Source organism: Roseateles asaccharophilus (assembly GCF_004362405.1).
Lineage (GTDB): Bacteria > Pseudomonadota > Gammaproteobacteria > Burkholderiales > Burkholderiaceae_C > Kinneretia > Kinneretia asaccharophila.
This window is the reverse complement of record NZ_SNXE01000012.1, coordinates 1-53,644: the sequence shown is the minus strand read 5'-3', so window position 1 is coordinate 53,644 and position 53,644 is coordinate 1. Positions and strand designations below refer to the sequence as shown.

At 67.8% G+C, this 53,644-nt stretch carries 53 protein-coding genes, 2 tRNA genes and 1 pseudogene (1 of these 56 cut by a window edge); 28 read left to right on the top strand and 28 right to left on the bottom strand.

The features are described 5' to 3' along the window. Both flgC and flgB read right to left on the bottom strand, forming a co-directional pair. Positions 1 to 370, bottom strand: the 5' portion of a protein-coding gene (flgC, locus tag DFR39_RS18725; RefSeq protein ID WP_133605365.1) for a flagellar basal body rod protein FlgC. The gene continues 47 nt to the left of window position 1, outside the view; the window shows 370 of its 417 coding nt (coding positions 1–370); the start codon lies at positions 368 to 370; its stop codon lies beyond the left edge, outside the window. Between the two features lie 20 nt (positions 371 to 390). After that, positions 391 to 804, bottom strand: coding sequence for a flagellar basal body rod protein FlgB (gene flgB / locus DFR39_RS18720; RefSeq protein ID WP_133605364.1), 414 nt, complete (start codon positions 802 to 804; stop codon positions 391 to 393). A gap of 147 nt (positions 805 to 951) precedes the next feature. On the opposite strand from flgB, the gene flgA reads away from it, so the two are divergent. The 3 genes from flgA (at position 952) to DFR39_RS18705 (ending at position 2,656) form a co-directional block, all read left to right on the top strand. Then, the gene (flgA, locus tag DFR39_RS18715) at positions 952 to 1,740 is read left to right on the top strand and encodes a flagellar basal body P-ring formation chaperone FlgA (protein ID WP_133605363.1); all 789 of its coding nucleotides are present in this window, start codon (positions 952 to 954) and stop codon (positions 1,738 to 1,740) included. 90 nt (positions 1,741 to 1,830) lie between these two features. After that, a complete protein-coding gene (gene flgM / locus DFR39_RS18710; protein ID WP_211343910.1) occupies positions 1,831 to 2,163 on the top strand; it encodes a flagellar biosynthesis anti-sigma factor FlgM in 333 nt (110 codons plus the stop codon). Positions 2,164 to 2,242: 79 nt separating this feature from the next. Next, positions 2,243 to 2,656, top strand: coding sequence for a hypothetical protein (locus tag DFR39_RS18705; RefSeq protein WP_133605361.1), 414 nt, complete (start codon positions 2,243 to 2,245; stop codon positions 2,654 to 2,656). Positions 2,657 to 2,716: 60 nt separating this feature from the next. Here the strand turns inward: DFR39_RS18705 and DFR39_RS18700 are convergent, their stop codons facing one another. Then, complete coding sequence (locus DFR39_RS18700) at positions 2,717 to 3,148, bottom strand: DUF1841 family protein (protein WP_133605360.1); 432 nt, start codon at positions 3,146 to 3,148, stop codon at positions 2,717 to 2,719. 128 nt (positions 3,149 to 3,276) lie between these two features. On the opposite strand from DFR39_RS18700, the gene DFR39_RS18695 reads away from it, so the two are divergent. Together DFR39_RS18695 and DFR39_RS18690 are read left to right on the top strand one after the other, a co-directional pair. Further along, on the top strand, positions 3,277 to 3,906 hold the full coding sequence (locus DFR39_RS18695) for a ParA family protein (RefSeq protein ID WP_133605359.1): 630 nt from the start codon (positions 3,277 to 3,279) through the stop codon (positions 3,904 to 3,906). Between the two features lie 171 nt (positions 3,907 to 4,077). Further along, positions 4,078 to 4,812 carry a response regulator gene (locus tag DFR39_RS18690; protein ID WP_133605358.1) on the top strand — a complete coding sequence of 245 codons (735 nt, stop codon included), beginning with the start codon at positions 4,078 to 4,080 and terminating at the stop codon, positions 4,810 to 4,812. Positions 4,813 to 4,890: 78 nt separating this feature from the next. On the opposite strand, the gene DFR39_RS18685 is transcribed toward DFR39_RS18690, so the two are convergent. From DFR39_RS18685 to metG, 3 genes are all read right to left on the bottom strand, one after another. Next, complete coding sequence (locus DFR39_RS18685; protein ID WP_246030897.1) at positions 4,891 to 5,736, bottom strand: segregation and condensation protein A; 846 nt, start codon at positions 5,734 to 5,736, stop codon at positions 4,891 to 4,893. 54 nt (positions 5,737 to 5,790) lie between these two features. Then, positions 5,791 to 5,994 carry a DUF3460 family protein gene (locus tag DFR39_RS18680; protein WP_133605356.1) on the bottom strand — a complete coding sequence of 68 codons (204 nt, stop codon included), beginning with the start codon at positions 5,992 to 5,994 and terminating at the stop codon, positions 5,791 to 5,793. A 111-nt stretch (positions 5,995 to 6,105) separates the two neighbouring features. Next, positions 6,106 to 8,151, bottom strand: coding sequence for a methionine--tRNA ligase (gene metG, locus DFR39_RS18675; protein WP_133605355.1), 2,046 nt, complete (start codon positions 8,149 to 8,151; stop codon positions 6,106 to 6,108). A 762-nt stretch (positions 8,152 to 8,913) separates the two neighbouring features. On the opposite strand from metG, the gene minC reads away from it, so the two are divergent. Genes minC through minE form a run of 3 tightly spaced genes read left to right on the top strand, consistent with a single transcriptional unit; the run spans position 8,914 to position 10,913 of the window. Beyond that, entirely contained in the window at positions 8,914 to 9,765 is an 852-nt protein-coding gene (gene minC / locus DFR39_RS18670; RefSeq protein WP_133605400.1) for a septum site-determining protein MinC, read from the top strand. Positions 9,766 to 9,814: 49 nt separating this feature from the next. Next, positions 9,815 to 10,627, top strand: coding sequence for a septum site-determining protein MinD (gene minD / locus DFR39_RS18665; RefSeq protein WP_133605354.1), 813 nt, complete (start codon positions 9,815 to 9,817; stop codon positions 10,625 to 10,627). Positions 10,628 to 10,649: 22 nt separating this feature from the next. Beyond that, positions 10,650 to 10,913 carry a cell division topological specificity factor MinE gene (gene minE / locus DFR39_RS18660; protein ID WP_133605353.1) on the top strand — a complete coding sequence of 88 codons (264 nt, stop codon included), beginning with the start codon at positions 10,650 to 10,652 and terminating at the stop codon, positions 10,911 to 10,913. A gap of 22 nt (positions 10,914 to 10,935) precedes the next feature. On the opposite strand, the gene DFR39_RS18655 is transcribed toward minE, so the two are convergent. From DFR39_RS18655 to DFR39_RS18645, 3 genes are all read right to left on the bottom strand, one after another. Then, complete coding sequence (locus DFR39_RS18655) at positions 10,936 to 11,208, bottom strand: VF530 family protein (protein ID WP_133605352.1); 273 nt, start codon at positions 11,206 to 11,208, stop codon at positions 10,936 to 10,938. After that, positions 11,201 to 11,791: a 1-acyl-sn-glycerol-3-phosphate acyltransferase gene (locus DFR39_RS18650; protein WP_133605351.1), complete on the bottom strand. Its 591-nt coding sequence runs from the start codon at positions 11,789 to 11,791 to the stop codon at positions 11,201 to 11,203. The genes DFR39_RS18655 and DFR39_RS18650 overlap by 8 nt, the downstream gene beginning before the upstream one ends. Positions 11,792 to 11,900: 109 nt before the next feature. Next, on the bottom strand, positions 11,901 to 12,311 hold the full coding sequence (locus tag DFR39_RS18645; RefSeq protein ID WP_133605350.1) for a 2Fe-2S iron-sulfur cluster-binding protein: 411 nt from the start codon (positions 12,309 to 12,311) through the stop codon (positions 11,901 to 11,903). A gap of 81 nt (positions 12,312 to 12,392) precedes the next feature. On the opposite strand from DFR39_RS18645, the gene DFR39_RS18640 reads away from it, so the two are divergent. Both DFR39_RS18640 and DFR39_RS18635 read left to right on the top strand, forming a co-directional pair. Beyond that, a complete protein-coding gene (locus tag DFR39_RS18640; RefSeq protein WP_133605349.1) occupies positions 12,393 to 13,097 on the top strand; it encodes a DUF502 domain-containing protein in 705 nt (234 codons plus the stop codon). Beyond that, positions 13,094 to 13,612: a M48 metallopeptidase family protein gene (locus DFR39_RS18635; RefSeq protein WP_133605348.1), complete on the top strand. Its 519-nt coding sequence runs from the start codon at positions 13,094 to 13,096 to the stop codon at positions 13,610 to 13,612. Before DFR39_RS18640 ends, DFR39_RS18635 begins: the two co-directional genes overlap by 4 nt. Positions 13,613 to 13,640: 28 nt before the next feature. On the opposite strand, the gene DFR39_RS18630 is transcribed toward DFR39_RS18635, so the two are convergent. After that, complete coding sequence (locus DFR39_RS18630) at positions 13,641 to 13,856, bottom strand: hypothetical protein (protein ID WP_133605347.1); 216 nt, start codon at positions 13,854 to 13,856, stop codon at positions 13,641 to 13,643. 101 nt (positions 13,857 to 13,957) lie between these two features. Beyond that, positions 13,958 to 15,484, bottom strand: a complete 1,527-nt coding sequence (locus DFR39_RS18625; RefSeq protein WP_133605346.1) for a BCCT family transporter — start codon at positions 15,482 to 15,484, stop codon at positions 13,958 to 13,960. Positions 15,485 to 15,654: 170 nt separating this feature from the next. On the opposite strand from DFR39_RS18625, the gene DFR39_RS18620 reads away from it, so the two are divergent. Further along, on the top strand, positions 15,655 to 16,611 hold the full coding sequence (locus DFR39_RS18620; protein WP_246030895.1) for a tRNA dihydrouridine synthase: 957 nt from the start codon (positions 15,655 to 15,657) through the stop codon (positions 16,609 to 16,611). 4 nt (positions 16,612 to 16,615) lie between these two features. On the opposite strand, the gene chrA is transcribed toward DFR39_RS18620, so the two are convergent. Further along, a complete protein-coding gene (gene chrA / locus DFR39_RS18615; RefSeq protein ID WP_211343909.1) occupies positions 16,616 to 17,953 on the bottom strand; it encodes a chromate efflux transporter in 1,338 nt (445 codons plus the stop codon). Between the two features lie 61 nt (positions 17,954 to 18,014). On the opposite strand from chrA, the gene DFR39_RS18610 reads away from it, so the two are divergent. Further along, positions 18,015 to 18,377: a translation initiation factor Sui1 gene (locus DFR39_RS18610; RefSeq protein ID WP_133605344.1), complete on the top strand. Its 363-nt coding sequence runs from the start codon at positions 18,015 to 18,017 to the stop codon at positions 18,375 to 18,377. Positions 18,378 to 18,513: 136 nt separating this feature from the next. Continuing rightward, positions 18,514 to 18,732 carry a hypothetical protein gene (locus DFR39_RS18605; protein ID WP_133605343.1) on the top strand — a complete coding sequence of 73 codons (219 nt, stop codon included), beginning with the start codon at positions 18,514 to 18,516 and terminating at the stop codon, positions 18,730 to 18,732. A gap of 29 nt (positions 18,733 to 18,761) precedes the next feature. Here the strand turns inward: DFR39_RS18605 and DFR39_RS18600 are convergent, their stop codons facing one another. Genes DFR39_RS18600 through DFR39_RS18570 form a run of 7 tightly spaced genes read right to left on the bottom strand, consistent with a single transcriptional unit; the run spans position 18,762 to position 27,389 of the window. Next, positions 18,762 to 20,126: a sensor histidine kinase gene (locus tag DFR39_RS18600; RefSeq protein ID WP_133605342.1), complete on the bottom strand. Its 1,365-nt coding sequence runs from the start codon at positions 20,124 to 20,126 to the stop codon at positions 18,762 to 18,764. A gap of 5 nt (positions 20,127 to 20,131) precedes the next feature. Then, positions 20,132 to 21,472 (bottom strand): sigma-54-dependent transcriptional regulator, encoded by a 1,341-nt coding sequence (locus tag DFR39_RS18595; protein WP_133605341.1) that lies wholly within the window; start codon positions 21,470 to 21,472, stop codon positions 20,132 to 20,134. A 12-nt stretch (positions 21,473 to 21,484) separates the two neighbouring features. Further along, positions 21,485 to 22,720, bottom strand: a complete 1,236-nt coding sequence (locus DFR39_RS18590) for an ABC transporter permease (RefSeq protein ID WP_133605340.1) — start codon at positions 22,718 to 22,720, stop codon at positions 21,485 to 21,487. Between the two features lie 23 nt (positions 22,721 to 22,743). Beyond that, positions 22,744 to 24,072 carry an ABC transporter permease gene (locus DFR39_RS18585; RefSeq protein WP_133605339.1) on the bottom strand — a complete coding sequence of 443 codons (1,329 nt, stop codon included), beginning with the start codon at positions 24,070 to 24,072 and terminating at the stop codon, positions 22,744 to 22,746. 11 nt (positions 24,073 to 24,083) lie between these two features. Next, positions 24,084 to 25,400: a TolC family outer membrane protein gene (locus DFR39_RS18580; protein WP_162849587.1), complete on the bottom strand. Its 1,317-nt coding sequence runs from the start codon at positions 25,398 to 25,400 to the stop codon at positions 24,084 to 24,086. After that, on the bottom strand, positions 25,384 to 26,112 hold the full coding sequence (locus tag DFR39_RS18575; RefSeq protein WP_133605337.1) for an ABC transporter ATP-binding protein: 729 nt from the start codon (positions 26,110 to 26,112) through the stop codon (positions 25,384 to 25,386). Before DFR39_RS18575 ends, DFR39_RS18580 begins: the two co-directional genes overlap by 17 nt. A gap of 11 nt (positions 26,113 to 26,123) precedes the next feature. Further along, the gene (locus DFR39_RS18570; protein WP_133605336.1) at positions 26,124 to 27,389 is read right to left on the bottom strand and encodes an efflux RND transporter periplasmic adaptor subunit; all 1,266 of its coding nucleotides are present in this window, start codon (positions 27,387 to 27,389) and stop codon (positions 26,124 to 26,126) included. 151 nt (positions 27,390 to 27,540) lie between these two features. Between DFR39_RS18570 and dbpA the strand changes: the two genes are divergently transcribed. The 4 genes from dbpA to DFR39_RS18550 all read left to right on the top strand — a co-directional run bounded on the left by dbpA (position 27,541) and on the right by DFR39_RS18550 (position 31,617). Beyond that, entirely contained in the window at positions 27,541 to 28,989 is a 1,449-nt protein-coding gene (dbpA, locus tag DFR39_RS18565; protein WP_133605335.1) for an ATP-dependent RNA helicase DbpA, read from the top strand. A 158-nt stretch (positions 28,990 to 29,147) separates the two neighbouring features. Continuing rightward, on the top strand, positions 29,148 to 29,852 hold the full coding sequence (locus DFR39_RS18560; protein WP_133605334.1) for a hypothetical protein: 705 nt from the start codon (positions 29,148 to 29,150) through the stop codon (positions 29,850 to 29,852). 122 nt (positions 29,853 to 29,974) lie between these two features. After that, positions 29,975 to 30,994: a M48 family metallopeptidase gene (locus DFR39_RS18555; protein ID WP_162849586.1), complete on the top strand. Its 1,020-nt coding sequence runs from the start codon at positions 29,975 to 29,977 to the stop codon at positions 30,992 to 30,994. Between the two features lie 11 nt (positions 30,995 to 31,005). After that, entirely contained in the window at positions 31,006 to 31,617 is a 612-nt protein-coding gene (locus DFR39_RS18550; RefSeq protein WP_133605332.1) for a hypothetical protein, read from the top strand. 120 nt (positions 31,618 to 31,737) lie between these two features. Here DFR39_RS18550 and DFR39_RS18545 read toward each other — a convergent pair whose 3' ends face one another. Continuing rightward, complete coding sequence (locus DFR39_RS18545; protein WP_133605331.1) at positions 31,738 to 33,531, bottom strand: glutamine--tRNA ligase/YqeY domain fusion protein; 1,794 nt, start codon at positions 33,529 to 33,531, stop codon at positions 31,738 to 31,740. Between the two features lie 36 nt (positions 33,532 to 33,567). Further along, the gene (locus tag DFR39_RS18540) at positions 33,568 to 34,638 is read right to left on the bottom strand and encodes an RNA methyltransferase (protein WP_133605330.1); all 1,071 of its coding nucleotides are present in this window, start codon (positions 34,636 to 34,638) and stop codon (positions 33,568 to 33,570) included. A 142-nt stretch (positions 34,639 to 34,780) separates the two neighbouring features. On the opposite strand from DFR39_RS18540, the gene scpC reads away from it, so the two are divergent. Then, the gene (gene scpC / locus DFR39_RS18535; protein WP_133605329.1) at positions 34,781 to 36,301 is read left to right on the top strand and encodes a succinyl-CoA:acetate CoA-transferase ScpC; all 1,521 of its coding nucleotides are present in this window, start codon (positions 34,781 to 34,783) and stop codon (positions 36,299 to 36,301) included. Between the two features lie 11 nt (positions 36,302 to 36,312). Beyond that, entirely contained in the window at positions 36,313 to 37,017 is a 705-nt protein-coding gene (ispD, locus tag DFR39_RS18530; RefSeq protein WP_246030894.1) for a 2-C-methyl-D-erythritol 4-phosphate cytidylyltransferase, read from the top strand. Between the two features lie 111 nt (positions 37,018 to 37,128). On the opposite strand, the gene DFR39_RS18525 is transcribed toward ispD, so the two are convergent. Continuing rightward, on the bottom strand, positions 37,129 to 37,722 hold the full coding sequence (locus DFR39_RS18525; RefSeq protein ID WP_162849585.1) for an outer membrane beta-barrel protein: 594 nt from the start codon (positions 37,720 to 37,722) through the stop codon (positions 37,129 to 37,131). Positions 37,723 to 37,887: 165 nt separating this feature from the next. Between DFR39_RS18525 and DFR39_RS18520 the strand changes: the two genes are divergently transcribed. Further along, positions 37,888 to 38,640, top strand: coding sequence for a helix-turn-helix domain-containing protein (locus tag DFR39_RS18520; protein ID WP_133605327.1), 753 nt, complete (start codon positions 37,888 to 37,890; stop codon positions 38,638 to 38,640). Positions 38,641 to 38,656: 16 nt separating this feature from the next. Here the strand turns inward: DFR39_RS18520 and DFR39_RS18515 are convergent, their stop codons facing one another. Further along, positions 38,657 to 40,921, bottom strand: a complete 2,265-nt coding sequence (locus DFR39_RS18515; protein ID WP_162849584.1) for a patatin-like phospholipase family protein — start codon at positions 40,919 to 40,921, stop codon at positions 38,657 to 38,659. A gap of 87 nt (positions 40,922 to 41,008) precedes the next feature. Between DFR39_RS18515 and ispF the strand changes: the two genes are divergently transcribed. After that, on the top strand, positions 41,009 to 41,497 hold the full coding sequence (gene ispF / locus DFR39_RS18510) for a 2-C-methyl-D-erythritol 2,4-cyclodiphosphate synthase (RefSeq protein WP_281277276.1): 489 nt from the start codon (positions 41,009 to 41,011) through the stop codon (positions 41,495 to 41,497). A gap of 21 nt (positions 41,498 to 41,518) precedes the next feature. Here ispF and DFR39_RS18505 read toward each other — a convergent pair whose 3' ends face one another. Together DFR39_RS18505 and ompR are read right to left on the bottom strand one after the other, a co-directional pair. Then, a complete protein-coding gene (locus DFR39_RS18505) occupies positions 41,519 to 42,844 on the bottom strand; it encodes an ATP-binding protein (protein WP_133605325.1) in 1,326 nt (441 codons plus the stop codon). After that, the gene (gene ompR, locus DFR39_RS18500; protein WP_133605324.1) at positions 42,844 to 43,578 is read right to left on the bottom strand and encodes an osmolarity response regulator transcription factor OmpR; all 735 of its coding nucleotides are present in this window, start codon (positions 43,576 to 43,578) and stop codon (positions 42,844 to 42,846) included. The genes DFR39_RS18505 and ompR overlap by 1 nt, the downstream gene beginning before the upstream one ends. A gap of 172 nt (positions 43,579 to 43,750) precedes the next feature. Between ompR and DFR39_RS18495 the strand changes: the two genes are divergently transcribed. Beyond that, positions 43,751 to 44,464 (top strand): SIMPL domain-containing protein, encoded by a 714-nt coding sequence (locus DFR39_RS18495; RefSeq protein ID WP_133605323.1) that lies wholly within the window; start codon positions 43,751 to 43,753, stop codon positions 44,462 to 44,464. Between the two features lie 63 nt (positions 44,465 to 44,527). Here DFR39_RS18495 and DFR39_RS18490 read toward each other — a convergent pair whose 3' ends face one another. Then, positions 44,528 to 45,307: a 3-hydroxybutyrate dehydrogenase gene (locus DFR39_RS18490; RefSeq protein ID WP_133605322.1), complete on the bottom strand. Its 780-nt coding sequence runs from the start codon at positions 45,305 to 45,307 to the stop codon at positions 44,528 to 44,530. A gap of 46 nt (positions 45,308 to 45,353) precedes the next feature. On the opposite strand from DFR39_RS18490, the gene DFR39_RS18485 reads away from it, so the two are divergent. The 5 genes from DFR39_RS18485 to DFR39_RS18465 all read left to right on the top strand — a co-directional run bounded on the left by DFR39_RS18485 (position 45,354) and on the right by DFR39_RS18465 (position 49,938). Then, positions 45,354 to 46,217 (top strand): alpha/beta fold hydrolase, encoded by an 864-nt coding sequence (locus tag DFR39_RS18485; protein ID WP_133605321.1) that lies wholly within the window; start codon positions 45,354 to 45,356, stop codon positions 46,215 to 46,217. 10 nt (positions 46,218 to 46,227) lie between these two features. Next, on the top strand, positions 46,228 to 48,501 hold the full coding sequence (locus DFR39_RS18480) for a RelA/SpoT family protein (protein ID WP_133605320.1): 2,274 nt from the start codon (positions 46,228 to 46,230) through the stop codon (positions 48,499 to 48,501). Positions 48,502 to 48,581: 80 nt separating this feature from the next. Next, positions 48,582 to 48,658: transfer RNA gene (locus tag DFR39_RS18475), tRNA-Val, on the top strand. A 93-nt stretch (positions 48,659 to 48,751) separates the two neighbouring features. Further along, positions 48,752 to 48,828, top strand: a tRNA-Val gene (locus DFR39_RS18470). A 192-nt stretch (positions 48,829 to 49,020) separates the two neighbouring features. After that, positions 49,021 to 49,938, top strand: a complete 918-nt coding sequence (locus tag DFR39_RS18465) for an amino acid ABC transporter substrate-binding protein (protein WP_133605319.1) — start codon at positions 49,021 to 49,023, stop codon at positions 49,936 to 49,938. Positions 49,939 to 50,037: 99 nt separating this feature from the next. Here DFR39_RS18465 and DFR39_RS18460 read toward each other — a convergent pair whose 3' ends face one another. Next, a complete protein-coding gene (locus DFR39_RS18460) occupies positions 50,038 to 51,378 on the bottom strand; it encodes a sigma-54-dependent transcriptional regulator (RefSeq protein WP_133605318.1) in 1,341 nt (446 codons plus the stop codon). Further along, on the bottom strand, positions 51,371 to 53,248 hold the full coding sequence (locus tag DFR39_RS18455; RefSeq protein WP_133605317.1) for a sensor histidine kinase: 1,878 nt from the start codon (positions 53,246 to 53,248) through the stop codon (positions 51,371 to 51,373). The genes DFR39_RS18460 and DFR39_RS18455 overlap by 8 nt, the downstream gene beginning before the upstream one ends. A 301-nt stretch (positions 53,249 to 53,549) precedes the next feature. On the opposite strand from DFR39_RS18455, the pseudogene DFR39_RS18450 reads away from it, so the two are divergent. Then, positions 53,550 to 53,644, top strand: a pseudogene (locus DFR39_RS18450) (branched-chain amino acid ABC transporter permease); the annotation flags it as partial.

Below are 53,644 nucleotides of genomic sequence, written 5' to 3'. Positions count from 1 at the left end.
TGCTCATCACCTCGACGTTGTTCTGGTAGGAGCGCGAGGCCGAGATCATGTTGACCATTTCCTCCACGCTGCTGACGTTGCTGTAGGTCACATAGCCATCGGCATCGGCCTGGGGGTGCTTGGGGTCGTGCACGCGCCGGCCGGGGCTCTGGTCCTCGGTGATCTGGGCCACGCGCACGCCGGCCGTGCCCAGGTTGTTGCCAGCGCCCAGCAAGGCAGTCTGGAACACGGTCTGGCGCGCCTTGTAGGCCTGCCCATCGGGGCCGGCCACGGTGTCGGCGTTGGCCAGGTTGCTGGCTACCACATTGAGGCGCTGGCTCTGGGCGCTGACGGCGCTGCCGGAGATGCCAAAGATCTGGAACATGGACATGATTCAGGCTCCCGGTGGCGTCAGGCCGCGTTGTGCGACTTCATCGCATCCAGCGTGGTGCGCACGCTGCCATTGATGAAGCGCAGCGTGGCTTCGTACTTGACGGTGTTGTCCACGAAATTGGCGCGCTCCCGGTCCATGTCCACCGTGTTGCTGTCCAGATTGGTCTGGGCGGAGCTGGCGTAGAGCTTCTCGTGATCGGCCCGGGCGCCGGCCAGCGGTGCCATATGACCCTTGGCGGTGACATTCAGCGCACCCGGCACGGCTGCCGACCCGGTGGCTTCACGCAAGGCCCGCGCAAAATCCATGTCCCGGGCCTGATAGCCCGGGGTGTCGGCATTGGCGATATTGCTGGCGAGCTGGCGCTGGCGCTCCGAGCGCAGGCTAAGGGCCTGGGCCTGGAAGTTCAGTGCATTGGTCAGTCGGTTGATCATGATGTGGGCCCTCCATACAGCGCTGGCAGCCTGGGCGATTGGATGGGATTGTGTTGGGCGGTCCGGAAAACATGAGCGGGAAAAGCATGGGCTTTGCTGTGCATTTCGGCACAAACCGGAGGGGGCGGGGCGTCTACAGTGGCTGCCATGGATCAAAACGCCCAAGCTCCCGCTGCCGTGCATGCCACGCAGCGCCGTCAGAGTCGGCGGCCCACCCTGGCAAGCGGGGTGTTGCTGCTGACGGTGGCGGGCTTGTGCGCGTCGCTGCCGGGCGAAGCCGCGGCGGACCTGCCGGCGGAGCTGGTGGGGCATGTGCAGGAGCTGGCGCTTTCGGGCGCCAGGGCCGGTGCGCCCCAGGGGGCTCGGGTGAGCGTGCAACTGGGGGCCTTGGACAGCCGGCTGCGGCTGGCGCCTTGTCGCGAGGTCCAGCCCTATCTGCCGCAGGGGCAGCGCATGTGGGGCAAGACCCGCATCGGCCTGCGCTGCCTGGACGGGGCTCGAACCGGCCCCAGCGGCGCCCGCTGGAATGTCACCCTGCCGGTGCAAGTGATGGTGCATGCGCGTGCGGTGGTGGCGGCTCAGGCCTTGCCGGCTGGCACGACGCTCAGCGCCGCCCTGCTGCAGACGGCCGAAGTCGATATCGCCGCCGAGATGGGGCAGGTCTTTCTGGATACCGGCTTGCTCGAAGGACGCAGCCTGCAGCGCCCCTTGGTGCCCGGTGAGGCGGTGCGCAGCAGCGATCTCAAGGCCCGGCGCTGGTTTGCCGTGGGCGAGCGCGTCCAGGTCCTGGCCAGTGGCCGCGGCTATGCGGTCAGCGGCGAGGCCCAGGCCCTGGAGCCTGGCTTTGACGGGCAGAATGTGAGAGTTCGCTTTGAGAACGGGCGCACCGTCACGGGGCGCGCGGTCGGCGAGCGGCGTGTGGAGGTTTTGCTATGAGCAGGCCTTGGTCCGTGGAATTCCCTAAAGTCCCGGCGCAACGGGTCGATACACCGAGCAACCAGGGCGGTTTGCGGACCGTCCCGAGCTTTGGAGATCAGCATGAAAATCGGTAACAGCCCCGAAAAGTTGGCCTCGACGCCGGTCGGGACCAATGGCGCAGCCGAAGCCCCTCGTGGTGGCGCGCGCCAGGCACCCGCCGTGGCCGGCAAGGCCCCGGATGCCAGCGCCCAGATCAAACTGTCCAGCACCGCCAGTGCCATGTTGTCCGGCGTGGCCGAGGAGGGCAGCTTCGACGCCGAGAAGGTGGGGCGCATTTCCCAAGCCATCACCGAGGGCCGTTTCAGCATCAATGCCGACGCGATCGCCGACAAGCTGATCGCCAATGCACAGGAAATGCTGGCCCGAGCCACACCGCACTGAGGACGGTTCCCGGCCTGACCGGAAGCCGGACGAGCAGCCCTTCAGCCGAACGAGATCAACGCCTGCGGCGGATACCGTTATGCACGCCTTGCCCCCCACCGATATCAATGACGCGCCCAATGTGGCCCTGGGTCAGACCCTGGAGCAGCCGCTGCTGGCCGTCGAAAGCTGCCTGAATCTGCTGGGCGAGGCCTTGCTGCGCCGGGACACCCAGGCCATCGAGTTGCACGCCAGCGCACTGCACCAGGCCCTGGCCGAGGCGATTGCCATGTTCAGCGAAGCGGCCCGCGCCGGGCAGGTTCCGCCCAATCTGCGTCATCGCCTGGTTCAGGCCGGTGGGCGTGTGGCGGCGCAGCGCGAGTCGCTGGCACGTGCGACCGCAGCCCTGGACCGCGCCATCGACGTGCTGATGCCGGGCGAGGCCACCGGCCTGTACTCGGCCATGGGAAAGAGCGAGCGCAAGACCTTGGGCGGCGGGTCCTACCAAGCCTGAAGCGCGCGCGGGTTTCGCGCCACGCAGCCAGAAAAGCCACCCCAGGGTGGCTTTTGCTTTTCAGGAGGTGGCTTTGCGGCGCACGCAGTCGAGGTAGGCGTGACCGTCGGGTGGCAGGCCGCTGCGCTGCGAGGCCCAGATCATCTCGCCCAGGCAGTCCATGGCCGCATGCTGGGCTTCATGGGCAGAGTTGCGCTTGGCGGCCAGCAGATCCAGGGCCTGGCGTATGCCGGTGGGCTGGTCGATGGAGTGCTGCTCGCTGATGGTCAGGTGCATGGACAGATGCAGAAAGGGGTTGGTGCGCCCCTCTTCCACCGTGTAGACGGCATGGACCGCGGCTTCCTCGTCGGCGAGCTCGGCGTGGTACTCGGGGTGCTCCTCGATCCAGCGGGCCGCCAGGGCTTCCATCGGAATCAGGGGGCTGCCATCACGCAGCTTGCGGTAGGTGGCGCAGAAGAAGCGGCGCACCTCGATTTGAGAGGGGGCGAACATGGCGTCATTGTCGCAGCCCCGGAACATGGGCGGGCGATAGGCGGCGCGCGCCGGTGTCGCTACCATCAGCCCATCCACGCGCCAGGGGCCGCAGCCTGCCTGGTATTGCCTATCCGAGAGACCGACTCATGCCCGTCATCATGATCGCCAATCCCAAGGGTGGGGTGGGCAAGTCCACCCTGGCTACCAATATTGCCGGCTATCTGGCCCGGCAGGGGCATGCGGTCATGCTGGGTGATCTGGATGTCCAGCAGTCCTCGCGCCAGTGGCTGGCTCAGCGGCCCGCGGGCCTGCCGAGTATTCGCGGCTGGGAGTTGAGCAAGTCCGAGGGCAAGACCTTGGCCAAGCCACCCAAGGGTGTCAGTCATGTGGTGCTGGATACGCCTGCCGGCTTGCATGGCAAACGCCTTGCTGCCGCTTATGGGCTGGCCGACCGCTTGCTCATTCCCCTGCAGCCCAGCCTGTTTGACATCCAGGCCAGCTATGCATTCCTGCAGACCTTGCAGACGCTGCGCGGGCAAACCGGGCGGGGCCCTTCGCTGGCCCTGGTGGCCATGCGAACGCGGGAAGGCACGCTATCGGCCCAGCAACTGCAGCAGTTTGTGCAGGGCCTGGACCTGCCGGTTCTGGGGCCCTTGCGCGATACGCAGAACTATGTGCAGCTCGCCGCGCGAGGGCTCAGCCTGTGGGATGTGACGCCCGGCCGGGTCGAGCGCGACCTGGCGCAATGGCAGAACTTGCTGGCCTGGCTGGGCTGAGGCATGGCGGGTCGACGCGCCAGTGGCTTGATTTGTTTGCATTGCGAACTGATCCGAGGGGGCTATCACCCATGAGGGGTGTGCCGCCCGGTGCAGGCCTTCTTCTATGATGCGGCCCGGTAGTCATGAATAAGACCGAGCATTGCGCTACATAACAAAGAGGGGCCGAGCATGAAAGTACTGCTCATTGATGATCACCCGCTGATCCTGTCGGCCCTGCAAACCGTGATTGAGGGCCTGGGCGACGACGTCCAGGTCATCGGTGCGGACAGTGCCGCCGCGGCCCGCCGTCTGCTGAAGGATAGCCAGGAGTTCGACCTGGTCCTGCTGGATTTGCAGCTGGGCGATGCCAGCGGCTTCGATGTGCTCGACGAGTTCCGTGCCGCTTATCCGGCCCTGCCCGTGGTGGTGATCTCGGCCTCGGACCGCGCCAGCGATGTGATACGCGCCATCGACCAGGGGGCCATGGGCTTTGTGCCCAAGCGCAGCAGCACCGAGATGCTGTCCCAGGCGCTCAAGCTGGTGATGTCGGGTGGCATCTATGTGCCGCCCATGAGCCTGGGTCACGAGGTGCCGTCGGAGCCGGTGCCCACCGTGGTTGGCAATCCGCGTCTGCAGCAGATCCAGCAGGCGGCCAGCGCGCCGGGCTTTCAGACCCCGGGCAGCCTGGACGGCCTGTCCCTGACCCCCCGCCAGACCGATGTGCTGGCCCTGCTGCTGCAAGGCAAGCCCAACAAGATCATCGCCCGCGAGCTGGGGGTGTCGGTGGAAACCATCAAGGACCATGTGGCCGCGGTGCTCAAGGCCCTGGGCGTGAGTTCGCGCACCCAGGCCGTGCTGGCCGTGGGCCAGATGCTGCAGCGCCAGCCGGACGCGCAGTTCTCCACCTGGCGCTCGCCGGCCTGATCGCCCCGGGCTCGCACCATTGATCAAGCCCGAGGAGCCGGCCGGTTCCTCGGGCTTTGTGCTTGATGGGGCTGTAGTTCAGCTCGGCGCGTAGGCCAGGCGCACGTAGATGGGGGCGAAGGCCTCGGCCTGGGTGATCTCGAGCAGGCGCTCGCGCGCCAGCTCCAGCATGGCGATGAAGGTCACCACCAGGACCTGGGGGCCGCGGTCCACCTCGAACAGGTCTTCAAAGAGGGCGAAGCGCTGGCCCTGCAGGCGGCGCAGCACGATGCTCATATGCTCGCGCACCGAGAGCTGCTCGCGGCTGATCTTGTGGTGCTGCTTGAGATTGGCGCGCTTGAGGATGTCCAGCCAGGCCTGGCGCAGATCCTCCACTTCCACATCGGGGAAGCGCGGCGTGAGCGACTGCTCGATATGGATCTGGGCCCGCAGAAAGTCGCGGCCCAGCACGGGCAGGGCATCCAGGCGGGCGGCAGCCAGCTTGATCTGCTCGTACTCCAGCAGGCGGCGCACCAGCTCGGCGCGCGGATCCTCGGGCTCGCTACCGTCCTCGGTTTTCTTGGGTGGCAGCAGCATGCGCGACTTGATCTCGATCAGCATGGCCGCCATCAGCAGGTATTCGCTGGCCAGCTCGAGATTGCTGGAGCGGATCTGCTCCACATAGCTGAGGTATTGGCGGGTCACGTCCGCCAGCGGGATGTCCAGGATGTTGAAGTTCTGCCGCCGGATCAGATAGAGCAGCAGGTCCAGCGGGCCCTGGAAGGCCTCCAGAAACACCTCCAGCGCCTCGGGCGGGATGTAGAGGTCCTGGGGCAGGGTGAAGAGTGGCTCGCCATAGAGGCGGGCCACGGCCACGCCATCCACGGTTTGCGGCAACACCTGGGCCGCCTCACCGGACTCGGGAGGCAGCTCAGGCACCAGCAGGGCGGGATCGCTCACGCGGTGGGTTCCGCTGGGCAGGTCCGCAAGGCCCGGGGCTTAGTCGCTCTTGGTCTGGTAGACGTAGGCCTGCTGGGCCACACGGGCGGCGCGGAAGTCGGCCTGGTTCTGGCGGTCCACCGGCTTGTCCCACAGCAGGGCACGGCCGGCGCGCTGCTCGGCTTCCAGCGAGGGCTTCTTGGCCTTCAGCTCATCGATGAAGTTCGTGACGTCGGACTTGTAGGGCTTCCAGAACAAAGGCATGGTGTGCTTCAACAAAGAGTCTTGCGGCTCGCAAGCCGGGAATTTTACAGGCCGGCCCGTGAGGGGCCGGCCTGTGGCGATCATGGCTGGTCAAGCCGTAGCGGTGTCAGCTCAGCGCACCCGCATGCCGGGCTGGGCGCCGGGGAAGGGCTCCAGCACAAAGATGCCGGGGTGGGCCTTCTCGTCGGCGTGGCTGGCGGCCAGCACCATGCCTTCGCTGAGGCCGAACTTCATCTTGCGCGGTGCCAGATTGGCCACCATCACCGTGAGCTTGCCTTCCAGATCCTCGGGCTTGTAGGCGCTCTTGATGCCGCTGAAGACATTGCGGGTCTTGCCTTCGCCCACATCCAGGGTCAGGCGCAGCAGCTTGTCCGAACCTTCGACATGCTCGGCCTTGAGGATCTTGGCGATGCGCAGATCCACCTTGGTGAAATCGTCGATCTTGATCTCGGGGGCCAGGTCTTCACCGCCGGGCAGGACCTTGGGCGCGGCGGGCGGTTCGAACAGGGCTTCCAGCAGCTTGGGGTCCACGCGCTGCATCAGGTGCTCGTAGGCGCCGATCTGGTGGGCACCCAGGGCGCGCTGCGCATCGGCGAACTGCAGGGGCTCCACCTTGAGGAAGCTCTCCACACGTGCCACCAGGGCCGGCAGCACAGGCTTGAGGTAGATGGACAGCAGGCGGAAGGCCTCGATGCAGACGGAGCACACATCCTGCAGCACCTGGTCCCTGCCTTCGAGCTTGGCCAGCTCCCAGGGCTTGTTCTGGTCCACATACTCGTTGACGCGGTCGGCCAGCAGCATGATCTCGCGCAGGGCCTTGCCGAACTCGCGGGTCTCGTAGAGCTCGGCAATGGCGCCGGCCTGGGCGCGCAGGCCGTCCAGCAGGGCGCAGCCTTCCACGCCCACATCGGCCGAGAGCCGGCCCTCGAAGCGCTTGGTCAGGAAGCCGGCGGCGCGCGAGGCGATATTGATGTACTTGCCCACCAGGTCCGAGTTGACGCGGGCGACGAAGTCCTCGGGGTTGAAGTCCAGGTCCTCGACTTTGCTGTTGAGCTTGGCGGCCAGGTAGTAGCGCAGCCACTCGGCGTTCAGCCCCAAGCTCAGGTACTTGAGCGGGTCCAGGCCGGTGCCGCGGCTCTTGCTCATCTTCTCGCCGCCGTTGACGGTGAGGAAGCCGTGCACGAACACATGGTTGGGTGTGCGGCGGCCGCTGAAATGCAGCATGGCCGGCCAGAACAGGGTGTGGAAGTAGGTGATGTCCTTGCCGATGAAGTGCACCTGCTCCACGGACGGGTCGGCCATGAAGGCATCAAAGTCGCGGCCGGTCTTGGCGAAGTAGTTCTTCAGCGAGGCTAGGTAGCCGATGGGCGCGTCCAGCCAGACGTAGAAGTACTTGCCCGGCGCGTCGGGGATCTCGATGCCGAAGTAGGGCGCGTCGCGGCTGATGTCCCAGTCGCCCAGGCCGCCATTGCCTTCCTCGTCCTTGGTGAACCATTCCTTGATCTTGTTCAGCACCTCGGACTGCAGGCGGCCCGGAGTTTGAGTCCATTGCTCCAGGAACTCCACGCAGCGCGGATCGCTGAGCTTGAAGAAGTAGTGCTCCGAGCTCTTCATCACCGGCGTGGCGCCGGTCAGCACCGAGAAGGGGTTCTTCAGCTCGGTGGGCGTGTAGACCGCGCCGCAGACCTCGCAGCTGTCGCCGTACTGGTCCTTGGCGCCGCACTTGGGGCACTCGCCCTTGATGAAGCGGTCCGGCAGGAACATGGACTTCTGCGGATCGAAGAACTGCTCGATGGTCTTCACCGAGATCAGCTCATTGGCGCGCAAGGCCTTGTAGATGGTCTGCGAGAGCTCGTGGTTCTCGGCCCCATCGGTGGAGTGCCAGTTGTCGAAGCTGATGTGGAAGCCGTCCAGGTACTGCTTGCGGCCCGCCGCGATATCGGCCACGAACTGCTGCGGCGTCTTGCCGGCCTTCTCGGCGGCAATCATGATCGGCGCGCCGTGGGCATCGTCCGCGCAGACGAAGTGCACCTCCTGACCCATCATGCGCTGGAAGCGCACCCAGATATCGGCCTGGGTGTACTCCATGATGTGGCCAATATGGAAATTGGCGTTCGCGTAGGGCAGGGCGGTGGTGACGAAGAGCTTGCGGGTCATGTGGGGCGATCGCAGAAGTTCGGCGGCGCCGGGAGCGGCGCTGCGCAGAATCGCGGATTTTAGGGGCTGGCGCCGAGTGATAGACGCAGGACGGCGGGCCCAGGTGATTGGAGCGGCCCGGCGTTCAAGCCTGTCGCCCCCGATGGCCCAAGTCGTTTCCATGTCGAGCGCATCAGGCTGATACGCATGGCTTCACTTAGCTTCGGAAGTTCAAGAATGACTTAAGGTCTGCGCTTAAGTTTTTGATTTGTATAGGCCAGCCGGGCTATCCACTGCTTCTGTGGATAACTTTGTGGAGAAGCGGGTTCGGAGCCGTCTAAAGCCTTGTGGCATGGGCAGATGCATTGGCTTGCTGCATTTTTGGGCACTCAACAAAGACTTATATAAATCAACAACTTAGGAATTCGTCGGGAAAACGAGGAGCTGCGGCGCAACACGTGGCCCTGCTCAAGTGCGGCGGGCTCTCGTTGCGCTGGAAATGGGGATAAGTCAAGACCCGATGTGCAAAAGTCGCACACCTAGGGAGGCCCGCCCAGCCTATTCACCGTGCTTGTGGACAAGCTTGTGAAGCAGTCTTCAATAGCGCACCCAAGTCCTTGATTTGTAATGTTTGGACTTGGGGTGCCTCATTTTTGGGCGGGCTTTGGCGCGGGTCTCCCTGGGGCCAATGCTGAAGAGCGCGTCTTCGCGGACCGCTAAAATCGTGAACTTTGCAGCACAGCAACGCTAATGACGCAGCAACAAGCGGCCCTTGAGGGCCTGATGAACCAGGCCGAGGGAGTGCCGGGGCGGCAGACCGGGAGCAAGGCTTCAGCGCGCGCGCAGGAGCACTTCGAGCTCAAGAGTGCCACCCTGGGCCTTTTGGTGCTGCAGCTCAAGACCGCCGATCTGGCGGTGTTGGCCGCCGAACTGCAGCAGCGTCTGGGCAGCACGCCCGAGGTCTTCGACCGCGAGCCCTTGTTGATCGATTTCTCCCAGTTGCCGCAGCCTGTCGCGCCCGCCTCGCAGGCGGCCCAGGGCGAACTGGGTCTGGGCGCCGAGCCGGTCCTGGATCTGGTGGCCCTGCTGTCGCTGCTGCGCGCCTACCGGATGCAGCCGGTGGCCGTGACCGGCGCCGGCCCCGACCTGCTGGCCCGGGCGCTGGAGCAGGGGCTGGCCGAGGCGCCCGATGTGGACCCGGCCCCGCGCGCCGAGCCTCGGGTGCAGGAGGTGGTGCGCGAGGTGATTCGCGAGGTGGTGGTGGAGCGGCCGGTGCCGGTGGAAGTGCCGGCCGAGGCGCCGCGCACCCTGGTCATCGACAAGCCCCTGCGCTCGGGCCAGCAGGTCTATGCCAAGGGGGGTGATCTGGTGGTGCTGGCCCTGGTGAGCCATGGCGCCGAGGTGATTGCCGATGGTCATATCCATGTCTACGCCCCGCTGCGCGGCAAGGCCATCGCCGGCGCGCGCGGCAATACCGAGGCCCGCATCTTCGCCGCCAGTCTGGAGGCCGAGCTGATCGCCATTGCCGGCATCTACCGCACCACCGAGAACCCGCTGCCCGACGCCGTGCTGGGCAAGCCCGCCCAGGTGCGCCTGGAGGGCGAGAAGCTCGTCATGGACCCGCTCAAGACCTGAGCCCGAACAATTTCTGTGCAGTACCCAATTTTTCTGAGGACCTGAATCGATGAGCAAGATCGTTGTCGTGACTTCCGGCAAGGGCGGGGTGGGCAAGACCACCACCAGCGCCAGCTTCGCCACGGGCCTCGCCATGCGCGGCTACAAGACCTGCGTGATCGACTTCGACGTCGGCCTGCGCAATCTGGACCTGATCATGGGCGTGGAGCGCCGCGTGGTCTATGACCTGATCAATGTGATCAACGACGAGGTCAAGCTGGCCCAGGCCCTGATCAAGGACAAGCAGCTGGACAAGCTCTACATCCTGGCCGCCTCCCAGACCCGCGACAAGGACGCGCTCAAGCAAGAGGGCGTGGAGCGCGTGCTGGACGAGCTCAAGGCCATGGAGTTCGACTACATCGTCTGCGACTCGCCGGCCGGCATCGAGACTGGCGCGCTGATGGCCATGCACTATGCCGACGAGGCCCTGGTGGTGACCAACCCCGAGGTCTCCTCGGTGCGCGACTCGGACCGCATCCTGGGCATGCTCAACAGCAAGACCAAGCGCGCCATCGAGGGCAAGGAACCCGTCAAGGAACACCTGCTGATCACGCGCTACAACCCCAACCGCGTGGAAGGTGGCCAGATGCTCTCGCTGGAGGACATCCACGAGATCCTGCGCACCCCGCTGATCGGCGTGATCCCCGAGAGCGAGACCGTGCTGCAGGCCTCCAACCAGGGCTTGCCTGCCATCCACATGAAGGGCACGGATGTGGCCGAGGCCTATGCCGATGTGGTGTCGCGCTTCCTGGGCGAGGACAAGCCCATGCGCTTCATCGAGGCGGTCAAGCCCGGTTTCTTCAAGCGCCTGTTCGGCCGTTGAGCAGAAAGGAAAAGGCAGCCAGATGGGATTCCTGTCCTTCTTTCTCGGCGAGAAAAAGAACACCGCTAGCGTCGCCAAGGAGCGCCTGCAGCTGATCCTGGCGCATGAGCGCAATGGTCGCAGCTCCAGCCCCGACTACCTGCCCCAGCTTCAGCGTGAGCTGGTGGCGGTGATCTCCAAGTACGTCGCCATCAACCCCGGCGACATCAAGGTGCATATGGAGCGCGAGGGCAACCTCGAAGTGCTTGAAGTGAAGATCGAGCTGCCGGAGCCCGGCAAGGCCTGACCCCTCTGTCGCTGCAGCCGATTCAGCCGCCGCGGCCCGGGCCGCGGCGCACCTGCTCGCGCCGCATGAAGAGGTAGAGGCTCTCCACCTTGGCGCGGGCCCAGGGTGTCTTGCGCAGGAACTTCAGGCTCGACGCCACGCTGGGATCGCTTTGAAAGCAGCGTATGGCGATGCGCTGCCCCAGCTCCTGCCAGCCGAAGTGCTCGGCCAGCTCGCTCACGATCATCTCCAGGGTCTTGCCCTGCAGCGGGTCCTTGCTGGGGCGGGCCGGCGCGGGCGCGGAGGCCTCACCCATGGTCGAACTGGCGCCAGTTCTTGCCCTTGAACTGGGCGTAGTAGGCCTTGATCTCGCGCATATCGGCTTCCACATCGCCCGTGGGCCTGAACACCGGACCCAAACCGCTGAGCTTGCGTTCGTAGTCCATATAGGCCATCACGATGGGGACCTGGGCCGTGTGGGCGATCCAGTAGAAGCCCGTCTTCCAGTAGCGTGTCTTGCTGCGTGTGCCCTCGGGCGGCACGATCAGCTGCACCGGGCCGTCCGCCGCCACCAGGGCCGCGGCCGAGGCGGCCACCAGATTGTTGGACTGCTCGCGGTTCACCGCGATGCCACCCAGCCAGCGCATCACCGGGCCGAAGGGCCAGCGGAAAATCTGCTGCTTGCCCATCCAGTAGATGTTCAGGCGCAGGGAAAAGGCGACCATCAAGGTATAGGGCAGATCCCAGTTGCTGGTGTGGGGCGCGGCAATCAGCACACATTTGGGCTGGCCCGGCGGCAGGGCGCCGTCGAGCTTCCAGCCGCGGAGTTTGAGAAAGCCGCGCGAGAAGGCGCGCAGCAGGGTGTTGACGCCGGGCGTCGTGAAGATGGTGCGATGCATGGGGACCTGGGGGGGAGGGGAGCTCAAGACGCCGTGGCGTCAGGCCGAAGCCCCGATTGTCCCAAAGCTCTGCCCGTTTTTCGGGCAATCCAGATCAAAGCCAGAGAAATCAATCACTTGCGTCCTCCATCCGCGTGCTATGCACGGACTTGTCCACAGCCGGCGGGGATAGTGTGCCCGGCGGCGCCTCCCGGGGCGCCAGGGCTTGCGCCTGAGGGGCCTGCAGCTGCAGGGGCCCCTCGCAGGCATAGGCCACGCAGGGAAGGATCCAGCCCTGCGCCTTCTCCTCGGCCAGCAGGCCGGGCCACTCAATGCGGTAGCGAATGCGGCCCTGGGTGAGTCGGCTCATGCAGGCCCGGCACGTGCCGTTGCGGCAAGAGTGGGGCAGGCGCACCCCGGCGGCCAGGGCGGCCAGCAACAGGGTTTGGTCGGGCCGGCAGGCAAGCTGCCAGCCCTGGGGCGCGATTTCCAGGCGGAAGTCGTCCGCCGTGGCGCTGCCCGGGTCCAAGTCTTTGTGCATGCTGGCATGATGCCCGCTTCGCGCGCCGCACCGGCGCGGCATCCGCACCTGCCCCGCAGTTTTTATCGACTCATTGCCTTCATGACGCCCGTCGCCCCCATCGCCGCTTCGGCCCGCCGCCATCTGCTGCGCACCTTCGTTACCGGCTCCCTGACGCTATTGCCCCTGGTGGCCACGCTGGCCCTGCTGGGCTGGGTGGTCTCCCTGCTGCTGCAGTTCATCGGACCGGGCAGCTGGCTGGGGCACAGCCTGGGCCAGCTGGGTCTGCAACTCACGGACTCCGCCCGCCTGGCCTATCTGCTGGGGCTGGCCCTGGTGCTGGTGGGCATCTACCTGCTGGGCCTGCTGGTCGAGGCACAGCTGCAGACCCGCTTGCGCGGCTGGCTGGAGGAGCGCATCGCCCGCATTCCCGTGGTGGGCACCATCTACGACCTGCTGCGGCGCATGGTGGAGATGATGTCCAAGCGCGACGAGGCCGGTGTGCGGGCCATGACGCCGGTGTGGTGTCACTTCGGCGGGGTCAAGCCTGAGGGCGGCGCCCTGGTGTTGGGCCTGCTGTCCAGTTCCGAGCCGGTGAACATCGAGGGCGTGGACTATGTCCCCGTCATCGTGCCCACCGCACCCGTGCCCGTGGGCGGCGGCCTGCTGTATCTGCCCAGCAGCTGGGTCCGCCCGGCCGAGATCGGGGTGGAAGGCCTGACCAGCCTCTATGTCTCCATGGGCGTGACCTCGCCCGAGGTGCTGGGCCGCAAACCAGGCACCCCGACGCCCCAGGCGCCGCGATGAGCAGCGCTCCCGCGCTGAAGTACCTCAGTGGCTACCCTCCGGCCCTGCTGGCCCAGGTGCAGGGCCTGATCGAGGCGGGCCGGCTGGGGCCCTATCTGGCCGAGCGCTATCCCGAAGGTCATGAGGTGCGCAGCGACAAGGCCTTGTTCGACTACACCCAGGCCCTCAAGCAGCGCTTCATGCGCAATGCCGAGCCGCTCAACAAGGTCTGCTTCGACGCCAAGCTCAAGGTCATCCAGCACGCCCTGGGCACCCACACCCGGGCCCAGACGGTGCAGGGTTCCAAGCTCAAGACCCGGCGCGAGATCCGCGTGGCCACACTCTTCAAGGAGGCCCCGGCCGACTTCCTGCGCATGATCGTGGTCCACGAACTGGCCCATATCCGCGAGCTGGAACACAACAAGGCCTTCTACCAGCTCTGCGAGCATATGGAGCCGCGCTACGGCCAGCTGGAGTTCGACCTGCGACTGTGGTTGACGCAGCGGGAGCTGGGGGCGGTGGCGCCGCCGGCCTGAGCGCGCGCTTGTCCTGCGCAGGCTCTGCCTAGTTGGTCGCCGCGCCCTGGCCCTCAATCATGTCGGCCGTCATGCGCAGCGCCTTGGCCACCTGGGCCCGGCGGTCGGCTGGGGCGTCTTTGCCGAGAACGCCCGCCACGCTCAGGCCGGAGCCGCGCTCGCCGTTGACGATCATCAGCGATACCAGCTCGGCTTGCGTCTGCTGGCACACCGCCTCGACGATGTCGTCGTACTTTCCCTTCATGTCTTGTTCTCCCTTTATGTGGCCGGGCAGTCTACGTCCTCTGAGCGCTGCCCGGCGCCGGTGAGATCAAGACCTGACCCTTGGCGGACTTTGATCGCGCGTCATTGTGCTTCCGGTGGCAGCAAATGGCGCATGCGGGCCTGCAGCCGCTTCTCCTCGCGGGTCAGCGCCTGCTCGTCATGCTGGGCGGCCCGCCACAGGGCAATAGCCAGCAGCACCAGCACCCCGGTGAAGGGCAGGGCGAAGACGATGGTGGCAGTCTGCAGGGCCTTGATGCCCCCCACGCCCAGCAGGCAGGCGGCAATGGCCGCCACCAGCAGGCCCCAGAGCAGCTTGAGCGGTGCGGGCGGATCGGCGCGGCCGCCGCTGCTCATGGTGGCCAGCACCAGGGTGGCGGAGTCGCCCGAGGTGACGAAGAAGACCAGCACCAGCACCGTGGCCGCGAGGCTGAGCCAGGTGCTGCCGGGCAAGGCGTCGAAAACGGCAAACATCGCCGTGGCCACATCCTGGCTCACCGCCTCGGCAATCGGCAGGCCGCCGAAGATCTGCATATGCAGGGCCGTGCCACCGAAGATGGAGAACCACAGGGCCGCCGCCAGCGTGGGCGCCAGCACCGTGCCCAGCACGAACTCCTTGATGGTGCGGCCACGCGAGACGCGGGCGATGAACACGCCCACAAAGGGCGACCAGCTGATCCACCAGGCCCAGTAGAAGATGGTCCAGTCACTCACCCAGGCGCTGTCGCGGAAGGGCGTCATGCGGAGGCTCATGCGCAGCAGCTCGCTCAGATAGTTGCCCAGGGCATTGCTGAGGTTGTCGATGATGGCCACCGTGGGCCCGAGCACGAAGACCAGCAGGGCCAAGCCGGCGGCCAGCAGCAGATTGGCGCTGGAGAGCCACTTCACGCCGCGCTCCACCCCGGTCACGGCCGAGATCAGGAACAGGGCCGTGGTCACGGCGATGATGGAGAGCTGGGCACTCAGGCCCACCGGCACGTCGAAGAGCCGGGCCAGACCGGCATTGATCTGCAAGGCCCCCACGCCCAGGGAGGCGGCCACGCCAAAGGCCGTGGCGACCAGGGCCAGGGTGTCCACCAGCGGGCCCAGGCGCGGCGCCCAGCGCCAGGGCAGGCTGGCGGTGACCGAGCTGATCAGGGCGGGCCTGTCGCGCCGGAACTGGAAGAAGGCGATGGCCAGGCCCACCATGCTGTACACCGCCCAGGGATGCAGGCCCCAGTGGAAGAAGCTGTAGCGCATGGCCGCATTGGCGGCCTCGGGCGTGAGGGCCGTCACCCCCGGCGGCGGCTTGAGGTAGTGCGAGATGGGCTCGGCCACTCCCCAGAACACCAGGCCTATGCCCATGCCCGCGGCAAACAGCATGGCGAACCAGGCCCCGCGCGAGAAGGCGGGCTCCTCGTCCTCGCCGCCCAGGCGCAGGCGGCCGGTGCGACCGAAGGCCAGCAGCAGGCTGGCGATCACCAGGCCCAGCACCACCCACAGATACAGCCAGCCCAGCTTGCGGGTGAGCTGGGCCAGGGCGCCGTCGAAGAAGCCGGCCATGCCGGCCGGGTCAAACAGGCCCCAGAGCACCAGGGCGGCAATGGTCAGGGCGGCGACGATCAGTTGCATGGAACTCCCTAGTCGTGATGCCTCATTTTTGGGCGATTCAGGAAAAGTCTTCGTCCAACGGGCACTTGCGTGCATTTTGCGCAGGCCTTGCACCGACTTGTCCACAGGCTCTGTGGAGCTTTGGGCTATGCTCTGCGCCCTTTTGCGAACGACCGAGGATAAGGCCTCTCATGCTCTTGCTGGCGCCCATGGAGGGCCTGCTGGATCACATCTTGCGCGATGTGCTGACCCAAGTGGGCGGCATAGACCGCTGCGTGTCCGAATTCATACGCATCACCGACCAGCTGCTGCCGGCGCGTGTGTTCACCCGCATCGTGCCCGAGCTGCGCCAGGGTAGCCGCACCGCCGCGGGCGTGCCGGTGCGCGCCCAGCTGCTGGGCTCCGACCCCGTGTGCCTGGCCGAAAACGCGGCGCGACTGGCCTCGCTGGCGCCCGAGGGCATCGATCTGAATTTCGGCTGCCCGGCCAAGTGCGTGAACCGCCACCGGGGTGGCGCGGTGCTGCTGGACGAGCCGGAGCTGATCCACCAGATCGTGGCCGCGGTGCGGCGCGCGGTGCCGGCCCATATCCCGGTCTCGGCCAAGATGCGCCTGGGCTATGAATGCGAGTCGCGCAGCCTGGACTGCGCCCAGGCCATTGCCAGCGCCGGGGCCAGCGAGCTGGTGGTGCATGGCCGCACCAAGGCCCAGGGCTACAAGCCACCGGCCTTCTGGGACCGCATTGCGCCGCTGCGTGCGGCCCTGGACATTCCGGTGGTGGCCAATGGGGAGATCTGGACCGTCGAGGATGCGCAGCGCGCCCGTGCCGAGTCCGGCTGCGAGCATCTGATGCTGGGCCGCGGCATGGTGGCCGATCCCGGTCTGGCCCTGGCCATTGCCCGTCCCGAGGCCCCGCCCCTGGCCTGGGCGGCGCTGCTGCCCCTGATGCAGCGCTTCTGGGCCCAGGTGCGCCAGCATGTGGCACCGCGCCACCAGGCCGGGCGGCTCAAGCAGTGGCTGCACTATCTGCGCCGCCGCTACCCCGAGGCCGAGGAGGCCTACCAGCGCCTGCGCACGGTGAACGACCCTCAGCAGCTCGAACTGGCGCTTTTCGGCGCCGCCGAGTCGGACTGGGCCCGCGCGGCCTGAGCATTCAGACGGCCTTCATCACCCAGCCCAGCAGGGCGCAGACCAGCAGCACCTCCAGCACCCCGCGCCGTGCCCAGATCAGGGCCGCGGCTGCGCCCAGGGCCAGCAAGGCGGCCGGGGCTTCGAAGCTGCCCGCAAAGCCCTGCGGCCACAGCAGGTGGTAGGCGAAGAACAGGGCCAGATTCAGGATCACGCCCACCACCGCGGCGCTGATCGCCGTCAGCGGCGCGCTCAGGCGCAGATTGCCGTGGGTGGACTCCACCAGTGGCCCGCCCGCCATGATGAAGACGAAGGAGGGCAGGAAGGTGAACCAGGTCACCACGCAGGCCGCCAGCGCACCCGCCACCCAGGGGGCAGCCTGCAGGGCCGCGAGCAGGGCCGGGTCTTGCCAGCCGGCCACAAAGCCCACAAAGGCCAGCACCATGATCAGCGGGCCCGGCGTGGTTTCGCCCAGGGCCAGGCCGTCCATCATCTGGCCGGCGCTCAGCCAGCCGTGCTGGTGCACCGCGCCCTGGAACACATAGGGCAGCACCGCGTAGGCCCCCCCAAAGGTGAGCAAGGCAGCCTTGCTGAAGAAGAGCCCCAGTTGCGGCAGCAGGGGCAGGCTCCACAGCGTCAGCAGGGGCAGGCCCCAGAGCAGGGCGGCGGCCAGCAGCTGCCAGCCCAGGCGGCGGCGACTGAAGCGCGCGTGAGCCGGCGGCGGGCTGTGGTCATCGATCACGGCGAGCCCCGGACTTGGCGCGCCGGCGCTCGGATGGCCGCCCGCCGTGGGTGCCAGTCTGTCGCGCCACAGCCAGCCCAGCAGGGCGGCCGCGGCAATGATCAGGGGGAAGGGCAGCTGCAGCGCAAAGATGGCCACAAAAGCCGCCCCCGCCAGGGTCCAGAGGCGGGTGTCGCGCCTGAGCACCCGTTGTCCCAGTCGCCAGGCCGCCTGCAGCACGATGGCGGTGATGGCGGCCTTGATGCCGTAGAACAGGGCGCTCATCCAGCCGGTATGCCCATAGGCCATGTAGAGCCAGGACAGGGCAATCAGCAGCAGCAGCGAGGGCAGCACAAAGAGCGCCCCGGCCGCAATGCCGCCGCGGGCGCGGTGCAGCAGCCAGCCCATATAGGTGGCCAGCTGCTGGGCCTCGGGGCCGGGCAGCAGCATGCAGTAGTTCAAGGCATGCAGAAAGCGGCGCTCGCTGATCCAGCGTCGGCGCACCACCAGCTCCTCATGCATCAGGGCGATCTGGCCGGCCGGGCCGCCGAAGCTGATGCAGCCCAGCTTGAACCAGAAGCGCAGGGCCTCGCCAAAGCGAGGGGCAGGGGGCGCGCGGTCGTGGTCGGGCAAGTTGCTCATGGCGTGCAGCATAGCGAGGCCGCATGTCGGCCAATCGCACAGATGCGGTCCAATAGCGTCCATGCAGCATGCCCGCGACAGCCGCCCCGTCTACTCCACCGAATCCGGCCGCCTCTGCCCGGACTGTGGCCAGTCCCTGGCCCAGTGCCGGTGCAAGCAGCTGGCCAAAGCCCGTCCCGCAGGTGACGGCATCGTGCGGGTCAGCCGCGAAACCAAGGGCCGCAAGGGCAAGGGCGTCACCTTGGTGCGGGGCCTGGACCTGGACGATGCGGCCCTGACGGCCTTGGCCAAGCAGCTCAAGGCCGCTTGCGGTTCGGGCGGTACGGTCAAGGACGGGGTGATCGAGGTGCAGGGCGACCATGTGGACACGCTGATGGCCCGGCTCACGGCCGCCGGCCACAAGGTCAAGCGCGTGGGCGGCTGAGGCCGGCGTGACATTCTGCGCAGACCCTCCCATGGCCACGGGGGCTGCGGATGGTGGATGAGACCTTTGCACGGCGGAGCGGCCCTGGGCTCGCCTAGTCTGGTTCCAATCCCACCCGCTGCTTGAGGAGCCCATCATGGAAACCGCTGCCACCGCTTCGGCCCTGGCCTCCCGCTACGAGCTGCGCTTCCAGTCACTGTTTGATGCCGGTCGCGCCCTGGCCTTTCCCTGTGACGAGCGTGGCCGTGTGCCACTGGATGCGCTCAGCGAGCGGGCGCGGGAGAACTATCTCTACGCCCGCGCCGTCGTGGGGCGTGACTATGCTGCGCCCGAGCTGCACCGGCGAGCGGACTGAGGCCCGCGCCCACAACATGTGCCGCGGCCCTAGCGTGGCAGGATGAGGCTCACGCCCAGGCCGCCGCCGCTGCGGTTTGCCAGCGTGATGCGACCGCCATGGGCTTCGGCAATCTCGCGCGCCAGGGCCAGGCCCAGGCCGGTGCCGCTGCGCTTGGTGGAGTAGAAGGGCAGCAGGGCCTGGGCGAGCACCGTCTCGCTCATGCCCGGGCCCCGGTCCAGCACTTCCAGACGCAGCTCCCGGCCCCGCGGCGACTGGATCTGCAGCCGGATATCGGCAGGATTGCCGCCCGACTCGTGGGCATTCTTGAGCAGATTGATCAGGGCCTGCTCGATCTGGGCGGCGTCGAAGCGGCCGGGATCGGTGGGCGCTTCGCCTTCGAGCACAAAGGCGTAGTGCGCCGCCAGGCGCTCCAGGAACGGGGCCCAGGCGACCACTCCCGGCTGGGGCGCCGGCAGCTTGGCGAACTGGGCATAGCCCGACAGAAAGTCGTGCAGATGGGCGGCGCGTTCGCCAATGCTGGCGAAAACCTGGGGCAGTCGCTCGGTCTGACCCCGCCGCGCCAGCTCGGCGCCGCTGTGTGACAGGGAGGATATGGGCGCCAGGGAGTTGTTCAGTTCGTGGCTGATCACACGTATCACCCGCTTCCAGCTCGCCACCTCCTGGCGCGAGAGCTCGCGCGTCATGCGGCGCAGCAGGTGCAGACGGTGTGGCCGGCCCTGCAGCTGGAACTGGCGCCGCGAGAGATGAAAGCGCTCCTCGGTGCCCTCGATGTCCACGCTGAACAGCCCGTCCTCGCCGCCCTCCATGGCTTCGCGCAGGGCGGCGGGGGCGCGCTCCAGCAGGCGGTCAAGGTGACTGCCCTGCAGGCTGCGGCCCTCGGCCAGCAACTGCCGGGCGGCGATATTGGTGTAGACCACATGGCCGCTGGCGTCGCTCAGCAGGAGGGCCACCGGCGTGTTCTGGACCACGGTGTCCAGCAGCAGCTCGCGCTGCGCGAGATGCTGGCGCTGCTCGCGCAAGGCCTGGCCCAGCTCGCTGTGCAGGCGCATCAGGCTGAGCATCTCGGTGCTGGCTCCCGGCGCCTGGGCCGCAACGGAGCTGCCGAACTCGCCATCGTGGTAACTCAGTACAGCGCCTTCCAGCGCACGCAGCAGGCGGCTCAGGGGCGCGGTCAGGGTGCCGGCCAGCCACCAGGCCAGGGGCAGCAGGGCCAGGCCGGTCAGGGTCAGCGCCGTGCCGCCCCAGGGGGCCGGCGTGGGGTGGCCTGCCAGCTTCAGCAGCTGTGGCAAGGGCCAGACACTGAGCGCCGCGTGCAGCGCCAGGCCGGCACCGCCCATGGTCGCCAGGCCCAGGGCCAGGCGCATGCGCAGGCTGTTGAGGCGATGCAGCATGCGGTTCAGCCAGCGATGCCGTAGCGTTCCATGCGCCGGTACAGGGCTTGGCGCGAGAGGCCCAGGGCCGAGGCGGCGCGGCTGACCACGCCCCCCGACTCGGCCAGGGCGCCCAGCACGGCTTCGCGGCTGGGCTCGTCCAGACTGCGCAGGGCGCCGGCCGGGCCATTCGGCGGGGGCAGGGCCAGTAGCTCGGCCGTGATCGCGGCGCCTTGGGCCAGCAGGGCGGCGCGCTCGATGGCGTTCTTCAGCTCCCGCACATTGCCCGGCCAGCCATGGGCCAGCAGCGCCGCACGCGCCCCTTCGCTGAGCGCGGCACGGCCGGCCAGGAAATGCTCGGCCAGAGGCAGGATGTCCTCACGGCGCTCAGCCAGGCCCGGAAGGGCCACCTCGATCACATTGAGCCGGTAGTAAAGATCCTCGCGGAAGCTGCCGGCCTTCACCATGGCGCGCAGATCGGCATTGGTGGCGCTGAGCACGCGCACCTTCACCTCCTGGGTCCGGCTGGAGCCCAGGCGCTCGAAGCGCCCGGTCTCCAAGACGCGCAGCAGCTTGATCTGTCCGGCCAGGGGCAGGTTGCCGATCTCGTCCAGGAACAGGGTGCCGCCATCAGCCGCTTCGAAGCGGCCTTCGCGGGCGCGGTGGGCGCCGGTGAAGGCGCCGGCATCCGAGCCGAACAGCTCGGCCTCGATCAGCTCGCCGGGCAGGGCGCCGCAGTTCACCGCCACGAAGGGCCCGCGCTGAACGGCGGAATTGGCATGCACGATGGCCGCCACGCGCTCCTTGCCGCTGCCATTGGGGCCGGTGATCAGCACCGGGGCGCTGGCGCGCGCCACCTGGCAGGCCAGCTCCAGGCAGCGCAGCAAGGCCTCGGACGCGCAGACCAGGCCCTCCAGGCGGTAGCGCTGGGCCAGGGCCTGCCGGCGCTGCTGACGCTCGCGCCGGCCCTGCTGGGCGGCGCGGCTGCTCTCGGCCAGTTCCAGCAGGTTCTCTACCGTGGCCAGCAGCTTGGCATCGTCCCAGGGCTTGGCCAGGTAGTCGGCGGCGCCGGCCTTGACCAGGGCCACGGCGCTGGCCAGATGGGTCCAGGCGGTCAGCAGTATCACCGGCAGGTCGGGCTGGGCGGCGCGTATGGCGCGGAACAGGGACTCACCTTCCTGACCGGAGGTGGTGTCGGCGCTGAAGTTCATGTCCTGGATCACCAGGTCCACCGGCTCCTGCGCCAGCAGGGTCAGGCCTTGTGCCGGGTCCAGCGCCACCAGGGGGCGGATATCGTGCAGCGAAAGCAGCAGGGACAGGGCCTCACCCACGCCGGGATGGTCATCAATGATCAGGACGGTGCGCATTGGGGGCCGACTTTAATTCAGGCCCCGCATGACCAGGCTGGGCGGCAGGGCGGCTGCGCGGCGCGCCGGGCCCAGCACCGCCAGCTGGCCCAGGCCCAGCAGCAGTAGGGCGCCCAGGGGCAGATAGAGCATGGGCAGGCGGGGCAGCTCGTACTGCGTCATCAGCAGCAGATTGATGCCGTAGGCCAGGGCCATGCCCAGCGCGATGCCCAACGCCGAGAGCAGCAGGTTCTCGGTCTGGAAGTAGCGCAGGATCTGCGCCTGGCTGGCGCCCAGGGCGCGGCGCGTGCCTATCATGCGGCTGCGCTGCTGCACCCAGAAGCTGGCCAGGCCGACGATGCCGAAGGCGGTGACCAGCATCATGGCCCCGCACACGCCCAGCAGCAGGCCCACCATGAAGCGGTCCTGGCGGTAGTAGTCGGCGCGCAGTTCCTCCAGCAGGCGCTGCTGGCGGAACAGGCGTTTGCCGCCCTGGCTGCTCTGCTCCAGGGCTGCCGCCGCGGCCTTGAGCAGCGACTGGCGGTCTGCGTCCGGGCTTGCCCGCAGCACATAGATGCCGCCGCGGAAGGTGGGTCGGATCGGCAGCACCATGTTGTAGCGCTCGCGCTCACCCGCCACGCCGGGGTTGGGCGAGGGCAGATGCTCCAGCACACCCACCACGATCTGTGGTGTGGCGCCGTAGACATAGATGGGCTGCCCCAGGGCAGAACGGCCCGGGAACATGCGCTCGGCCAGTGCACGGTTGATGATGACGGCCGGCACCTTGGGCTCCTCGCCGGGCTTGAAGACTTGGGCGCCGTCGGCGTACTCGGCGGGCTCGAAGTCGCGGCCCTCCGCCAGTGTCAGGCCCAACGTGGGCAGCCAGTTCTCGCTGGCGACATAGCGCCCGACATTGATGTTCTGCTGACGAGGGTCGGGCGAGCTGCCCACGCCCTCGGCCACGCTGTTACGCCCGAAGGGCAGCTGGGAAACCAGGCTGGCCGCGCGCACGCCGGGCAGGGCGCGTAGCGCGGCCAGATCGGCCTGGGTCTGGGCTTCCGGATTCTGGCTGCGGCTCAGGCCCTCGACCCGTAGCACCAGCAGCTCGCGGTCGGCCATGCCGCTGGGGGCCTGGATCAGCTTCAGGCGTTCGGTGATCACGAACAGGGCGTTGCAGACGATGGCGCAGGTCAGCGCGATCTGGACCACGATCAGGCCCGCGGCGATCTTGTGGCGCTTGAGCGTGGAGAGGATGGGCAGGATGTCCATGGCAATGGTCCGGTGAGGAAGGCTTACTGGCTCTTGAGTTGCAGGGCGGGCATGACCTGGCAGGCGCGCCAGGCGGGCAGCAGGCCTGCGGCCAGGGCGGCGCCCAGGGCGCTGGCCAGGGTGATGCCGAGCATGGTCCAGTCCAGCTGGGCGAGCTGGGCATGGGCGCTGGGGTTCAGGCGGATGGCGGCCAGCCCGACCCAGGTCAGCAGCAGGCCCAGCAGGCCGCCGGCCAGGCCCAGCACGCCGGCCTCCACCAGGAACTGGCTGAAGATGTCGCGCCGCGAAGCGCCCAGGGCGCGGCGCACGCCGATCTCGCCGGAGCGGCGCAGGCATTTGGCCAGCAGCAGACCGACGGTATTGCTCAGGCAAACCAGCAGGAAGCCGAAGCCCAGCCAGAGCTGCAGGCGCACATCACTGGGCACGACCTGGCGCTGGCTGAGCCAGTCCGGCACCGTGCTCAGGCGGCCGACGGCCGGGTGCTCGAAGCGCCCCGCGCGATGCTGCTCGGCGGCGTAGCGGTTCAGATAGCTCTGGTACTGGGGCAGGGCGGCCGGGCTCTCCAGCTCCACCCAGTACTGCAGCCATGCGCAGGGCGCATTCAGGGCGCGCGGGTCGCCAACGGGGCTGCTGGCCCAGCAGTTGACATCGCCGGCGCTGGGCAGGTCCAGGTCCAGCGCGGTCTGCAGTGGCGCATAGACCTGGGCCGCATGCTCGTAGGCCCCCATGGTGAGGTCGAAGTAATGCGGTGCCGGGCGCCAGTCGTCCAGCACGCCGATGATCTGGAGGTCCTTGTCACGCAGGCGCAGTGTCTGGCCCAGGGCATCGCTGCGGCCGAACAGCTTGAGCGCGAGCTCGCGGCCGATCACGGCCACGCGGGCCTTTCCCTGGTCCTCGGCAGCGCTCCAGCTGCGGCCATGCAGCAGCGGGGCCTCGAACATGGGGAAGAAGTCGCTGCTGGTCCAGCGCCCGGTCTCCATGAAGGGCGGCAGCGCGGCAGAGCCGGGGGCGCCCGAGCCGGCAGGGTCGACCGCGATGATGGCGCCGGTCATCATCACCTGGCGCTGGCCGCGCGCTTCACGCAGCAGGGCCTCGGCATCGAATCGGGTGAGTTGCAGCAGATAGCTGGGGTTGGGGCTGCTGCTCTGCTCCAGCGCAGGCCGGGCGTCGATCTGCACATTGAGGAGCCTGGCGCTCTTGTTCGGAATCGGGTCGCCGGACAGGGCCCGGAACAGGGTCAGCGTGGTCATGCAGGCGGCAATGCCCAGGCCGATGGCGATGACCATCAGTGCCGTCAGGGCCCGCGAATTGCGGAAGCTGCTCAGGGCCAGTGCGAGGTAGTAGCTCAACATTCTTGGGGTCCTCAGGGTTCCAGCAGGGCATTGATGGCGGCGAGCTGGCTCTCGTCCGCCGCCCCCGCCGCGCGCTGCAGGCGCAGCCGGGCGAGCACATACTGGTGGCGCGCCTGGGAATAGGCGTTCTGTGCCATGGTCTGGTTCTGGATGGCCAGCAGCAGATCGGTCATGCTGCGGGTGCCCAGGATCTGGCCGGCCTGGGTGGCCGCCAGGGCCTTGCTCGCAGCCTCCACGGCGGTTCGGGTGGCGTCGATCTGGCTCATGGTGCTCAGCACAGCGGCATATTGCTCGCGGGTGCTGCGCTCCACCTGGCGGCGGCGCTGCTCCAGGGTCTCGCGGGCGGCGTCGCGCTGGTAGGCCGCCTGGCGGCGCAGAGCCTCGGTGCTGCCGCCGGCCGACAAGGGCAGGGTGAGCGTCAGGCCCAGGGTGGTCGCGCTGCGCGCGGACGTGTCCGGGAGGGTCTCCCCCCACTGGCTGCTGCGTCCGCTGTCCAGGCTCAGGCTCAGCGTGGGCAGGTGGGCGGCCCGGGCGCTGGCGAGATCGGCTTCACTGGCTTCCAGCGCCAGACGTTCGGCCCGCAGCCCGGGGTTGTCGCGCAAAGCCGACTCGACCCAGGCCGCCGGCTCGCGTGGCACGGGGACCCAGGTGGGCAGAACCCGGCCCAGCGGGCGGAGCTCGTGGGCCGGGGCTCCGGTGATCTCGGCCAGGGCCTCACCGGCGCTCTGCAGCTGGCGGGCCGCGGCGATGCTGTTGTTGCGGGCCAGGGCCAGATACGTGCGGGCTTGTTCCACATCGGCCTGGGCGCCCAGACCGGTGGCGGCGCGCACTTCGGCCTGGCGCACCTGATCGGCGAAGGCTTCTTCATTGGCCTGCACGGTATCCAGCTGAGCCTGGGCGCCGAGCACGCCGAAGTAGGCTTCGGCCACCCGCAGGGCCAGGTCTTGCTCGGCGAACTGGAGCAAGGCCGTCTGGCCTTCGGCACGATGGGTCGCCGAGCGCAGCTGGGCCAGCCGTTCCAGATTGACCAGCACCTGACTGATGCGGCTGTTCAGCTCGCGCTCCCGGGCATTGCCGGCGCCTTGCTGCTGGCGGTACTGCCAGTCCAGGGTCCACTGTGGGAGCAAAGTCCCGCGCGCGGCGCGGCTGCCGGCCTGGGCCGCGCCCAGCCGCGCGTGGGCCGCGGCCAGTACCGGATCGCTGGCGCGCGCCTGTGCATAGACCTGCAACAGGTCGGTGCCGGGCGCGGCGCTCGCACCGGCGGCGCAGAGCAGCAGCGCGGCCAGGCTCCACCGGGCACTGCGGCGACGCTCAGGCCAGCGCGGCATGGCGGGGCGCATCCAGGTTCAGGCCGGTGGCGTCGACCTGGCCGGCGGTGATGTCCACCACCTGACCGTCCATCACATGCACGTGGCGCTGGGCCCGGGCCGCCAGCTGAGGGTCGTGCGTGACCATCACGATGGTGGTGCCCTCGCGGTTCAGCTCCTCCAGCAACTCCATCACGCTGCGCGCCATCTGGCTGTCGAGATTGCCGGTGGGCTCGTCGGCCAGCAGCAGGCGCGGGCCGCCCGCCAGGGCGCGGGCGATGGCCACGCGCTGCTGCTGGCCGCCCGAGAGCTCGGCGGGGTAGTGGCGGGCGCGCGAGGCCAGGCCCACGCGCGCCAGGGACTCTTGCACGCGCTGCGCGCGCTCGGCGCGGCCGAAGCCGCGATAGCGCAGCGGCACCTCGATGTTGTCGGCCACATTGAGGTCGGCGATCAGGTTGAAGGCCTGGAACACGAAACCGATCTTCTCGTTGCGCAGGCGTGAACGTCGGGCGTCATCGAGCCCGCTGACGTCCACGCCGTCGAGTTCGTAGCGCCCGCCGCTGGCGGCTTCCAGCAGGCCGGCAATCGTCAGGAAGGTGGTCTTGCCCGAGCCCGAGGGGCCGGTGACGGCGACGAACTCGCCTTCCCGGACGGTGAGGTCGAAATCCCTCAGCGCATAGGTCTCGATCATTTCGGTGCGGTAGACCTTGGCCAGGCCGCTCATCTTCAGCATGCTGCTTCTCCTCATTGGGCAATGGTGACGCGCTCGGCGCCCTGGAAGGCGTCGGCGCCGTTGATCACGATCTGGTCGCCGGCCTTCAGGCCGGACAGGATCTCGACTTTGTCCAGGCTGCGGACGCCCAGGCGGACGGGGCTGCGCTGCGCCACGCCATCGCGCAGCACATAGACGTGGTGGCCGCCCTCATCGGCAAAACGGCCGCGTGCCACGCTCAGCACGTTCTCGCGCCGGTCCAGCAGCACGCGCACCGACAGGCGCTGGTTCTGGCGCAGCTGCTCGGGCTTGTCGGCGTCCTCGAAGCGCAGACGCGCCGCGACCTCGCCATTGACCACCTCGGGCGAGACCGAGCTGATGCGGCCGCGCCAGCGCTGGCCATTGCCCGAGACCTCGCCGGGCATGCCCAGCGCGAGCTCGCGGGCAAAGCTTTCGGCCACCTGCATCTGCACCTCCAGGGCGCTGAGGTCGATCACGGTGAGCAGCTTGGCGTCTCGGGCCACCTGGGCCCGCTCGGCCACGAAGAGCTGGCCCACCTGGCCGTCGGCCGGGGCGCGCAGAGTCAGCTCGGCCAGTTGCCGCTGCAGGTCCTGCACCAGCAAGTGCTGACGCTGCAGCGCCTGGCGGCGGGCCTGCACCTCGAACATGAGGCTGTCCTTGCGCAGGTGCTCGTTGCCCTCGGCGTGGCGCAGGGTGATGCCGGCCTTGGCCAGGGCGTCGCGCGCCTGTTCGACCTGAATGCCGGCGGTGGCACCGGCCTCGAAGGCCTTGGTCTGGCGCTCCAGATTGTTCTGTGCGGTCTGCAGGTCCAGGCGGGCGTTTTCAAGGCTGCTGCGCTGGCTTGCGTTCTGCTGGCGGGCCTCGACCTCGGCGCGCATCAGCTCGGTGCGCAGGGCATCGAGCTGGCTTTGCTCCTGAGCCAGGCGCGCCTGCAACTCGGGGCTGCTGATGCGGGCCAGCAACTGGCCCTTTCTGACCGCATCGCCGGCACGAGCCTCCAGGACCAGGGCGCCCGCCTGAGGAGCGAAAAGGGTGGAGCTCATGGCGGCCACCACCCGGCCTTCGCCAGCCACATCGCGCACCAGCGGGCCCAGCTCCACCGTGGCTATGCTCAGCCGGCTGAGGCTGACGGAGCCGGCAGCGCTGCCCATGCGGGGCAGCAGTGACCAGGCGGCGAAGCCGATCAGCAGGGCGCCGCCACAGGCCAGCAGGAGGCGGCGCTTGCCGTGGCGGGGGGCGGACAGGGGACGGTCTTGGGCAGAGGTGTCGCGGATCATGCAGACCAGGATCGCAAGGCCCGTGCCCGCTCAGCGCTCTACAAAATATTGTTGTAGATCAGTGGCTTATCTCACTGTGCCGGTGCTAGCGCAGTGTCCGCGGACAGTCTGGTGGACACTGTCCGGACGACCGGCCTGGGATAATCCCGCGATGAACGAACCGAAGCCTTCCGCCCGTCCCTTTGCCGATCTGCCGCTGAGCCCGGCCCTGCAGGCCAATCTCACCCAGCTCGGCTATGCGCAGATGACGCCCATCCAGGCGGCCTCGCTGCCGCTGGCGCTGCAGGGCCGCGACCTGATCGCCCAGGCCCAGACCGGCAGCGGCAAGACGGCGGCCTTTGCCCTCTCGCTGCTGCACCGCCTGGATGCCTCGTCCATGGAGGTGCAGGCCCTGGTGCTCTGCCCCACGCGTGAGCTGGCCGAGCAGGTGACCCAGGAGATCCGCCGTCTGGCGCGCGCGGCCGACAATATCAAGGTGCTCACGCTGTGCGGCGGCTCGCCGCTGCGGCCCCAGGCGGAGAGCCTGGCCTATGGTGCCCACATCGTGGTGGGCACGCCGGGCCGCCTGCTGGACCATCTGGAGCGCGGCAGCCTGGGCCTGGGCCGCATCAGGACCCTGGTGCTGGACGAGGCCGACCGCATGCTGGACATGGGCTTTGTCGACGACATCGTGCAGGTGGCCAAGCGCTGCCCCAAGGAGCGCCAGACCCTCTTGTTCTCGGCCACCTATCCGGCCGGTATCGCCGATCTGGCCCAGCGCTTCATGCGCGAGCCGGCCGAGGTCAAGGTGCAGGCCGGCGGCGGCGGCGCGGGCAGCGGCGCCCAGGCGCCGGCCCAGATCCGCCAGCTGGCCTTCGAGGTGGGCGAGGGCGAGCGTCTGCACGCGGTCTCCAGCCTGCTGCTGCATTTCCGCCCGGCCAGCACCATTGCGTTTTGCAATACCAAGCAGCAGTGCCGCGATCTGGTGGATGTGCTGACGGCCCAGGGCTTTGTGGCCCTGGCCCTGCATGGCGATCTGGAGCAGCGCGAGCGCGACCAGGTGCTGATCCAGTTTGCCAACGGCAGTTGCTCGGTGCTGGTGGCCACCGATGTGGCGGCGCGGGGCCTGGACATTGCCCAGCTGGAATGCGTGATCAATGTGGACATGAGCGCCGACGCCGAGGCCCATGTGCACCGCATCGGCCGCACCGGCCGGGCCGGCGCGCAAGGCCTGGCCCTGAGCCTGGCCAGCCTGGACGAGATGGGCCGGGTGGGCCGCATCGAGCAGCTGCTGGGCCGCGAGTTCCAGTGGCAGGCCCTGGACAGCCTCAGCCCGGCCGCGGGCGGCCTGCTGCAGCCGGCCATGGACACCCTGCAGATCCTGGGCGGCCGCAAGGACAAGATCCGCCCCGGCGACATCCTGGGCGCGCTCACCGGCGAGGCCGGCTTCCAGGCCGCCGACATCGGCAAGATCACCATCACCGACTTCCACAGCTATGTGGCCGTCAAGCGCGAGCTGGCGCGCGAGGTGGTCAAGCGCCTGTCCAGCGGCAAGCTCAAGGGCCGCAAGGTCAAGGTGCGGCGCATGGCCGATCTGGCGGCGCTGGGCGAGGCCGACTGAAGTCGGCCGCATGGCGCCAGCCGGCTCGGCTTCAAGCGTTTTGCGACCGCATTTCCCTCCGATGGGGGAGGGGTAGATCCTGGGGATTGCAGGCCCCGGGCCGGTGCTACAGTGCGCCCGCCTGGCCCGCAGAGGCCGGCGTTCAATAGGGAGTGAACGTGAAGGTCAAGAACACCCTGGCTGCGCTGGCGGCCGCCCTCTGTCTGGCCATTGCGCCAGCGCAAGCTCAAGATTCCAGGTTGCTGGCGCCGGGCTTCAGTCAGTTGGCCAAGAGTGCCGAGGTGGTGGTGATGCCCGTGGATGTGGAGCTGTTTTCCATGTCGGCCGGCGGCGTCAACGAGCCCAGGGCGGACTGGACGGCTTCGGCTCACGGGCACATGAAGCAGGCGCTGCAGGACAAGGCGCGCAAGCTGGGCATCAAGTTCAAGCAGATGGACGAACAGTCGGCGGACGCTTTTGCCGAGCAGGTTTCGCTTCATGCGGCCGTGGCACGCTCCATTGCCTTGCACCACTCTGTGGGCGGAGCCTGGGCGCTGCCGACCAAGGATGGCAAGCTGGACTGGAGTTTCGGCGACGCCATGCAGGCCCTGAAGCAGCAGTCCGGCTCCCAGTACGGACTCTTTGTCTGGGTTCGTGACAGCTATGCCAGTGCCGAGAGGAAGATGGCCATGGTGGGCATGGCCATCCTGGGCATCGGTCTGACTGGAGGCTCCCAGGTGGGCTATGCCTCCTTGGTGGACCTGGGCAGTGGGCAGGTTGTGTGGTTCAACCGCCTGGCGCGGGCCAGTGGCGACCTGCGCGACGCAGTGTCGGCTGCCGAGTCCATCGAAGCTCTGATGACCGGCTTTCCCAAGCAGCAATGAAGCGGCGCGCCTGTCTCAAGGGGCTGGCGAGCGTTGCGGCGCTGGGGTCGGGCTGCCTGCACTGTGCGACGGCCTGGGCTCAGAGCAGCTGGATTGCGCCGGCACGCTTCAGTCGACCTGACTTGGGCAGCGACGAGGGGGGGCTCTGGGCCATGCTGGACCGGGAAGAGACCCGTTTGCGCCGCAGCCCCTTCATGCTCCGCGATGCACCGTTGCGGGACTATCTGCAGGACATCGTCGCCAAGCTGGCCGGCGAGCATGCGGCAGACATCCGCGTCTATCCGGTGCGCACGCCTTTTTTCAACGCCAGCATGGCTCCCAACGGCATGATGCAGGTCTGGAGCGGGCTCTTGCTCCGGGTCGAGAACGAGGCCCAGCTCGCCGCTGTGCTGGGTCATGAGGTTGGGCACTATCTGCAGCGGCATTCCTTGCAGCAGTTGCGCGATGCCAAGGCTCGCAGTGCTTTCGGCATGGTCATGAGCATGTTCGGCGTGGTGGGCTTGGTCGGCCAGATGGCCGCATTGGCCGGTGCCTTCGGTTTCTCTCGCGACCAGGAACGAGAGGCTGACACCATCGGTCTGACGCTGATGCGGCAGGCTGGCTACGACACCCGTGAGGCCGCCAAGGTCTGGGAAAACTTGCGTGCCGAGGCGGCCGCCGCCCATGACCCCGTCAAGTCCAGCCCTCTGTTTGCGACCCATCCCCCCTCGGAGGAGCGTCAGAGGAGCTTGACCCGCTTGGCCGAGGCAGATAGCGGCGGCTTCCTGGGTTCACGCGAACTGGACGAGCGCCTTGCCGGCCTGCAGCAGCAGATGTTGGAGGACGAGCTCAAGCGGGGTCAGCACGGCGAGACCCTGGTGCTGCTGGATCGGCTGATCCAGCGCTCGCCGCAACGTGGCGACCTGCGCTACTTCCGAGGTGAGGCCAGACGTCAGCGCGCCCAAGGCGATGACCTTGACAGTGCCTTGCAGGATTTTGAGCACGCGCGGCGGCTGGGCAACGAGCCGGTGGAGTTGTACCGCGCCCTGGGCTATCTGCATCGCAGCCGCGAGAAGTACGAGCTTGCTCGCGAGGCCTTTGCTCTGTATGTGGAGCGCGCGCCGCAGGCTGCGGATGCCGCAATGATCAAGAGTTTTCTGTGAGGACTGGAGCCATGCAAATGGGAGTGAGCAAGAACGAGCTGCGCGGTATGAGCCGGCTGGCGGTGCTGAGTCTGGCGCTGCTGTTTGGAGGGTGCGCCTCGGTGAGCAAGGTGGCTACGGGCGATGCCGTCGTGGGTGAGCGCATGACCCTCAAGCTGGATACGGCCTGGAATCAGTTCGGCGCCGCCATGACCAACAACATCCCGACCTGGACCGTGGAAGGGGTGACCGTGGATGCGCTGCAGTTTTACGTGGGCATCAAGGACGGTCAGCGCCTGGCCGAGACCTCGTCGGCGGAAAAGAGCCAAAAGCCCCTGATCTTCAAGTCCGGGATGCAACCGGCCGATGTGGTTTCTCTCTACGAAGCCATGCTCACCCGCGATGGCTCAAGCTTCCAGCTCGAAAAGCTGGAGCCTGCCGAATTCCTCGGGGGGACCGGGTTCCGCTTTGAGTACAGCCTCAACCGCAAGGTCGACGATGTGCCCATGCGTGGCCTGGCTTATGGCGCGGTTCGCAAGGGCGAGCTCTTTGTGATCCACTACAGCGCGCCACGCTTGGTGTTCTTCCCGCGCTACGTCGGTCGGGTCGAAGGCCTGGTGCGCTCCGCCCAACTTCGCAGCTGAGTCCCATCGCAAGCCGCCGCGCCGCGGCAGCTCGCGTCGCGGATGCCTGCGCGAGCGTGGTGACCGCGCGCGGCGTCCGATGGTGACCTTGCCGCGGCATGGGCCGCGGCTCAAGCGGGTTTACTTGCTGCCCCAGCCGTCCTTCAGCCCCGTGATCTTGTTGAACACCGGCTTGTCGGCACTGTGGTCCTTGCGGTCGGCGATGAAGTAGCCGTGGCGCTCGAATTGGTAGCGCGAATCGGTGCTCGCGCCGGCCAGTGAGGGCTCCAGCCAGGACTGCACGACGCGGCAGCTCTGCGGGTTGATCTCGCTGAGGAAGTCGGCGTCGCTGGTGCCGGGCTGCGGCACGGTGAACAGGCGGTCGTAGAGCCGCACCTCGGCGGCCACGCCCTCGTGGGCACCGACCCAGGTGATCACGCCCTTGACCTTCACCGCATCGGCGCCCGGCGTGCCACTCTTGGTGTCCGGCACGATCTTGGCCAGCACGGCGGTAACCTGGCCCGCGGCATCCTTCTCGCAGCCGCTGCACTCGATCACATAGCCATACTTCAGGCGCGCCTTGTTGCCGGGGTAGAGGCGGTGATAGCCCTTGACCGGCACTTCCATGAAGTCTTCCTGCTCGATCCACACCTCGGGGCCCAGGCTGAAGCTGCGCTGGCCCAGCTCGGGCAGCTGCGGGTGCGCGGGGGCACTGCAGGGCTCGCGGTGGGCATCGCTGCCGAAGACCTCGGCCCAGTTCGTCAGCTTGAGCTTGATCGGCTCGATCACGGCCATGGCGCGGGCGGCCTTGCCTTCCAGGTCGGCGCGCAGATAACCGTCCAGCACCGAGTAGTCGATCCAGGCGTTCTGCTTGGTCACGCCGGTGCTGTCCACCATATTGCGGATGCTCTCGGGCGTGTAGCCGCGGCGGCGCATGCCCACCAGGGTGGGCATGCGGGGGTCGTCCCAGCCGCTCACATGGCCTTCCTCCACCAGCTGGCGCAGCTTGCGCTTGCTGGTCACCACATAGCTGAGGTTCAGGCGGCCGAACTCGTACTGGTGGGGCAGGGGACGGGCCAGCAGACCGCCGTCGGCCAGATGGCCCAGCAACCAGTCGTAGAAGGGGCGCTGGTCCTCGAACTCCAGGGTGCAGATCGAGTGGGTGATGCGCTCCAGCGCGTCCTCGATGGGGTGGGCATAGGTGTACATCGGGTAGATGCACCAGGTGTCGCCGGTGTTGTGGTGGGTGGCGCGGCGGATGCGGTAGAGCGCCGGGTCACGCAGATTGATATTGGGCGAGGCCATATCGATCTTGGCGCGCAGCACCATGGCACCGTCCGGATGCTTGCCGTCGCGCATTTCGCGAAAGCGCAGCAGATTCTCCTCGGGCGAGCGATCGCGGAAAGGGCTGTTGGTACCGGGCGTGCCGAAGTCGCCGCGGTTCACGCGCATCTGCTCGGGCGTCTGCTCGTCCACATAGGCCAGGCCCGCGCTGATGAGGTACTCGGCCGCGCGGTACATGAAGTCGAAGTAGTCGCTGGCCTGGAAGAGGTGCGAGCTGCCGCCCGCATCCCAGCTCCAGCCCAGCCAGGCCACCATCTCCTTGATGGCGTCCACATACTCCTGCTCTTCCTTCTCGGGGTTGGTGTCGTCAAAGCGCAGATGGCAGATGCCGCCGTAGTCGCGCGCCAGGCCGAAGTTCAGGCAGATGCTCTTGGCATGGCCGATGTGCAGATAGCCGTTGGGCTCGGGCGGGAAGCGGGTGCGGATCCGGGCCGGATCCAGCGGACCGGCGGCATGGTGGGCGGCATCGCCCGGGCTGCCGGCAAAGCGGCGCGCATCCTGCAGCTGGCCCCAGGCTTCGAGATCGCGCTCGATGATGGCGCGCAGGAAGTTGTTGGGCTTGAGGCTCTCGTCGTGGGCAGGGGTGGACATCGCGGCCGCTGTCTTGTGTGGAAAGGGGCGCCGATTTTACTGAGGCTTTTGGGCGTTCTCGGCGGGCGTGATGGGGATCTCTCGGCCGCGGCGGCGCCGGCCCTGCTCGGCGCGGGCGCGCAGCTGGCCGCAGCCGCCGTCCACATCCTGGCCGGCGGAGTCGCGCAGCTTGGTCAGCACGCCGCGCTGGTGCAGACGGCGCGCGATCTCGCGGGCCTTGTCCCAGCTGGGGCGCACGTAGGGCAGCTCGGGCACGCTGTTGTAGGGAATCATGTTCAGCACGCCGTACTTGCCCTTGAGCAGGGCGACGATGCCGTCCAGCTCGTCCTCGCCGTCGTTGATGCCGTCCAGCAGGGTCCACTGGTACTGAACCGGGTAGCCGCTGGCGCGGGCATAGCGCTCGCCGGCCTCCACCAGCTCGGCCGGCGTGAGCCGAGGCGCGCGCGGCAGCAGCTGCTCGCGCAGCGCGGGCTTGCTGGTGTGCAGGGACAGGGCCAGGGCCGGCTTGACCGCGCCGCCGCCCACCGCCATGAGGCGCTCGAAGGCGCGCGGGTCGCCCACGGTGGAGAAGACCAGATTCTTGTGACCGATATTGCCCACCGTGCCCAGCAGGGCAATGGCTTCCAGCACATTGTCGAGATTGTGGGCGGGCTCGCCCATGCCCATGAAGACCACCTTCTTCACCGGTCGCAGCGTGCGCGCCAGGGCCACCTGGGCCACGATCTCGCCGCTGCTCAGCTGGCGCAGCAGGCCGTCGCGCCCGGTCATGCAGAAGCGGCAGCCCACGGCGCAGCCCAGCTGGCTGGACACGCACAGCCCCTCGCGCAGCAGCAGCACGCTCTCCACCATCTGACCATCTGCCAGATCCACCAGCAGGCGGGCCGAGCCGTCTTCGCCGGGGTGTTGGGAGCGCAGGCGCGCCAGTCCCTGCAGCTCGGCCATCAGGGCGGGCAGGGCTTCGCGCACCGCCAGGGGCAGGTAATGCTCCAGCGCGCGCCGGCCCTGGCTCAGGGGAATGGCTTGCACCCAGTGGCGCAGCACGCGGTCGCGGTGGGCGGCATTGGCGCCCAGCTCGGTCAGGCGGCGCTGGATCTCGGAAACTTGCATGGATGGGACGGTGGCTTGGCGTGGTGCGAGCCGTGAATCGAGTCGCCCCGTGTTAACCCTAGGTTCGTTTATGCTGCGCGGCTTGGTCCGCCAGGGGCCTCGATTGTCCCGCAAGCCAGCAAAGAGCAAGGAGCCCGCGCCGATGGCGATCTCTCGTATCCAGCATGAGGGTCTGCGCCAGCGCCTGATGTCCGCCGAGGCCGCCGCGGCCCTGATCCCCCCGGGTGCCCATGTGGGCATGAGCGGCTTCACCGGCGCCGGCTATCCCAAGGCCGTGCCCCAGGCCTTGGCGGCGCGCATCGCCGCGGCCCATGCCCGGGGGCAGGACTTCCGCATCGGTCTGTGGACCGGTGCCTCCACCGCGCCCGAGCTCGATGGTGCGCTGGCCAAGGTCAATGCGGTCGAGTTGCGCATGCCCTACCAGTCCGACCCCACGGGCCGGGCCCGCATCAATGCCGGCGAGATGGAGTACACCGACATCCACCTCAGCCATGTGGCCCAGTATGTGTGGTTCGGATTCTTCGGCAAGCTGGATGTGGCGGTGGTCGAGGTGGCGGGCATCCTGCCCGACGGCCGTCTGATCCCCTCCACCTCGGTGGGCAATAACAAGACCTGGCTGGATCAGGCGGACAAGATCATTCTGGAGGTCAATGGCCGCATGCCCGAAGGCCTGGCCGGCATGCACGACATCTACTACGGCACGGCCCTGCCGCCCGAGCGCCTGCCCATCCCCATGACGCAGGCCGATCAGCGCATCGGCGAGCCCTATCTGCGCTGTGATCCGGCCAAGGTGATCGCCGTGGTGGAGACGGCGCAGGGCGACCGCAACAGCAAGTTCGCCGAGCCCGATGCCGTGTCGGCGGCCATTGCCGGCCACCTGATCGAGTTCTTGCAACACGAGGTCAAGCGGGGCCGGCTCTCGCCGCGTCTGCTGCCCCTGCAGTCGGGCGTGGGCAATATCGCCAATGCGGTGCTGGCCGGCCTGAACAACGGCCCCTTCGAGCAGCTGCAGGCCTATACCGAGGTGCTGCAGGACGGCATGCTGGACATGCTGGCCAGCGGCAAGCTCAGCCATGCCTCGGCCACCGCACTCTCGCTGAGCCCCGAGGCCTGGGAGCGCTTTGAGCGCGATATCGACTTCTACCGCGAGCGTGTGGTCTTGCGGCCCCAGGAGATCAGCAACCACCCGGAGCTGATCCGCCGTCTGGGCCTGATCGCGATGAACGCGATGATCGAGTGCGATCTCTACGGCAATGTGAACTCCACCCATGTGATGGGCTCCAGCATCATGAACGGCATTGGCGGCTCGGGCGACTTTGCGCGCAACGCCTATCTGTCCATCTTCATGACGCCCTCCACGGCCAAGGGCGGCAAGATCTCCTGTCTGGTGCCCATGGCCTCGCATGTGGACCACACCGAGCACGATGTGCAGATCATCGTCACCGAGCAGGGCCTGGCCGATCTGCGCGGCCTCAGCCCCAAGGAGCGCGCCGCCCTGCTGATCGAGCGCTGCGCCCACCCCGACTACCGCGATGCGCTGCGCGACTACTTCGAGCGCGCCCGCCGCGGCGCGCCGGGCCAGCACACGCCGCATCTGCTGGAGGAGGCCTTGTCCTGGCACACGCGCTATCTGCGCCAGGGCGATATGCGGGCGGCAACCTAGAATCCCGCTCCATGACGAGCTATGCAATGGGCCTGCAGCCGCGCTGCTTTGCCCTGGTGCCGGCGGCCGGTGTCGGCGCGCGATCCGGCGCCGCCATTCCCAAGCAGTACGTGCCGATTGCCGGCCGGCCCATGCTGGCCCACACCCTGGATGCATTGGCGCGGGTGCCGGGTCTTGCCGGCACCCTGGTGGTGATCTCGCCCGAGGATGATCAGTTCGAGGCCGCCGTCCCCGGCTTCGATGCCGCCTGGGTGGCGCGCAGCGGCGGCGCCACGCGCGCCGACAGCGTGGCTGCGGGGCTGCGCGAACTGCAGGCGCGTGGTGCCCAGGCCCATGACTGGGTGCTGGTGCACGACGCCGCGCGCTGCCTGCTGCGGCCCGAATGGGTGAGCCGACTGATGGCTGCCTGCGCCGAGGACGAGGTGGGCGGCCTGCTGGCCCTGCCGGTGGCCGACACGCTCAAGCACGCCAGCGCCAGCCGCGTGCAGGCCACGGTGGACCGGGCCGGCAAATGGGCGGCCCAGACCCCGCAGATGTTCCGCCTGGGTCTCTTGCAGCCGGCGCTGGCGGCCGGCACCGAGGGCGTGACCGATGAGGCCAGCGCCGTCGAAGCCCTGGGCCACAGTCCTTTGCTGGTGGAGGCTCCCATGGAGAACTTCAAAGTGACCTGGCCGGCCGACTTCGAACTGGCCGAGCGCTTGCTGCGCAGCCGCTGAAGGCAGGGCTGCCTGTCCAGAAGAAAACGCCCCGGGGCGCAGGCCGCGAGGCGTGTGAAGGCCTTAGTGGGCTAAGGCCGAGGACAAGTCAGGGTCGTCCTATGGGGGTGATCAGAACTTGTAGCTCAGACCCACCGAGAACATATTGCTGTGGGCCTTGGCCTTGTCGTTGTACTTGCCCGTGATGCGATCCCAGTCGGCATTCAGCGCGAGCTGCTTGCTCAGGTCATAGCTCACGCCGGCGCCGATCAGGGGCTGCAGGCTGCTCTCCTTGCTGCGCGCGCCGGTGCTGACGTAGCTCGCCTTGCCCTGGGTGTAAGCCACACCCAGGCGGCCCTTGAAGGTGAAGGGGCCTTCGCTGAGGGCTGCCACGCCGCTGAGGCCCAGGCCGCGCATATTGACCGAGCCGGCCTGCGTGGCACCCTTGACGTCCTTGACGGCGCCGAAGGCGCTCTTGGTGCCGAAGGCCGAGGCTTCCAGGCCGAAGTTCTCGCTGAACATATGGCCGCCGAAGATCTTGCCGGAAGCGGAAGGCGTGTCATCGCACTTGCTGCCCGGCATGCAGTTCAGCGAGTACTTGTTGTACAGGCCCACGCTGGCGCCGACATAGTTGGACGTCTGCTGGGCCGAGGCGGCACTGGCGGCGCCCAGGGCGATCAGGGCCATCAGGGGGGCGCGGGTCTTGCTGAAAAACTTGGAAATCATGACTGCTTCACTCCTTGAACTTCGTTGCGTTGCGCGGCCTGTTTGCCAGCGACGGGACGCAGTGTCTGGTTCTGAGGGCCTGTGCGCCAGCGTCATCGGGCAGGTGGCATAGTTCGGGCCTTGCTGTAGCGCTTGGCGCTACTTGCTGCCTGATACGGAGGGGTGATGAGCAGTCCTGAACTCTTGCTGCGGGTGCTGCGCAGCGAAATGCGCGCGGCCGATCTGACCTACAAGGCCCTGGGCGCACGCCTGGGTCTGAGCGAGTCCAGCATCAAGCGCATGTTCTCGCAGGGGGATATGAGCCTGTCGCGCCTGGCCCAGGTCTGCGAGGCCATAGGCGTGGCCCTGGAGGACGTGCTGCGTCAGGCGGCCGATGCGGTGCCGCGCGCCGACCGGCTCACCCTGGATCAGGAGCGCGCGCTGGTGGCCGACCCGCAATTGCTGATGGTGGCGGTGTGCTGCCTGGGCCATTGGAGCTATGAGCAGATCGTCGAGACCTACCAGATCAGCGAGGCCGAATGCGTGTCCTGTCTCGCGCGACTGGACCGCCTGGGCCTGATCGAGTTGAAGCCCCTGAACCGCTACCGCCTGCACGTCTCGCGCACCTTCCGCTGGCAGCCGGACGGTCCCGTGCAACAGCTGATGCGCCAGCATGTGGTGCCCGACTACTTTGCCGGCCGCTTCGACGGCTCGGGCGAGACCCTGCTGCTGGTGCATGGCCGTTTGTCCGAGGCCAGCGCCCAGGTCATGGAGCAGCGCATCCAGCAGCTGGCGGCCGAGCTGGCCCGGCTGCATCAGGAAGACCAGCGACGCCCGCCCGAGCAGCGCGATGGCTACACCCTGCTGCTCGGCCTGCGCTCCTGGGAGTTCGCCCAGTTCACCGCCATGCGCAGGCCCTCGCCGCAAGAGCAGGCCTAAACCGGGTGGCCCTGGCTCATCCGCCGAGTTTGCCCAAGTAGAGATAGAAGGCCGTTCCGCCGCCGCGGGTGTGGCCCAGGGCCAGATAGACCGGGCCAAAGCGCGTGTCCACGGCCAGGAACCCGCTGCCGGCCAAGCGGAGCTCGCTGGCGCGGAAGACCTGCGCGCGCGGGGTGGCCATGCCGGCCTCGAGGGAGATGCCCAGACGCACGGCCTGGCCCAGCCCCAAGGGCAGGGCGCCGACGCGGCGCGCCATGACCAGGCGCGTCATCAACAGCTGCTCACCGTCGAGCGAGTCGTCAGGCGTACCGGATAGGCGCAGAAAACCACCGAGTGTGCCGGCCTGTCCGCGCAGCGAGCGTTGGAACTCCAGATAGATGTGGCCGGCCCAGTCGTGCCAGCGATAGGCACGCAGCCCCAACACGCTCAGGCTGCTGTCGTCCGCCTCATCCTGGTTGCGCAGGTGGCGCAGCCCCAGGGTCAACAACTGGCCGCGGCTGGGAAAGCTGATGGAGTCCAGCGTATCGACGCGCAGCTGCGCCTCGACGCCGCGGCCCCGCACGCGGATGTCGCTGACCCCCGGTGGCTGGGGCAGTACGGGACGTGCGCGCACCGAGAAGTTGCCGTATCCCAGACGCACATCGCCCCAGTTGCCCAACCTGCGGCCCAGGCTCAGCGTCGCCGAGCGCTGGAACAGGGCGAACCGGGCTGCGCGCAGCCCGTCGGCATAGACATCCGAACCATCGCCCGTGCTGCTGAAATGGGGTGCCAGATACCAAGCCGAGCCCGCGCCCAGGGGCTGATTGAGCTCGGTGCTGAACTCGCGCTGGCTGCCCAGCCGCAGCACGGTGCGCAGCTCGCCGCCCCAGGCGTTGAGCCAGCTCAGCGTGTGCATGGCCACCAGAGAGAAGCGGTTGGCGTCGTCGAAGTTGCTGTAGATCTCCGCGCCCAGGCGCAGCCGGCTCAGGGCCCAGTCGGCCTCCTGAACCTGAAGGGTCACGTGCCGGCGCCCGTCTTCGTCGTTGATGCGGGCATCCACCCGCTCGAAGTCGCCTCGCCCCTGGAGGGCCAGCGCGGCGCGCTCTATTTGTCCCGGCGTGACCGGCTTTCCCGGCTCCAGGTTCTCCAAGCGGGCCAATTCTGCTCGCAGGGCCTCGGGCTTGCTGCGGCGTGTCCCCTCAATCCGCAACTCGGCCAGGACCAGGGCATGCGTGCCTTGTGAGTCATCCTTCACCCCTTGTCGCCGCGCCTGATGCTGCTGATAGTCCCGCTCCGATAGGGCCAGGGCTTCCAAGCGGCTGGCCACGGCCAAGGCGGCGCGTTCGCCCACCTCGATGGCGTCCACACGCTGGCGGAAGGCCATGAAGCCCAAGTCGTCGAGCTGCGGATCGATCAGCACATCATCGGGGCGCAGCTCACGCAGCGAGCGGCCCACATTTTGCTCGGTCAGGATCTGCAGCATCTGATTGGCCACGCCCAGGGCGCTGCGCAGATCGCGCTCCTCCAGCAAGGGGGAGCCCACGTTCACGGCGATGATGATGTCGGCACCCAACTGCCGTGCCACGTCCACGCCCAGATTGCGCACCAGTCCGCCGTCCACCAGCAGCCGCCCCTTGACGCGCACCGGCGCGAACACGCCTGGTACGGCCATGGAGGCGCGCAGGGCCAGGAACAAGGGCTCCTGCGCCAGGGTGCGCAGCTCGCCGCTCACCAGGTCGGTGGCCAGGGCGCGAAAGGGCAGGGGCAGGGCGGCCGTGGGCCGCTCGGCGCTGGCTGGCGTGACCAGCTGCTCCAGGGCCTGTTCCAGGGCGCTGTTGCCGGCCGCGGCCGGGGGCAAGCTCAAACCGCTGCGGTTCAGGTTCAGGTCCAGGCGCGAGCCCACCAGGGTGTCTTCCTCGCGGCGGCTGAAGCTCAGGCTGCGCCGGTCCTGGCGGTCGGCCAGGATGGCCTCCCAGTTGGCCGTCTGCACAAAGGCTTCCAGCTCCGGCACGGTGCGGCCGGCCGCGTAGGCGCCGCCGACCAGGGCGCCCATGCTGGTGCCCACGATCAGGTCCACAGGCACGCGCAGGCGCTCCAGAGCGCGCAGCACGCCGATATGGGCCAGACCCCGTGCGCCGCCGCCGGAGAGCACCAGGCCGATGCGGGGGCGGCTCGGCACAGGCTCGGCCTCGGCCTGCGCAGCGCCGGGTTCGGCACCGACGGTCGGTGCCGCAGACAGCAGCGGAGAGAGGCAAAGGATCAGCAGCGACAATGCGCCACGCAGCTGGGCCGTCAAGGGCATCTGGGTCTGAGTTCTTTTGCAGGAGCGATGACCAAGGCGCGCGCGAGGCGCTAAGCTCACTTCCCCTACTCCATGAGCCGCCCTGAAATGGCCCGCATTATGTTCCGCATCGGTGAAGGCTGGGATACCCATGCCCTGGTTACCGAACGCCCCCTGATCCTGGGCGGCATCACCATTCCCCACACCCATGGCCTGCTCGGTCACTCCGACGCGGATGCCCTGGCCCATGCCCTCACCGACGCCTTGCTGGGAGCGGCGGCCCTGGGTGATATCGGCAAGCTGTTCCCCGACACCGCCGTCGAGTTCAAGGGGGCCGACTCCATGGTCCTGCTGGCCGAAGCCTATCGCCGCGTGCGCGAGGCCGGTTGGGAGATCGTCAATCTGGACAGCACCATCGTGGCCCAGGCGCCCAAGATGGCGCCCCATATTCCCGCCATGCGCGCGCGCCTGGCCGAGGTCCTGGGCATCGAGATCGGCCAGATCAATGTAAAGGCCAAGACGGCCGAGAAGATGGGGCCGGTGGGCGAGGGGCGGGCCATCGAGGCCCGTGCTGTCGCGCTCCTGCAGGCGCTCTGAGGCTCCGCCGGCGCCGCGGCGCTAGCCGGCGCGCTGCAGCCGGATGGTGGTCAGCAGGCCGCCGCCCTCGGCATTGGCGATTTCCAGCTCGCCGCCCATGCGCTGAACCGATTTCTCCACGATGGCCAGGCCCAGGCCGGCGCCTGTGGCCGCCGTGCGTGCGGCGTCGCCCCGGAAAAAGGGTGTGGTCAGGCGCGACAGCTTGTCGGGCGGCACACCCGGGCCATGGTCGCGCAGGCGCAGCGCCACCCAACGGCCTTGGGCCTCGGCGCTGACCTCCACCCAGGCCGCCTCGTTGGGCGCGTGGCCGTAGCGGCGGGCGTTCTCAAAGACATTGAGCAGCACGCGACCCAACTCGGTCTCGTCCGCCAGCACCTGCAGCTGGGGCTGCAGCCGGCAGCTGATGCGCAGCTGGCTGGGGTCGCGGAAGGCTTGGGCCTGATGCTCCACCAGTTCCGCCAGCGACAGGGTGTGCAGCTGCAGTTCGCTGGGCCGCGCATAGTCCATGAACTTGTTGATGATGGCGTCCAGCTGATCAATGTCCTGGGCCATGTACTGGCGCGCGAGTTCGTCGCTCACGCTCATCTCGGCCTCCAGGCGCAAGCGTGCCAGCGGCGTGCGCAGATCGTGGCTGAGACCGGCCAGCATCACGGTGCGGTCCTCTTCCATCTTGCCCAGCTCGCGCGCCATGCGGTTGAAGCCCATATTCACCTTGCGCACCTCGCTGGTGAGGGTGCTTTCGTCCAGGCGCGAGTCGTACTCCCCTTCACGGATGCGGCCGGCCGCGTCGGCCAGCTCGCGCAGGGGGCGGTTGATCAGGCGGGCGATGGCGGCCGAGCCCAAGACCGTCGCCACCAGGGCGATGGCGATCCACCACCAGTTGGAGCCCTCGGTGGAGATGCTCAGGGGCGCTGCGCTGGTCTGCAGCCAGAAGGCGTCGCGCTCGATGCTGAAGCGCACCCACAGCCCATACTCCTCGTTCACGCTGCGCGCAACCACCGTATCGGGGCCCAGGCGGCCGCGCAGTTCCGCGGCCAGCCGGCGCGAGAAGGCGTTCTCCTCATAGGGGCGCCAGCGGTCGCTGGACTCGGCTACCCGCACCTGAACCGCCTCGCTGCTGGACAGGGACCGTATCACGGCCACCCGGCTGATGGCGTCGCCATGTGCCAGGGCGGCGCGGCTGAGGTTCACCAGCCCCGCCAGCTGCTGAGCAGCCTCCAGCGCGCGCGGTTCCGCCTCCAGCGCCTTGAAGGTCTGCTGCCAGGCCAGTACCACGCCCACCAGCAGCAAGGCCTGCAGGGCGAAGGTGCGCCAGAACAGGTTCAGCGCGAGCTGGGGGCGCGACATCAGGCGACGTCGTCGGGCACGAAGACATAGCCCACGCCCCAGACCGTCTGGATGTAGCGGGGTTGGGCAGGATCAGCCTCTAGCAGCTTGCGCAGGCGCGAGATCTGCACGTCCAGGCTGCGGTCAAAGGGCTCGAACTCGCGGCCGCGCGCCAGCTGGGCGAGCTTGTCGCGCGACAGGGGCTGGCGCGGATGGCGCACCAGGGCCTTGAGCATGGAGAACTCGCCGGTGGTGAGGGGCAGGGCCTCGCCATTCTTGGTCAGGCGGCGCAGCGAGAGATCGAACTCGAAGGGGCCGAAACTCACCGACTCGGGTTCCTTGGATGGGGCGCCCGGCGCCTCCATGGCGGGGCGTCGGCGCAGCACCGCATTGATGCGGGCCAGCAGCTCGCGCGGGTTGAAGGGCTTGGCCAGATAGTCGTCGGCCCCGACCTCCAGGCCCACGATGCGGTCCACCTCTTCCACCTTGGCCGTGAGCATGATGATGGGGGTGTTGTCGTTGGCGGCGCGCAGGCGCCGGCAGATGGACAAGCCGTCTTCGCCGGGCAGCATCAGGTCCAGCACCATCAGGTCCACGGTTTCCCGGGTCAGCTGCTTGTTCAGGGCCTTGCCGTCCTCGGCCAGCAGGACATCGAAGCCCTCCTGAGTGAGATAGCGTCGTAGCAGGTCGCGGATGCGGGCGTCGTCATCGACCACCAGAATGCGGTTGGGACGGGGGCTGTTCGGGGTGTTCATGGGCGCTCCGTGGACTGCGGGCTGTGCGATGGCCGCAATTTTTGCAGGGCTGGCCGCCGCTGTTACAAATTGGGCCGGCGGTATTGTGAATGGATGTATCGCGCGTCAACGCCCTCATGTGGGCAGGCGCTAAGCTCCAAGACCTTGCCCATCCATGAAGTAGGGAGATCCCATGCAGAGAATCCAGGCCTTAGTGCTGCTGCCCCTGGCCCTTGCGGCCGGCTTGTCGGCGCAGGCTCAGACCCTTGCCCCGCGCAAGGATGCGCTCAATCTGAGCGCCAGCGCCTCGCAGGAGGTCACGCGTGACACGCTGTCGGTGGTCTTTTCGACCACGCGTGAGGGCGCCGATGCCGCCACCGTCCAGCGTCAGCTCAAGCAGGCGCTCGACGCCGCCCTGGCCGAGGCTCGCAAGAGCGCCAAGCCCGGCGAGCTGGAGGTGCAGACCGGCAACTTCTCCCTCCATCCGCGCTATGCGCCCAAGGGGGGCATCAATGGCTGGCAGGGCAGCGCCGAGCTGCTGGTGCAGGGCAAGGATGCCGCGGCCATTGCCCAGCTCACGGGCCGCATCAGCAGCCTGAGCATTGCCCGCGTGGGCTACAGCCTGTCGCGCGAGGCGCGCGAGAAGGCCGAGGCCGAGGTGGTGGGCCAGGCCATCGCCCGCTACAAGGCCCGTGCGGGCGACTATGCGCGCCAGTTCGGCTTCAGCGGCTACCAGATCGGCGAGGTCAGCGTGAACACCTCGGAGGGGGGCGGCATGCTCATGGCGGCGCCCATGCCGCGCATGAAGGTGGCGGCGGCCGCCATGGCCGAAGAAGCGCTGCCCGTGGAGGCCGGCAAGGAAACCGTCAGCGTCAGCGTCAGCGGTGTGGTGCTGATGAGCAAGTAGGCGGAGTTCAAGCCCCATCGACAAGGCGGCCCCAGGGGCCGCCTTGTTCATGCCGGCGCTGATTTACTGTGCTGTCCAGCCGCCGTCCAGGGCCCAGGACTGCCCCCGCACATTGCTGGCCGCCTCCGAGCACAGGAACACGGCCAACTCGCCCAGCTGCTCGGGCGTGGTGAACTGCAGCGAGGGCTGCTTCTCGGCCAGCAGCTGCTTCTTGGCCTCTTCGTTGCTGAGGCCGGCCGCAGCGGCGCGGGCGTCCACCTGCTTTTGCACCAGCGGGGTGAGCACCCAGCCCGGGCAGATGGCATTGACCGTCACGCCCGTGGTGGCTGTTTCCAGGGCCACGGCCTTGGTCAGACCCACGATGCCGTGCTTGGCCGCCACATAGGCCGACTTCTCCGCCGAGGCCACCAGGCCGTGCACCGAGGCGATGTTCAGCACCCGGCCCCAGCCGCGCGCCTTCATGCCGGGCAGGGCCAGCCGGGTGGTGTGGAAGGCCGAGCTGAGGTTGATGGCGATGATGGCGTCCCAGCGCTCGGTGGGAAACTGGTCCACCGGCGCCACATGCTGGATGCCGGCGTTGTTGACCAGGATGTCGCAGCCGCCGAACTCCTGCGCCACATAGGCCATCATGGCCTCGATCTCGGCGGGCTTGCTCATGTCCGCCCCGTGGTAGCCGACGCGGATGCCCGGCGCCGCGGCGCTCACCTCGGCCTTGGGGCCCTCGGCGTCGCCAAAGCCGTTGAGCACGATGTTCGCACCCTGGCGGGCCAGGGACAGCGCAATGCCCAGACCGATGCCGCTGGTGGAACCGGTGACCAGGGCGGTCTTGCCTTTCAAGGACATGAAAATTCCCGGGGGTTGTTAGGATGGGTGCCAAGGATACAAAACAATGCCGCAAGCCCGCCTCCACCATGTGCAATGTCTCAGCGCCGCCGGGCTGCATCGCATGGCGTACTGGGAGTGGGGCGAGCGCAGCAACCCTCGCGTGCTGGTCTGCGTGCATGGGCTGTCGCGCCAGGGGCGGGACTTCGATGCGCTGGCCTGCGCGCTCACTGATCGCTACCGCGTGATCTGCCCGGATGTGATGGGCCGTGGCGAGTCGGACTGGCGCCCCGATCCCGCGCTCTACCAGATCCCGGTCTATGTCGCCGATATGGTGGCCCTGCTGGCGCGTCTGGATGTGGAGCGCGTGGACTGGCTCGGCACCTCCATGGGCGGCCTGATCGGCCTGGGTCTGGCGGCGCTGCCCGGCAGTCCCATCGATCGTCTGGTGCTCAATGATGTGGGGCCGAGCCTGGAGTACGCAGCCTTGCAGCGCATCGGCAGCTATCTGGGGCAACACATGTGTTTTGCCGATGTGGGCGAGGGCGCCGCGCATCTGCGGGCGATCTCGGCGGGCTTCGGTCCGCACAGCGACTCCGAGTGGCTGGCACTGTCGCGCCCCATGTTTCGAGCACGGCCCGAGGGGGGGGTGCGCCTTCACTATGATCCGTCCATTGCGGCGCCCTTTGCCGCACTGACGCCGGAGCTGGCTGCGGCCGCTGAGCGCGCGCTTTGGCAGGCCTATGAGGCGCTGAGCTGTCCGACCCTCTTGCTGCGTGGCGCCGAATCCGACTTGCTGACCCGCGCCACGGCCGAGGCCATGACGCAGCGTGGCCCGCGGGCCCTGCTGCACGAGTTCGCCGGCGTGGGGCATGCGCCGACGCTGATCCGACCCGAACAGATTGCGGTCGTGCGTCAATTCTTGAAGTAGCAGTGTTTCGATGAAGACAGGATTGCCCAGCCCGGGCGAGCAGGCCGCCACCATCGTGGCCCTGGCCGACAAGGAGTTGCAGGACGGCGGCGCCGGTCAGGTGGCACGCGCGCGGGCCTTTGCCGAGCCCTTGCTCTCGGGGCAGGCACTGGACACCGGGGAGGATGCCCTGGCCCATGCTGATGGTGTGGCCGCCATCCTGGGCGGCGTGGGTGCGGCGCCGGCCATGCAGGCCGCCTCCTACCTCGTCTATGCCGGCGACTATCTCAACAAGCCCGAGGAGATCGTGGCCAAGGCCTTTGGCGAGAGCTATGCCAGCCTGGTCACCCACACCCGCAAGCTGGTGCAGATCCAGCGCGCCGCGCGCGAGGGCGAGGCCCTGTTGTCCGAGGGCGGCGGCAAGGACGCTGCCGAGCAGCGCCAGCAGCAGACCGAGCGGGTGCGCAAGATGCTGCTGGCCTTCTCGCGCGATCTGCGCGTGGTGCTGCTGCGCCTGGCCTCGCGCCTGCAGACCCTGCGCTACTTTGCTGCCAGCAAGACGGCCTGCCCGCAGGCCATCGCGGCCGAGTCGCAGCAGGTCTTCGCGCCGCTGGCCAATCGCCTGGGCATCTGGCAGATCAAGTGGGAGCTGGAGGATCTGTCCTTCCGCTTTCTGAAGCCTGAGGCCTACAAGGAGCTGGCCCGCGCCCTGGACGAGAAGCGCCTGGAGCGCGAGCAGCGCGTGGAGGCCACGCGCAGTGCGGTGGAGAACGATCTGCGCGCCCAGGGCTTGCAGGCGGAGGTGCAGGGGCGCCCCAAACACCTCTACAGCATCTGGAAGAAGATGCAGGGCAAGAGCCTGTCGCTGGACCGGGTCTTCGATCTGCGCGCCCTGCGCGTGATCGTGCCCGAGGTGGCCGACTGCTACGCCTGCCTGAGCCGCCTGCACGAGCTCTACACGGCCGTGCCCGGTGAGTTCGACGACTACATCGCCCGCCCCAAGCCCAATGGCTATCAGAGCCTGCACACCGTGGTCATCGGACCGGATGGACGGACCATGGAGGTGCAGATCCGCACCCGTGCCATGCACGAACATGCCGAGCATGGGGTGGCAGCGCACTGGGCTTACAAGGAGGCGGGTGCACGCGGCTACGCCGGTGTGGTGGCGGCGGGCGACTTCGAGGAGCAGGTGGCGGCGGCGCGCAAGGCCGTGCTGCGCCAGCTGCTGGCCTGGGAGCGCGAGTTCGCTCAGAGCGAAGACGCGGTCTTTGACGATCGCATCTACGTCTTCACGCCGCAGGCCACCGTGGTCGAGCTGTGCAAGGACGCCACGCCCATCGACTTTGCCTACACGGTGCACACCGACCTGGGCCACCGTTGCCGCGGCGCCAAGGTCGATGGGCAGATGGTGCCGCTCAACACCCGGCTGAAGAACGGTCAGACCGTGGAGGTGATTGCGCTCAAGGAGGGCGGACCCTCGCTGGACTGGCTCAACACCGAGCTCGGCTATCTGCAAAGCCAGCGCGCGCGAGCCAAGGTGCGGGCCTGGTTCAATGCGCAGGTGCAGGCCCAGACCATCGCCAAGGGGCGGGAGCTGGTCGAGAAGCTGCTGCAGCGAGAGGGCAAGACGGCCACCAAGCTGGAGGACCTGGCCTCGCGTCTGGGCTTCAAGAGTGCCGATGCGCTCTTTGAGGTGGTGGGCAAGGATGAGTACTCGCTGCGCAATATCGAGACCCTGCTGCGCCCCCCCGTGCCCGAGGCCGACGAGGATGAGCTGCTGGCCCAGCGCCGCACCAAGAGCAGCAGCCCGAGTGCAGCGCCCCGCGGCGGTGTGCTGGTGGTGGGGGTGGATTCGCTGCTGACGGGTCTGGCCCGCTGCTGCCGTCCGGCACCGCCCGACCTGATTGGCGGCTATGTCACCCGTGGCAAGGGGGTCGCCATCCACCGCACTGACTGCAGCAATTTCCGTGAGATGGCGCGCAGCGCGCCGGAACGCGTGATCGCCGTGGCCTGGGGTGAACGTCCGGAAAAGGGCGCCGTCTATCCGGTGGATGTGGTGGTGGAGAGTAACGACCGACAGGGCCTGTTGCGCGACATCCTGGAAGTTTTTGCCAAGGAAAAGATGAACGTCACTGCGGTGAACACCCAGTCGCACAAGGCCGGCCACAAGGCCGCACCGCGTCTGGCCAAGGGTGACACGGCCTGGATGAGCTTCACGGTGGAGGTCAGCGACTCGGCCCGCCTGGCCCAGGTGCTGCACAACCTGGCCCAGATCAACGGGGTGCGCGGTGCACGGCGTCGCTAGCACCCAAGTGTGAAAAACTGGCGTGATCGCCGCGTGAGTTTTGAGAAGCCGGATTTCCGCGCTATACTAGCGAGCTCTTCAGGCGCGTAGCTCAGTTGGTTAGAGCACCACCTTGACATGGTGGGGGTCGTTGGTTCGAATCCAATCGCGCCTACCAAATCTGCTGAACCAGGTTCGCGGGTTTGGAAAGTCATGAAGAGCAGCTGCTCTGGACGAAACGCGCAAGCGCTTCGGCAGCACCAAGAATTCCAGGCGCGTAGCTCAGTTGGTTAGAGCACCACCTTGACATGGTGGGGGTCGTTGGTTCGAATCCAATCGCGCCTACCAAATGCGGTAGCAATACCTCGGCACATCAAAGCCCGGCTGCATCAGCGTCCGGGCTTTTTGCTTGGTGGGTCCAAATCTGCCCGCGTGTCGGCGACGCCACCGGCGGTGGAGGCCATCCGTGAAGATGCCCATGCGCATGGCATCGCGCAGCGTCAACAATGCGCGCTCGCCAAACTGCCCTGCATTGCACTCATGATCTTGTTGTCCCGCCTGCTTCGCCCCACGCTGCTTGTTCTGGCGGCGCTGGGACTCGGTGGGTATGCTTGGGCGGCGGACGGCCCCTCGCTGGCCCGCATCAAGGCCACGGGGGTGGTGGTGATGGGCTATCGGCCCGCCTCCCTGCCTTTTTCCTATCTGGACGACAAGCTTAAGCCCATCGGCTATTCCATCGAGCTCTGCGATCGCGTGATCGCGGCGCTCAAGCTGCAGCTCAAGCTGCCCGAGCTGGAGACCAAGCGCATTGCCGTGAGCTCGGCCACCCGCATGCCCCTGGTGGCCAATGGCACGCTGGACATGGAATGTGGCATCACCACCCACACGGCGGAGCGCGCGCGCAGCCAGGCCTTTTCCATCACCACCTTCGTCACCGAGACCAAGCTGATGTCCCGGCGTGCGGACGCCTTCCAGACGCTGGCCGATCTGCGCGGCAAGTCCGTGGTTTCCACCATCGGGACGACCAGCATCCAGCATCTGCATGCGGTCAATGAGCAGCAGGATCTCGGCATACGCCTGATCGCGGGCCTGGACGACCCCGAGGCCTTTCATCTGCTGCAGACCGGCCGCGCCCGCGCCTTCATGATGGACGATGTGCTCTTGCGCAGCCTGCAGGCCCAGGTGAGCGGCGGCGAGGGCTATGTGATCTCCGATCGCGCGCTCACGGTGGAGCCCTACGCCATCGGCTTGAGCCGGGATGATCCCGCGTTCAAGCGCATGGTGGACGAGGTGCTGGCCGGTCTGTATCGCAGCGGCGAGATCCAGCAGATCTACAAGCGCTGGTTCGAGTCGCCCATCCCACCCAAGGGCATCAATCTGCGCATGCCCATGAGCGAGGCCTTCAAGCGCGTGATCGCCAACCCGACCGACACGCCCGATCCCGCGTTCTATCGCTGAACCTGCTCCAGCTTTTCCAAGCGGGTGCCGCCGATCCGGCTTTGCCGGGCGGCCGGCACCGCCCCCTTGAGGGGGCTCGCGAAGCGAGTAGGGGGTGGGCTATCGGAAGCTGTCGATGTCGATGCCGTGGCGGTGCAGCTTGTCGTAGAGCGTCTTCTTGGCAATGCCCAGCAGCTCCATGGCCGCGGGCACCTTGCCCTGGGTGCGGCGCAGGGCCTGCTCGATCAGGGCCTTCTCCACCACATCCATCTGGCGGGCCAGGTTCAGGGGTGGCACATCCTGCAGCAGGGCGCTGCTGTCCAGATTGTCCAGGGCAAGCACGAAGCGGTCGGCCGCATTGCGGATCTCGCGCACATTGCCCGGCCAGTCATGCGCCATCAGCTCGCGCAGGCCATCGGCACTGAGCTCGGGGGCGCTGCGCTCATAGCGGGCGCAGGCCTGGGCCACGAAATGCTGGAAGAGCAGGGGAATGTCCTCGCGCCGCTCGCGCAGCGGCGGGATGCGCAGCGTGGCCACATTGAGCCGGTAGTAGAGGTCGCTGCGGAACTTGCCCTGCTCGCCCAGCTCGCGCAGATCGGCTTTGCTGGCCGCCACGAAGCGCACATTGATGGGCAGTTCCTCGTTGGAACCCAGGCGCTCCAGGCGCCGCTCCTGCAGCACGCGCAGCAGCTTGATCTGCAGCGCAATGGGCATGGTCTCGATCTCGTCCAGCAGCAGGGTGCCGCCGTTGGCATGCTCGATCTTGCCGATGCGGCGCTTGGCGGCCGAGGTGAAGGAGCCGGGCTCATGGCCGAAGAGCTCGCTCTCGAACAGGGCCTCGGGCAGGCCGCCGCAGTTGATGGCCACGAAGTTGCGGTCGCGCCGCGCGCTTTGGTCATGCAGACAGCGTGCCACCAGCTCCTTGCCGGTGCCGGTCTCGCCCAGGATCATCACATCGGCCGAGGTGCTGGCCAGATTGAGGATCTGGCGCCGCAGCTGCTGCATGGCGGGCGAGTTACCGAGCAGCGCGGCCTCGATGCCGGTGGCCTGCTGGAGCTGGCTGCGCAGGCGCTCCGCGCTGCCTCGCAGCAAGCGGGTGTCCAGCGCGCGCCGGGCCGTATCGATCAGGCGCTCGGGCGCAAAAGGCTTCTCGATGAAGTCGTAGGCGCCGTCGCGCATGGCCTGCACCGCCATGCCCACATCGCCATGGGCCGTGATCAGGATCACCGGGATGCTGGCATCCACGGCCTGCACATGGGCCAGCAGGGCGCGCCCATCCATGCCCGGCAGCCGTACATCGCTGATCACGATGATCTGCGCTCCGGCGCTGATATGCGGCAGGGCCTCCTCGGCCGAGCGGCAGGGTATGGCGTTCAGGCCGGCCAGCTCCAGGGTCTGGGTCAGGCTGACGCGCACCGGCAGATCGTCCTCCGCGAAGACGATGCTGTATCCCTCAAACATGCTGTGTTGCTTCCTCTACGGCATCCCAGGTCACGACGGCCAGATCGAACTCGAAGACCATGCCCTGGGACTGGCGTTCGGCGCGCAGGGTGCCGCCGAACTCGTGCACGATTTTCGATGAGATCACCAGGCCCAGGCCCAGGCCCTCGCCGGCCGGCTTGGTGGTGAAAAAGGGTTCAAACAGGCGCGGCAGCAGCGCCTCGTCCAGGCCGCGTCCGCTGTCGACCACCCGCACGAGGACCCGATCCTGGCCTTGGGGCAGCGCGTCGATGCACAGCACGCGAATGGGTTCCCCCTTCATCGCGTCCAGTGCGTTGCCCACCAGATTGACCAAGACCTGCTGCAGGCGGTTGGCCTCGCAGTACACCCGCAGTCCGGCCGCGACCCGCAGCTGCAGCTCGATGTGCTCATCGCGCAGCCGATGCTGGAAGAGCAGCAGGGCCGCATGCACCGAATCCAGCAGCGAGACCGGCGCGGTGATGAGCTCGTTGCGCCGTGCAAAGCTCTTGAGCTGGCGCGTGATCTGGCCCATGCGCTCCACCATCTCGTCCATGATCCGCAGGTTCTCGGCCACCGCCTGGGGCTTGCCGGCCTCCAGCAGCAGCTGGGAGTTGCGGGCGAGGGCGCGCAGGGCCGTGAGCGGCTGGTTCACCTCGTGCGAGATGCCGGCCGACATCTGGCCCAACACGGCCAGCTTGCCGGCCTGCACCAGCTCATCCTCGGCCTGCAGGCGCTGGGCGATCTGGCGCTTAAGCTCGGCATTGGCATTGAGCAGCTCGGCGGTGCGCATGTCCACCACCCGCTCCAGCTGGGCATGCGCCTGCTGCAGCTCCGCCTTGGCCTGGAAGACCTGGTGCAGGGCGCGGCGACGCGAGGCCAGATAGAGCGCTACCAGGCCCAGACTGGCGCCGAAGGCCGCGCCGCTCCAGCCCGCTTGGCGGGCCTGGCGCCAGACCTCGCTCGGGTCGGACAAGGCCACCATGCGCAGGCCCAGCGGAACCAGCAGGCGCTCCTGGGCCAGCAGCAGGGGCCCCTCGATCACCCTGGGCTTGTCCTCCAGGGGCGGAACTCTGACCAGACCCGCATTGCTGCCGGCCAGCCGGCGCGGGTCGACGCCCACGCTGGTGAAGGGCGACTCCGGGTAGTGGCCGCTGAGGCGCAGCGCCTGCCGTCTGGCCTCATCGGCCTGGCCCAGCACAAAGAACTTCCAGTAGGGCACCGAACTCATGATGATCACGTCCTGCTCGTCCGCGACCAGCAGGCGCTCGCCCTGGCTGCGCAGGCCCAGATCCACCCAGGTGGCCTCCAGCGGGGCCAGGCTTAGGCGCACCACAATCACGCCCAGCAGCCGCTCCTGCTGGCGTACGGGCTGCAGCAGAAAGAAGTCGCTACTGCGCCCCTCCGAGTCGGTGGCAAAGAAGTGCCGTCGGTCGCTGGCAATGGCCTCGGCCAGACGCCGGGGCGCGGGGCTGTCGTCGCTGGCGGCCAGCACCCGGGCCTGAGCGTCTGCCACCAGGATCTGCATCGTGCCTGCCCGCACGTTCACCCGGGCCAGGGTCTGGTGGGCGCGTTGGCGCAGGGTCATGTCTTGCGGATTTCTCAGCAAGGCCTGCAGGCTGTCGTCCACGGCCAGCAGACTGGGCAGATAGCTGTGCCGACCGAGCTCGGCCTCCAGATTGGAGGCGTAGAGCTCCAGCCGCTCATTGGCCAGGGCTTCCAGATGGGACAGCCCGGCACTCTCGCTCAGACGCTGGCCCAGCAGCCAGCCCAGCAGCATCAGGGCTACCGTGACATAGCTCAGGAAACTGGGGCGGCTCAGGCGGCGACTCAGTCGCTCGCGCCAGCGGAGCAGGGCGTCTTTCTGAAACATGGGGCGGGGTGCAATGCGGCGCAGTGTGCCGCAGGCAGCCACTCTTTGTGCGCCGCGTCCGCTGCTTTTTGCGCCGAGGCGGAAAACCGCACCGTGCGAAAGGGGTGTTGTGTGGATTTCCGCCCTGTGATGCGCTGCCCTCTGGTGCATCCAGGTGTCAGTCTGGTGAATCCAGCCGCAAACTGGGGTTTGATGCCGCTCAAACCTCGGTGATTACCCGCATTCATGGCTTTTTGGCATATGGATTGCAAACAGCCTGGCCCAGTAGGCGGCTCGGCCGTCATCCAACTGAAGGGGCTTTATGGAAATCTTTTTCCAGCAAATCATCAACGGGCTGGTGCTGGGAAGCATGTATGCCTTGGTGGCCTTGGGGTACACGATGGTGTACGGGATCAT

Excerpts from the sequence above, each read along its gene's own strand:
- flgB (WP_133605364.1), bottom strand. The coding sequence starts at position 804 with ATGATCAACCGACTGACCAATGCACTGAACTTCCAGGCCCAGGCCCTT.
- flgA (WP_133605363.1), top strand. The coding sequence starts at position 952 with ATGGATCAAAACGCCCAAGCTCCCGCTGCCGTGCATGCCACGCAGCGC.
- DFR39_RS18705 (WP_133605361.1), top strand. The coding sequence starts at position 2,243 with ATGCACGCCTTGCCCCCCACCGATATCAATGACGCGCCCAATGTGGCC.
- DFR39_RS18700 (WP_133605360.1), bottom strand. The coding sequence starts at position 3,148 with ATGTTCGCCCCCTCTCAAATCGAGGTGCGCCGCTTCTTCTGCGCCACC.
- DFR39_RS18695 (WP_133605359.1), top strand. The coding sequence starts at position 3,277 with ATGCCCGTCATCATGATCGCCAATCCCAAGGGTGGGGTGGGCAAGTCC.
- DFR39_RS18690 (WP_133605358.1), top strand. The coding sequence starts at position 4,078 with ATGAAAGTACTGCTCATTGATGATCACCCGCTGATCCTGTCGGCCCTG.
- DFR39_RS18680 (WP_133605356.1), bottom strand. The coding sequence starts at position 5,994 with ATGCCTTTGTTCTGGAAGCCCTACAAGTCCGACGTCACGAACTTCATC.
- metG (WP_133605355.1), bottom strand. The coding sequence starts at position 8,151 with ATGACCCGCAAGCTCTTCGTCACCACCGCCCTGCCCTACGCGAACGCC.
- minC (WP_133605400.1), top strand. The coding sequence starts at position 8,914 with ATGAACCAGGCCGAGGGAGTGCCGGGGCGGCAGACCGGGAGCAAGGCT.
- minD (WP_133605354.1), top strand. The coding sequence starts at position 9,815 with ATGAGCAAGATCGTTGTCGTGACTTCCGGCAAGGGCGGGGTGGGCAAG.
- minE (WP_133605353.1), top strand. The coding sequence starts at position 10,650 with ATGGGATTCCTGTCCTTCTTTCTCGGCGAGAAAAAGAACACCGCTAGC.
- DFR39_RS18655 (WP_133605352.1), bottom strand. The coding sequence starts at position 11,208 with ATGGGTGAGGCCTCCGCGCCCGCGCCGGCCCGCCCCAGCAAGGACCCG.
- DFR39_RS18650 (WP_133605351.1), bottom strand. The coding sequence starts at position 11,791 with ATGCATCGCACCATCTTCACGACGCCCGGCGTCAACACCCTGCTGCGC.
- DFR39_RS18645 (WP_133605350.1), bottom strand. The coding sequence starts at position 12,311 with ATGCACAAAGACTTGGACCCGGGCAGCGCCACGGCGGACGACTTCCGC.
- DFR39_RS18640 (WP_133605349.1), top strand. The coding sequence starts at position 12,393 with ATGACGCCCGTCGCCCCCATCGCCGCTTCGGCCCGCCGCCATCTGCTG.
- DFR39_RS18635 (WP_133605348.1), top strand. The coding sequence starts at position 13,094 with ATGAGCAGCGCTCCCGCGCTGAAGTACCTCAGTGGCTACCCTCCGGCC.
- DFR39_RS18630 (WP_133605347.1), bottom strand. The coding sequence starts at position 13,856 with ATGAAGGGAAAGTACGACGACATCGTCGAGGCGGTGTGCCAGCAGACG.
- DFR39_RS18625 (WP_133605346.1), bottom strand. The coding sequence starts at position 15,484 with ATGCAACTGATCGTCGCCGCCCTGACCATTGCCGCCCTGGTGCTCTGG.
- DFR39_RS18620 (WP_246030895.1), top strand. The coding sequence starts at position 15,655 with ATGCTCTTGCTGGCGCCCATGGAGGGCCTGCTGGATCACATCTTGCGC.
- chrA (WP_211343909.1), bottom strand. The coding sequence starts at position 17,953 with ATGAGCAACTTGCCCGACCACGACCGCGCGCCCCCTGCCCCTCGCTTT.
- DFR39_RS18610 (WP_133605344.1), top strand. The coding sequence starts at position 18,015 with ATGCAGCATGCCCGCGACAGCCGCCCCGTCTACTCCACCGAATCCGGC.
- DFR39_RS18605 (WP_133605343.1), top strand. The coding sequence starts at position 18,514 with ATGGAAACCGCTGCCACCGCTTCGGCCCTGGCCTCCCGCTACGAGCTG.
- DFR39_RS18600 (WP_133605342.1), bottom strand. The coding sequence starts at position 20,126 with ATGCTGCATCGCCTCAACAGCCTGCGCATGCGCCTGGCCCTGGGCCTG.
- DFR39_RS18595 (WP_133605341.1), bottom strand. The coding sequence starts at position 21,472 with ATGCGCACCGTCCTGATCATTGATGACCATCCCGGCGTGGGTGAGGCC.
- DFR39_RS18590 (WP_133605340.1), bottom strand. The coding sequence starts at position 22,720 with ATGGACATCCTGCCCATCCTCTCCACGCTCAAGCGCCACAAGATCGCC.
- DFR39_RS18585 (WP_133605339.1), bottom strand. The coding sequence starts at position 24,072 with ATGTTGAGCTACTACCTCGCACTGGCCCTGAGCAGCTTCCGCAATTCG.
- DFR39_RS18580 (WP_162849587.1), bottom strand. The coding sequence starts at position 25,400 with ATGCCGCGCTGGCCTGAGCGTCGCCGCAGTGCCCGGTGGAGCCTGGCC.
- DFR39_RS18575 (WP_133605337.1), bottom strand. The coding sequence starts at position 26,112 with ATGCTGAAGATGAGCGGCCTGGCCAAGGTCTACCGCACCGAAATGATC.
- DFR39_RS18570 (WP_133605336.1), bottom strand. The coding sequence starts at position 27,389 with ATGATCCGCGACACCTCTGCCCAAGACCGTCCCCTGTCCGCCCCCCGC.
- dbpA (WP_133605335.1), top strand. The coding sequence starts at position 27,541 with ATGAACGAACCGAAGCCTTCCGCCCGTCCCTTTGCCGATCTGCCGCTG.
- DFR39_RS18550 (WP_133605332.1), top strand. The coding sequence starts at position 31,006 with ATGCAAATGGGAGTGAGCAAGAACGAGCTGCGCGGTATGAGCCGGCTG.
- DFR39_RS18545 (WP_133605331.1), bottom strand. The coding sequence starts at position 33,531 with ATGTCCACCCCTGCCCACGACGAGAGCCTCAAGCCCAACAACTTCCTG.
- DFR39_RS18540 (WP_133605330.1), bottom strand. The coding sequence starts at position 34,638 with ATGCAAGTTTCCGAGATCCAGCGCCGCCTGACCGAGCTGGGCGCCAAT.
- scpC (WP_133605329.1), top strand. The coding sequence starts at position 34,781 with ATGGCGATCTCTCGTATCCAGCATGAGGGTCTGCGCCAGCGCCTGATG.
- ispD (WP_246030894.1), top strand. The coding sequence starts at position 36,313 with ATGACGAGCTATGCAATGGGCCTGCAGCCGCGCTGCTTTGCCCTGGTG.
- DFR39_RS18525 (WP_162849585.1), bottom strand. The coding sequence starts at position 37,722 with ATGATTTCCAAGTTTTTCAGCAAGACCCGCGCCCCCCTGATGGCCCTG.
- DFR39_RS18520 (WP_133605327.1), top strand. The coding sequence starts at position 37,888 with ATGAGCAGTCCTGAACTCTTGCTGCGGGTGCTGCGCAGCGAAATGCGC.
- DFR39_RS18515 (WP_162849584.1), bottom strand. The coding sequence starts at position 40,921 with ATGCCCTTGACGGCCCAGCTGCGTGGCGCATTGTCGCTGCTGATCCTT.
- ispF (WP_281277276.1), top strand. The coding sequence starts at position 41,009 with ATGGCCCGCATTATGTTCCGCATCGGTGAAGGCTGGGATACCCATGCC.
- DFR39_RS18505 (WP_133605325.1), bottom strand. The coding sequence starts at position 42,844 with ATGTCGCGCCCCCAGCTCGCGCTGAACCTGTTCTGGCGCACCTTCGCC.
- ompR (WP_133605324.1), bottom strand. The coding sequence starts at position 43,578 with ATGAACACCCCGAACAGCCCCCGTCCCAACCGCATTCTGGTGGTCGAT.
- DFR39_RS18495 (WP_133605323.1), top strand. The coding sequence starts at position 43,751 with ATGCAGAGAATCCAGGCCTTAGTGCTGCTGCCCCTGGCCCTTGCGGCC.
- DFR39_RS18490 (WP_133605322.1), bottom strand. The coding sequence starts at position 45,307 with ATGTCCTTGAAAGGCAAGACCGCCCTGGTCACCGGTTCCACCAGCGGC.
- DFR39_RS18485 (WP_133605321.1), top strand. The coding sequence starts at position 45,354 with ATGCCGCAAGCCCGCCTCCACCATGTGCAATGTCTCAGCGCCGCCGGG.
- DFR39_RS18480 (WP_133605320.1), top strand. The coding sequence starts at position 46,228 with ATGAAGACAGGATTGCCCAGCCCGGGCGAGCAGGCCGCCACCATCGTG.
- DFR39_RS18465 (WP_133605319.1), top strand. The coding sequence starts at position 49,021 with ATGATCTTGTTGTCCCGCCTGCTTCGCCCCACGCTGCTTGTTCTGGCG.
- DFR39_RS18460 (WP_133605318.1), bottom strand. The coding sequence starts at position 51,378 with ATGTTTGAGGGATACAGCATCGTCTTCGCGGAGGACGATCTGCCGGTG.
- DFR39_RS18455 (WP_133605317.1), bottom strand. The coding sequence starts at position 53,248 with ATGTTTCAGAAAGACGCCCTGCTCCGCTGGCGCGAGCGACTGAGTCGC.